The 56909-nt window shown below is 57.8% G+C and carries 55 protein-coding genes, 1 tRNA gene and 1 other RNA gene; 31 read left to right on the top strand and 26 right to left on the bottom strand.

Annotated elements, in window-relative coordinates:
* Window positions 1–89 precede the first annotated feature (89 nt).
* From ACY692_RS05505 to ACY692_RS05480, 6 genes are all read left to right on the top strand, one after another.
* Window positions 90–491, top strand: a complete 402-nt coding sequence (locus ACY692_RS05505) for a hypothetical protein (protein ID WP_462324343.1) — start codon at window positions 90–92, stop codon at window positions 489–491.
* A gap of 629 nt (window positions 492–1120) precedes the next feature.
* The gene (gene acsA, locus ACY692_RS05500) at window positions 1121–2878 is read left to right on the top strand and encodes an acetate--CoA ligase (protein WP_462324342.1); all 1758 of its coding nucleotides are present in this window, start codon (window positions 1121–1123) and stop codon (window positions 2876–2878) included.
* On the top strand, window positions 2875–3882 hold the full coding sequence (pdhA, locus tag ACY692_RS05495) for a pyruvate dehydrogenase (acetyl-transferring) E1 component subunit alpha (protein WP_462324341.1): 1008 nt from the start codon (window positions 2875–2877) through the stop codon (window positions 3880–3882). Before acsA ends, pdhA begins: the two co-directional genes overlap by 4 nt.
* Window positions 3879–4868, top strand: coding sequence for an alpha-ketoacid dehydrogenase subunit beta (locus tag ACY692_RS05490; RefSeq protein WP_462324340.1), 990 nt, complete (start codon window positions 3879–3881; stop codon window positions 4866–4868). The genes pdhA and ACY692_RS05490 overlap by 4 nt, the downstream gene beginning before the upstream one ends.
* A 14-nt stretch (window positions 4869–4882) precedes the next feature.
* Window positions 4883–6106, top strand: coding sequence for a dihydrolipoamide acetyltransferase family protein (locus tag ACY692_RS05485; RefSeq protein ID WP_462324339.1), 1224 nt, complete (start codon window positions 4883–4885; stop codon window positions 6104–6106).
* Window positions 6103–6345, top strand: a complete 243-nt coding sequence (locus tag ACY692_RS05480) for an acyl carrier protein (RefSeq protein ID WP_462324338.1) — start codon at window positions 6103–6105, stop codon at window positions 6343–6345. The genes ACY692_RS05485 and ACY692_RS05480 overlap by 4 nt, the downstream gene beginning before the upstream one ends.
* Window positions 6346–6370: 25 nt before the next feature.
* Here ACY692_RS05480 and ACY692_RS05475 read toward each other — a convergent pair whose 3' ends face one another.
* From ACY692_RS05475 to ACY692_RS05465, 3 genes are read right to left on the bottom strand one after another with little or no spacing between them, the layout of a single operon-like run.
* Window positions 6371–7363, bottom strand: coding sequence for a lipoate--protein ligase (locus ACY692_RS05475; RefSeq protein ID WP_462324337.1), 993 nt, complete (start codon window positions 7361–7363; stop codon window positions 6371–6373).
* Between the two features lie 10 nt (window positions 7364–7373).
* Window positions 7374–8474: an AI-2E family transporter gene (locus ACY692_RS05470; RefSeq protein WP_462324336.1), complete on the bottom strand. Its 1101-nt coding sequence runs from the start codon at window positions 8472–8474 to the stop codon at window positions 7374–7376.
* Window positions 8471–9235, bottom strand: coding sequence for a hypothetical protein (locus ACY692_RS05465; protein ID WP_462324335.1), 765 nt, complete (start codon window positions 9233–9235; stop codon window positions 8471–8473). Before ACY692_RS05465 ends, ACY692_RS05470 begins: the two co-directional genes overlap by 4 nt.
* Window positions 9236–9569: 334 nt before the next feature.
* Between ACY692_RS05465 and ACY692_RS05460 the strand changes: the two genes are divergently transcribed.
* Entirely contained in the window at window positions 9570–10241 is a 672-nt protein-coding gene (locus ACY692_RS05460) for an adenylate kinase (protein ID WP_462324334.1), read from the top strand.
* A 114-nt stretch (window positions 10242–10355) separates the two neighbouring features.
* Window positions 10356–11198 carry a menaquinone biosynthetic enzyme MqnA/MqnD family protein gene (locus ACY692_RS05455; RefSeq protein ID WP_462324333.1) on the top strand — a complete coding sequence of 281 codons (843 nt, stop codon included), beginning with the start codon at window positions 10356–10358 and terminating at the stop codon, window positions 11196–11198.
* A gap of 112 nt (window positions 11199–11310) precedes the next feature.
* On the opposite strand, the gene ACY692_RS05450 is transcribed toward ACY692_RS05455, so the two are convergent.
* From ACY692_RS05450 to ACY692_RS05400, 11 genes are all read right to left on the bottom strand, one after another.
* Window positions 11311–11955, bottom strand: a complete 645-nt coding sequence (locus ACY692_RS05450) for a potassium channel family protein (protein WP_462324332.1) — start codon at window positions 11953–11955, stop codon at window positions 11311–11313.
* A 101-nt stretch (window positions 11956–12056) separates the two neighbouring features.
* A complete protein-coding gene (locus tag ACY692_RS05445; protein ID WP_462324331.1) occupies window positions 12057–13415 on the bottom strand; it encodes a TrkH family potassium uptake protein in 1359 nt (452 codons plus the stop codon).
* Window positions 13416–13549: 134 nt separating this feature from the next.
* A complete protein-coding gene (gene rpsT / locus ACY692_RS05440) occupies window positions 13550–13813 on the bottom strand; it encodes a 30S ribosomal protein S20 (protein WP_462324330.1) in 264 nt (87 codons plus the stop codon).
* Window positions 13814–14092: 279 nt separating this feature from the next.
* A complete protein-coding gene (glyS, locus tag ACY692_RS05435; RefSeq protein WP_462324329.1) occupies window positions 14093–16183 on the bottom strand; it encodes a glycine--tRNA ligase subunit beta in 2091 nt (696 codons plus the stop codon).
* 28 nt (window positions 16184–16211) lie between these two features.
* Window positions 16212–17087 carry a glycine--tRNA ligase subunit alpha gene (locus tag ACY692_RS05430; RefSeq protein WP_462324328.1) on the bottom strand — a complete coding sequence of 292 codons (876 nt, stop codon included), beginning with the start codon at window positions 17085–17087 and terminating at the stop codon, window positions 16212–16214.
* Between the two features lie 120 nt (window positions 17088–17207).
* Complete coding sequence (gene recO / locus ACY692_RS05425) at window positions 17208–17954, bottom strand: DNA repair protein RecO (RefSeq protein WP_462324327.1); 747 nt, start codon at window positions 17952–17954, stop codon at window positions 17208–17210.
* A gap of 72 nt (window positions 17955–18026) precedes the next feature.
* Entirely contained in the window at window positions 18027–19049 is a 1023-nt protein-coding gene (locus tag ACY692_RS05420) for a helix-turn-helix domain-containing protein (protein WP_462324345.1), read from the bottom strand.
* Window positions 19050–19105: 56 nt separating this feature from the next.
* Entirely contained in the window at window positions 19106–20059 is a 954-nt protein-coding gene (locus ACY692_RS05415; RefSeq protein ID WP_462324326.1) for a SurA N-terminal domain-containing protein, read from the bottom strand.
* 185 nt (window positions 20060–20244) lie between these two features.
* A complete protein-coding gene (locus tag ACY692_RS05410) occupies window positions 20245–21234 on the bottom strand; it encodes a peptidylprolyl isomerase (protein ID WP_462324325.1) in 990 nt (329 codons plus the stop codon).
* Window positions 21235–21419: 185 nt separating this feature from the next.
* The gene (mfd, locus tag ACY692_RS05405; RefSeq protein ID WP_462324324.1) at window positions 21420–24881 is read right to left on the bottom strand and encodes a transcription-repair coupling factor; all 3462 of its coding nucleotides are present in this window, start codon (window positions 24879–24881) and stop codon (window positions 21420–21422) included.
* 248 nt (window positions 24882–25129) lie between these two features.
* Complete coding sequence (locus ACY692_RS05400; protein WP_462324323.1) at window positions 25130–25606, bottom strand: chemotaxis protein CheW; 477 nt, start codon at window positions 25604–25606, stop codon at window positions 25130–25132.
* Between the two features lie 216 nt (window positions 25607–25822).
* Between ACY692_RS05400 and ACY692_RS05395 the strand changes: the two genes are divergently transcribed.
* Window positions 25823–26029, top strand: coding sequence for a hypothetical protein (locus tag ACY692_RS05395; RefSeq protein ID WP_462324322.1), 207 nt, complete (start codon window positions 25823–25825; stop codon window positions 26027–26029).
* A gap of 223 nt (window positions 26030–26252) precedes the next feature.
* Here ACY692_RS05395 and ACY692_RS05390 read toward each other — a convergent pair whose 3' ends face one another.
* Window positions 26253–27590 (bottom strand): UDP-glucose dehydrogenase family protein, encoded by a 1338-nt coding sequence (locus ACY692_RS05390; RefSeq protein WP_462324321.1) that lies wholly within the window; start codon window positions 27588–27590, stop codon window positions 26253–26255.
* Window positions 27591–27895: 305 nt separating this feature from the next.
* Here ACY692_RS05390 and ACY692_RS05385 point away from each other — a divergent pair, with 305 nt between their 5' ends.
* The 10 genes from ACY692_RS05385 (at window position 27896) to ACY692_RS05340 (ending at window position 36115) form a co-directional block, all read left to right on the top strand.
* The gene (locus ACY692_RS05385; protein WP_462324320.1) at window positions 27896–28765 is read left to right on the top strand and encodes a universal stress protein; all 870 of its coding nucleotides are present in this window, start codon (window positions 27896–27898) and stop codon (window positions 28763–28765) included.
* Between the two features lie 51 nt (window positions 28766–28816).
* The gene (gene atpD, locus ACY692_RS05380; RefSeq protein WP_462324319.1) at window positions 28817–30184 is read left to right on the top strand and encodes a F0F1 ATP synthase subunit beta; all 1368 of its coding nucleotides are present in this window, start codon (window positions 28817–28819) and stop codon (window positions 30182–30184) included.
* 23 nt (window positions 30185–30207) lie between these two features.
* Window positions 30208–30594, top strand: a complete 387-nt coding sequence (locus tag ACY692_RS05375; protein WP_462324318.1) for a F0F1 ATP synthase subunit epsilon — start codon at window positions 30208–30210, stop codon at window positions 30592–30594.
* Window positions 30595–30744: 150 nt separating this feature from the next.
* Window positions 30745–31116 carry an AtpZ/AtpI family protein gene (locus ACY692_RS05370; RefSeq protein ID WP_462324317.1) on the top strand — a complete coding sequence of 124 codons (372 nt, stop codon included), beginning with the start codon at window positions 30745–30747 and terminating at the stop codon, window positions 31114–31116.
* Entirely contained in the window at window positions 31113–31409 is a 297-nt protein-coding gene (locus ACY692_RS05365; RefSeq protein ID WP_462324316.1) for an N-ATPase subunit AtpR, read from the top strand. The genes ACY692_RS05370 and ACY692_RS05365 overlap by 4 nt, the downstream gene beginning before the upstream one ends.
* A gap of 207 nt (window positions 31410–31616) precedes the next feature.
* Entirely contained in the window at window positions 31617–32297 is a 681-nt protein-coding gene (locus ACY692_RS05360) for a F0F1 ATP synthase subunit A (RefSeq protein ID WP_462324315.1), read from the top strand.
* A gap of 44 nt (window positions 32298–32341) precedes the next feature.
* Window positions 32342–32617 carry a F0F1 ATP synthase subunit C gene (locus ACY692_RS05355; protein ID WP_462324314.1) on the top strand — a complete coding sequence of 92 codons (276 nt, stop codon included), beginning with the start codon at window positions 32342–32344 and terminating at the stop codon, window positions 32615–32617.
* Between the two features lie 143 nt (window positions 32618–32760).
* A complete protein-coding gene (locus ACY692_RS05350) occupies window positions 32761–33510 on the top strand; it encodes a F0F1 ATP synthase subunit B family protein (RefSeq protein ID WP_462324313.1) in 750 nt (249 codons plus the stop codon).
* Window positions 33507–35051, top strand: coding sequence for an alternate F1F0 ATPase, F1 subunit alpha (locus ACY692_RS05345; protein ID WP_462324312.1), 1545 nt, complete (start codon window positions 33507–33509; stop codon window positions 35049–35051). The genes ACY692_RS05350 and ACY692_RS05345 overlap by 4 nt, the downstream gene beginning before the upstream one ends.
* A gap of 161 nt (window positions 35052–35212) precedes the next feature.
* Window positions 35213–36115 (top strand): F0F1 ATP synthase subunit gamma, encoded by a 903-nt coding sequence (locus ACY692_RS05340; protein ID WP_462324311.1) that lies wholly within the window; start codon window positions 35213–35215, stop codon window positions 36113–36115.
* Between the two features lie 14 nt (window positions 36116–36129).
* On the opposite strand, the gene ACY692_RS05335 is transcribed toward ACY692_RS05340, so the two are convergent.
* Window positions 36130–36900: a YkgJ family cysteine cluster protein gene (locus tag ACY692_RS05335; protein WP_462324310.1), complete on the bottom strand. Its 771-nt coding sequence runs from the start codon at window positions 36898–36900 to the stop codon at window positions 36130–36132.
* A 246-nt stretch (window positions 36901–37146) separates the two neighbouring features.
* Between ACY692_RS05335 and ACY692_RS05330 the strand changes: the two genes are divergently transcribed.
* Window positions 37147–37223 (top strand) — tRNA-Met (locus tag ACY692_RS05330).
* 345 nt (window positions 37224–37568) lie between these two features.
* Here the strand turns inward: ACY692_RS05330 and ACY692_RS05325 are convergent.
* From ACY692_RS05325 to ACY692_RS05305, 5 genes are all read right to left on the bottom strand, one after another.
* The gene (locus tag ACY692_RS05325) at window positions 37569–38276 is read right to left on the bottom strand and encodes an ABC transporter ATP-binding protein (protein ID WP_462324309.1); all 708 of its coding nucleotides are present in this window, start codon (window positions 38274–38276) and stop codon (window positions 37569–37571) included.
* A gap of 2 nt (window positions 38277–38278) precedes the next feature.
* Window positions 38279–39043, bottom strand: coding sequence for an ABC transporter ATP-binding protein (locus tag ACY692_RS05320; protein ID WP_462324308.1), 765 nt, complete (start codon window positions 39041–39043; stop codon window positions 38279–38281).
* Window positions 39040–39987 carry a branched-chain amino acid ABC transporter permease gene (locus ACY692_RS05315; protein WP_462324344.1) on the bottom strand — a complete coding sequence of 316 codons (948 nt, stop codon included), beginning with the start codon at window positions 39985–39987 and terminating at the stop codon, window positions 39040–39042. The genes ACY692_RS05320 and ACY692_RS05315 overlap by 4 nt, the downstream gene beginning before the upstream one ends.
* Window positions 39988–39998: 11 nt before the next feature.
* Complete coding sequence (locus ACY692_RS05310) at window positions 39999–40904, bottom strand: branched-chain amino acid ABC transporter permease (RefSeq protein ID WP_462324307.1); 906 nt, start codon at window positions 40902–40904, stop codon at window positions 39999–40001.
* A gap of 106 nt (window positions 40905–41010) precedes the next feature.
* The gene (locus ACY692_RS05305; protein ID WP_462324306.1) at window positions 41011–42147 is read right to left on the bottom strand and encodes a branched-chain amino acid ABC transporter substrate-binding protein; all 1137 of its coding nucleotides are present in this window, start codon (window positions 42145–42147) and stop codon (window positions 41011–41013) included.
* A 689-nt stretch (window positions 42148–42836) separates the two neighbouring features.
* Between ACY692_RS05305 and ACY692_RS05300 the strand changes: the two genes are divergently transcribed.
* The 3 genes from ACY692_RS05300 (at window position 42837) to ACY692_RS05290 (ending at window position 44066) form a co-directional block, all read left to right on the top strand.
* Window positions 42837–43202, top strand: coding sequence for a PilZ domain-containing protein (locus ACY692_RS05300; RefSeq protein ID WP_462324305.1), 366 nt, complete (start codon window positions 42837–42839; stop codon window positions 43200–43202).
* Between the two features lie 155 nt (window positions 43203–43357).
* Window positions 43358–43746: a transfer-messenger RNA gene (ssrA, locus tag ACY692_RS05295) on the top strand.
* A gap of 98 nt (window positions 43747–43844) precedes the next feature.
* Window positions 43845–44066, top strand: a complete 222-nt coding sequence (locus ACY692_RS05290) for a DUF6538 domain-containing protein (protein ID WP_462324304.1) — start codon at window positions 43845–43847, stop codon at window positions 44064–44066.
* Window positions 44067–44129: 63 nt separating this feature from the next.
* On the opposite strand, the gene ACY692_RS05285 is transcribed toward ACY692_RS05290, so the two are convergent.
* Both ACY692_RS05285 and ACY692_RS05280 read right to left on the bottom strand, forming a co-directional pair.
* Window positions 44130–46652 (bottom strand): ABC transporter permease, encoded by a 2523-nt coding sequence (locus ACY692_RS05285; protein WP_462324303.1) that lies wholly within the window; start codon window positions 46650–46652, stop codon window positions 44130–44132.
* Window positions 46645–47337, bottom strand: coding sequence for an ABC transporter ATP-binding protein (locus tag ACY692_RS05280; RefSeq protein WP_462324302.1), 693 nt, complete (start codon window positions 47335–47337; stop codon window positions 46645–46647). The genes ACY692_RS05285 and ACY692_RS05280 overlap by 8 nt, the downstream gene beginning before the upstream one ends.
* 34 nt (window positions 47338–47371) lie before the next feature.
* Between ACY692_RS05280 and ACY692_RS05275 the strand changes: the two genes are divergently transcribed.
* Window positions 47372–48037 carry an arylesterase gene (locus tag ACY692_RS05275; RefSeq protein WP_462324301.1) on the top strand — a complete coding sequence of 222 codons (666 nt, stop codon included), beginning with the start codon at window positions 47372–47374 and terminating at the stop codon, window positions 48035–48037.
* A gap of 203 nt (window positions 48038–48240) precedes the next feature.
* Window positions 48241–48429 carry a hypothetical protein gene (locus ACY692_RS05270; RefSeq protein ID WP_462324300.1) on the top strand — a complete coding sequence of 63 codons (189 nt, stop codon included), beginning with the start codon at window positions 48241–48243 and terminating at the stop codon, window positions 48427–48429.
* 125 nt (window positions 48430–48554) lie between these two features.
* Here the strand turns inward: ACY692_RS05270 and hypE are convergent, their stop codons facing one another.
* From hypE to ACY692_RS05255, 3 genes are all read right to left on the bottom strand, one after another.
* Window positions 48555–49559, bottom strand: coding sequence for a hydrogenase expression/formation protein HypE (hypE, locus tag ACY692_RS05265; protein ID WP_462324299.1), 1005 nt, complete (start codon window positions 49557–49559; stop codon window positions 48555–48557).
* Window positions 49560–49696: 137 nt separating this feature from the next.
* Window positions 49697–50785 (bottom strand): hydrogenase formation protein HypD, encoded by a 1089-nt coding sequence (gene hypD / locus ACY692_RS05260; RefSeq protein ID WP_462324298.1) that lies wholly within the window; start codon window positions 50783–50785, stop codon window positions 49697–49699.
* Window positions 50772–50999 carry a HypC/HybG/HupF family hydrogenase formation chaperone gene (locus tag ACY692_RS05255; protein WP_462324297.1) on the bottom strand — a complete coding sequence of 76 codons (228 nt, stop codon included), beginning with the start codon at window positions 50997–50999 and terminating at the stop codon, window positions 50772–50774. Before ACY692_RS05255 ends, hypD begins: the two co-directional genes overlap by 14 nt.
* A 159-nt stretch (window positions 51000–51158) precedes the next feature.
* Here ACY692_RS05255 and ACY692_RS05250 point away from each other — a divergent pair, with 159 nt between their 5' ends.
* The 6 genes from ACY692_RS05250 to ACY692_RS05225 all read left to right on the top strand — a co-directional run bounded on the left by ACY692_RS05250 (window position 51159) and on the right by ACY692_RS05225 (window position 56851).
* Complete coding sequence (locus ACY692_RS05250) at window positions 51159–51824, top strand: HD domain-containing protein (protein WP_462324296.1); 666 nt, start codon at window positions 51159–51161, stop codon at window positions 51822–51824.
* Window positions 51787–52698: a D-alanine--D-alanine ligase family protein gene (locus tag ACY692_RS05245; RefSeq protein WP_462324295.1), complete on the top strand. Its 912-nt coding sequence runs from the start codon at window positions 51787–51789 to the stop codon at window positions 52696–52698. Before ACY692_RS05250 ends, ACY692_RS05245 begins: the two co-directional genes overlap by 38 nt.
* Complete coding sequence (locus tag ACY692_RS05240; protein ID WP_462324294.1) at window positions 52695–53948, top strand: 3-deoxy-D-manno-octulosonic acid transferase; 1254 nt, start codon at window positions 52695–52697, stop codon at window positions 53946–53948. Before ACY692_RS05245 ends, ACY692_RS05240 begins: the two co-directional genes overlap by 4 nt.
* A gap of 94 nt (window positions 53949–54042) precedes the next feature.
* Window positions 54043–54774, top strand: a complete 732-nt coding sequence (gene kdsB, locus ACY692_RS05235; protein WP_462324293.1) for a 3-deoxy-manno-octulosonate cytidylyltransferase — start codon at window positions 54043–54045, stop codon at window positions 54772–54774.
* Window positions 54775–54853: 79 nt separating this feature from the next.
* Window positions 54854–55969, top strand: a complete 1116-nt coding sequence (gene carA, locus ACY692_RS05230; RefSeq protein ID WP_462324292.1) for a glutamine-hydrolyzing carbamoyl-phosphate synthase small subunit — start codon at window positions 54854–54856, stop codon at window positions 55967–55969.
* 81 nt (window positions 55970–56050) lie between these two features.
* Window positions 56051–56851 (top strand): tetratricopeptide repeat protein, encoded by an 801-nt coding sequence (locus ACY692_RS05225; protein WP_462324291.1) that lies wholly within the window; start codon window positions 56051–56053, stop codon window positions 56849–56851.
* The last annotated feature ends 58 nt before the right edge of the window (window positions 56852–56909 follow it).

The raw sequence follows: 56909 nt of genomic DNA, 5'->3' as shown, positions 1-56909 counted from the left end.
TATTACCTCATGGTTCGGGACATGTCATACAATCCGTGCCAAGATGGTCTTGCCCATCAAACCTCCAACAATTCCATAAGCGCCTTTTTATGTATGTACGCACTATCATTTTTCCAGTGCTTTTTGTTTTTGTGGCCTGCTCTTCACTGGCACAAGCCCAGCCTATTGAACGCATCCGTGTACACTCGATGGGAGCAAAAGACACCGTGGAGTTTGTCCTTACCGGAGAAAGCCCGCCCTCCCTCCACAGCCTGACAGAAGAACACCCCAGACTTTTTTTTGATCTTTCCTCCTTCAAGGATCCCGAACTGCCCGGAACAACTCCTGGTACAGGAATGTTTGTCGACAAAATACGGACCGCTTTCCATGCGGATCGCAAAGAGGTCCGCGTCGTGATCGATCTTGTACCACACACGCAATTTGTGGTGGAACAAAAATGGTTCCCCAATGGACACCAGTTTGTCATTATCATTTCAGCACCACGCCAATAGCGTATGTGCCTGCAAAAAAGAGGTTTTTACAGGCAGGGTCACGATTTAAGTTAAAAGGTCTAAGTAAAATCAGGTTGTTACAAAATATGGTTCTGGGCTTGAGCCCCGGTTTTCGACTTTTTGCAGGAGCACCCCCAAGAATGGTTAGCCCGGAGATAACCGGAAGGAAAGAGCATGTCCGCCCACCGACTTGAGCCTTTTTCCGTTTTTTCATAAACCATCAAACGGCAGTGGTGCTACGCGGGCATGCGCAGTCCCCCGCCCATAGGCGACCCACGCCCCCGACCGCCCACCGCAGTCATCAATCCTGCCCTTTTCCCCCCCCCGCCCAAAGCCCCCCTGGGCGCGTCCTGTTTTTCCGGACTGCCGCCCCCAAAAAGACACCCTGCTGGGTCCCAAAAAAAATTGCCTCGCGTCGAGCCACACAGCTACCGGCCCGCGTTCTTTTTTCCGCCCATTCCCGCACCCGTGGTTTTCTAGGCCCTCTCATCGCTTTTAGCCGATGCGTACCCTCCCGGATTGCCCCGCAAAGGGTACGTCTCTTGCTCGGACTATTTTGTCCCCATGCGTATTCAGGATTTTCCGGACAAACCAAATCCCCCCTTTCCTTCCAACCTATGCCGGGCTCTATGACTATACCGATTATCCGCAAACATACCGACGGATTCGCGGTCCAGCCGCATCTTTCGGATTACGGACAATGCCACGCAACCTTTTCATGGGAGTCCATCAGGTCCGAACTGGACGGACTCCCTGACGGCAAGGGGTTGAACATCGCCCACGAGGCCGTGGACCGGCATGCGCAAGGAGGCCGCGCCGAGCACACCGCACTACGCTGGATCGGCCGGGGCCAGGATATCCGCGGGTTCACCTATGCAGACCTGTCCAGAGAAACCAACCGGTTCGCCAACGTTCTCTCCCGGCTGGCCTTACGCCCCGGCGAACGGGTCTTCCTCCTGACCGGACGTATCCCGGAGCTGTACATTGCGGCCCTTGGGGGACTCAAAAAAAAGGCCGTTGTCTGCCCCCTCTTTGCGGCCTTTGGGCCAGAACCGATTTTCCAGCGTTTGAGCCGGGGGGACGCCAAGGTTCTGGTGACCACGAAAGAACTCTACCAATCCAAGGTGGCCGGCCTCATGGACCGGTTGCCCCATCTGGACCACATTCTCCTGGTCGATGCCGACGACTATCCCGACCAGGGGGTCTGTTCGCTGCCCGGACTCATGAGCGAGGCAGCGGAGAGTTTTACCATCCCCCCCACCGATCCCGAGGACAGGGCGCTCCTCCACTTCACCAGCGGGACGACCGGCATGCCCAAGGGGGCTGTCCACGTCCACGAGGCGGTTCTCACCCACTACGCGACCGGGAAATACGTTCTGGATCTCCACCCGGGGGATATCTTCTGGTGTACGGCCGATCCCGGCTGGGTCACGGGAACATCGTACGGGATCATCGCCCCCCTGCTGCACGGAGTGACCAGTGTCATCGACGAGGGGGGATTCGACGCCAAAAGATGGTACTCGCTCTTGGAAGAACAGAAAGTCACGGTATGGTACACAGCCCCCACGGCCATCCGCAGGCTGATGCGCACGGACATGGACCCGAACAAGGGATACGACCTGGGCCGACTCCGGCTGATCCACAGCGTGGGTGAGCCCCTCAACCCCGAGGCGGTATGGTGGGGACAGAAGAAACTCGGTCTGCCCATCCACGACAATTGGTGGCAGACAGAGACCGGCGGGATCATGATCGCCAACTATCCGAGCATGGACATCCGCCCGGGATCCATGGGCAAGCCCCTGCCCGGCATCGAGGCGGCCATCGTGCAAACCGGATCGGATGGCCGGATTAAAACGACCGAGCCCCCCGGGGTCCAGGGGGACCTGGCTCTTCGACCGGGCTGGCCGTCCATGTTCAGGACCTACCTGCATGAACAACAACGCTACGACAAATGTTTTGCCGACGGATGGTACCTGACCGGCGACCTCGCTTCCAGGGACGCGGATGGTTACTTCTGGTTCGTGGGACGTGCCGACGACATCATCAAGACCTCGGGGCACATGGTCGGTCCCTTTGAGGTGGAAAGCGTGCTCATGGAGCATCCTGCCGTGGCCGAGGCCGGAGTGATCGGCGTCCCCGACCCGCTGATCGGCGAGCGGGTCAAGGGATTCGTGGCCCTCAACCCCGGGCTGGAACCAGGGGAATCCCTGCCCCTGGAACTGATAGGATTTGCCCGGAAACGTCTGGGACCGGGTGTCGCGCCCAAGGAAATCGAGATTGTCGACGACCTCCCCAAAACCCGCAGCGGCAAGATCATGCGCAGGCTGCTCAAGGCCAGGGAGCTGGGGCTGGAGGAGGGAGACACATCAACATTGGAGCGGGAATGACGGACAAACAAACAAGCAATGCCCCCCCACGGGAACCGACCCGAGAACATGGTCTTTATCTCCTGACCCGGATGGTGCGCATCCGGAAATTCGAGGAAAAGGCGGCCGAGCTGTACACCAGGCAAAAGATACGCGGATTCCTGCATCTATACACCGGAGAAGAGGCTGTCGCCGTGGGCGTTTGCCAGATCTTGGGTCCTGAGGACCCCGTGGTCGGGACCTATAGGGAACACGGTCACGCCCTTGCCCGGAATATTCCGGCCCAAGCGATCATGGCCGAGATGTACGGCAAACAGGAAGGGTGCAGCCGCGGCCGGGGCGGCTCCATGCATCTTTTCGACAAAAAAACCCGATTCTACGGCGGGAATGCCATTGTCGGGGGGGGACTTCCCCTCTCCGTAGGACTGGGGCTGGCAGAGAAGATGCGCTGCACCGGAAACATCGTCGTGTGTTTCTTTGGAGAGGGGGCGGTCGCAGAGGGGGAATTCCACGAATCCATGAATCTGGCCGCTCTCTGGGACATCCCGGTATTGTTCGTGTGCGAAAACAATCTCTACGCCATGGGAACGGCCCTGGATCTCTCAGAATCCCAGACGGATCTGACAAAAAAGGCGGCGGTGTACGGCATGCCTGCCCAATCCGTGGACGGCATGGATGTCCTGGCCGTGGAAGGGGCGGCCCGCCAGGCCGCAGAACAGGTTCGGACGGCAACCGCCCCCTATTTTTTGGAATGCCGGACCTATCGTTTCCGGGCCCATTCCATGTTCGATCCGGAACTCTACCGGAGCAAAACCGAGGTCGAAGAGTGGAAAAAACGCTGCCCCATTTCCGCCCTGAGCACTCTGCTCAAAGAACGGGGACTGGCCGACGACAAGGATCTGGCGGCCATGGAGAGCAGGATCGACGAGGAGATCAAAGAGGCCGTGGACGTTGCCGAGAACGGAACCTGGGAGCCTACCGGGGACCTGACCCGTTTCGTCCTTTCCGGAAGGAGGGAACCATGAACCACCGCGCAACACGGACATTGACCTACCGAGAGGCGGTCAGGGAGGCCATACGGGAAGCCATGCTCCAGGACGAGCGGGTATTTCTCATGGGCGAGGATGTGGGAAGGTACGGGGGATGTTTTGCCGTGAGCAAGGGACTTCTCGAGGAATTCGGGCCCGAGCGCATTCGGGACACCCCCCTTTCGGAATCCGGGTTCACCGGGACGGGCATTGGGGCGGCCCTGGGCGGAATGCGCCCCATCGTGGAAATCATGACCTGTAATTTCAGCCTCCTGGCCCTGGACCAGATCATGAACACCGCTGCAACCTTCCTGCACATGTCCGGTGGACAATTCAACGTCCCCCTGGTCATCCGCATGTCCACGGGAGGGGGCAGACAGCTGGCTGCCCAGCACTCCCACTCTCTAGAGGGATGGTACGGCCATATTCCGGGGATCCGGGTTCTCGCCCCGGCCACCGTGGAAGACGCCCGGTCCATGTTGGCCACGGCGCTGGACGATCCCGATCCCGTCCTCATCTTCGAGCACATGGCCCTTTTAAATAGGCAAGGCGAGATTCCCGAGCATCCCACCGCCCTGGATATCGATAAAGCCAAGATACGCAGCGCCGGCACCGACCTGAGCCTGATCACCTATGGCGGGTCCCTGTTCAAATGCCTGGAGGCCGCAGAAATCCTGGCACCCCAAGGGATCCGGGCCGAGGTCGTTGACCTGCGGACCCTCAGGCCCCTGGACGAAACAACCATCCTGGATTCCCTCCGCAGGACCCACCGGGCGGTCATTGTCGATGAGGGGTGGCGGAGCGTCTCGGTCTCCGCGGAAATTTCCGCCAGGATCATGGAAAAAACATTCTACGAACTGGACGCGCCCGTCCAGAGGATCTGTGCCGCCGAGGTGCCCATGCCGTATGCCCAGCATCTGGAAAAAGCGGCCCTCCCCCAGGTAGAGGATATCGTCCGGACCGCCACAAGGCTGGTGGGCTGATGGGAGCTTTCACTATGCCCACACTCGGGGCGGATATGACCGAGGGCACCCTGGTCGGATGGCTGGTCGAGGAAGGAACCGAGGTCCACCGGGGGGATGTCGTGGCCGAGGTGGAAACCGGCAAGGGGGTCATTGGGATCGGGGTCTATGAAGACGGGATGCTGGAGGGATTCACGGTCCATCCAGGAGAAACCGTGGCCGTGGGGACTATTCTTGCCGAGATCAGAGGAGAGACCGACCGGGACATAGACCACCGGGTTGGTGGAACCGGCCCACAACCACCCACCCCCAACAAAACCCCGGGACAGGTACCTATCTCCGGACGTCCCCGTGGATCCATAGAGGAGCACCGCTCCACGGAGCCTACCAAGACCTCCGGATCCCCAGCGGACCACCGGCCAAAGATTTCCCCCCTGGCCAGGTCCAAAGCCCGAACATGGGGGATCGATCCCTCCCGGATCCAAGGCAGCGGTCCCGGAGGCGCGGTCACCCTGGCGGACATCCAGCACGCAAAAAAAGCGCAGGAAAAAATCCAGGACCACCCGGCCCCTCCTTCCCAAAATGGAAAAAAAAGGAGACTGGCCATGCGCCGGGCCATTGCCGGGGCGACCAGTCTGTCCAATCGGGAGATCCCCCACTACTATGTCAAAACCCCCATCGACATGGACGGGGTCATGGCCTGGCTCAAGGCGTACAACCAGAACCATCCGGTCAGCGACAGGATCCTGCCCATCGTGCCCTTACTCAAGGCGGTGGCCCTGTCGGCACAAAAACATCCTGAAATAAATGGTTTTTTCAAAGATGGCCACCATGACCCGCGCAAAGAGATACATCTGGGGGTCGCCGTGGCCCTGCGGGGTGGGGGGTTGGTCACCCCCTGCATCCATGATGTGGATGCCAAATCCCTGCCCGATCTCATGCGTGAGCTGCACGGCCTGATCCCCCGTACACGGGCCGGACGGCTGAGGGAGTCCGAGATGCGCGACGCGACTATGACCGTGACCAATCTTGGGGATCTGGGCGTGGAAACGGTCTATGGCGTGATCTATCCCCCCCAGCTGGCCCTGGTCGGATTCGGCAGGATCGGTGAACGCCCCTTTGCCAAAGACGGCATGCTCACGGTCCGGTCGGTGGTCGATGCCACCCTGTCCGGGGACCACCGGGCCACGGACGGGCGGACCGGGGCCAGATTTCTGGAAACCCTCAGCTGCCTGCTGCAGACACCGGAGAGTCTATGAACCGCGAGCAAATAATCGCCACGATCAAGGAGATCCTGCAGACCATCGCCCCGGAGCAGGACCTAAGGGCCCTGACCATGGACGCGGATCTTACGCGGACACTGGAGATAGATTCCTATGATTTCCTGAACCTGATGATCGCAATCAGCAAAAAATTCGGTAGGGATATTCCGGAAGAAACCTATGGTAGATTGGGGACAATGGGGAACATTGTCCTTTTTTTGGAGGGGAAAAAATAGCGACTACCCGGGCCGAGCTGTTGGCTCACCCGCAGAGATAGTCCACAAACCGTTCTGTTTCCATCGGCCCAAAAAATTCCGACAGATCGACATGTTGCAGACCCGCACGGACGGCCTGCCGTTTATAGGGGATGCCCGTGAGCAGTTCCTCGATCCGGGCAATATCCCCGTGCCCGAGAAAATCACCAAAGATCTTCACCGAGGTGGTCCTTCCCCCTTCCACCTGGATACGTGTGTCCACCTGGCCAATGGAGAACCGTTCTTTTTTCTGGACATTGAACCCCGGGGACTTGCCAAAGTTCCAGTCCCAACTCCCATATTTTGTTCCGGCCAATCCATGGACATCCGCCCATTGGTCCGGGGTCAATTCTACGGCCCGCCCTCCCCCGAACGGGGCGAACACACTCTCGATCAAACGGGTTTTGAACCCTGCCATGTCCATGCCGTGGGATAGGCAGTCCACAATATTCACCACCCGACTGCGCACAGATTTGAGGGCCTTGGAGGTGATCTTGTCATCGCTCACATTCAGGGCACGGACCAGGGTTTCCATGTCAGAATCAAAGAGCAGGGTACCATGGCTGAGCATGGATGTACGCGTGGCGTACTGGGCATTGCCGGATATCTTTTTGCCCTGGGCAAGGATATCGTTGCGCCCGCTCAGCTCGGCCGGAATGCCCATATTTTTAAGGGCCTGAATGACCGGCCCGGTGAATTTACGGAAATTGAGCAGATTGTCCTTGGCATACCGGGTCATGAAACTGAAATTGAGATTGCCGTGGTCGTGGTACACCGCTCCGCCACCGGAAATCCTTCTGACCACATGGATCCCGTTGTCCTCCACGTAGTCCAGGTTGATCTCCTCCAGGGTGTTCTGGAACCTGCCCACAATGATCGAAGGCTCATTCACGTACAAGAGGAGATAATCGTTCTCCGGATCAAGATTCTTTAGACAATACTCCTCCAGGGCCAGATTGACCCGGGGGTCGGTGATACCATTATTGGGTATGAGGTACATGCTGTCCTTCTCAGGCTTGGTCTTGAATGGTCCGTTTGTAGTACGCAAGAAGGAGACAGGTGACGGGCAGGGCGATGACCAGTCCGAGGAATCCCAGGAGTTTCCCCCAGATGGACAGGGAGAGCAGGATCATGGCCGGGGACAATCCCATGACCTTGCCCATGATCTTGGGGACCAGAAACATGTCCTGGATGGCCTGGATCACGATGAAAACCAGTCCGGTCAGACCAAAAAGGACCCAAAAACCCGTCCCCGTCTCCAGGGCATGCACTCCAGCCAGGAGCAGGGCCGGAATGAGTCCGATGGTCTGCAGATAGGGAACCATGTTCAACAGGCCGATAAACAAGCCCAGAATGATACCCATGGGAAGACCGATCAGGGTGAACCCAAGCGCGAAGAGGACCCCGACAATGGCGGCCACACCGGCTTGGGCCCGGAAATACCGGCTCATTCCCTGATCGAAGTCACGGATAAACGCGGTGACGGGCCCACGCCAGGAGGCGGGCAGAAGATTGCGGCTGCCATCCTTGAACCGCTGGAAATCAAGGAGCAAAAAGACAAGATACATGAGAATGAACACCAGCCCGACCACCCAGAGGACAAAGTTGGCCGTCCCGGTGATGATATTCCACAGGCCCGGGACAAGACGCTTGCCCAAAGACTGCAACACGCTCAGGACGTTGTCTGCCTGGAACAAGGCGCGGACATCGGGCCGGGCCAGCTGTTCCTTGATCCAGAGCCAGATATCCGGCGGCAGACGCTTGGCAGCCTGCTCGGCCAGTCCGGAATTATTGACGAGATCGGAAACAAGGCCGCCCATATAGCTGATCTCCCGACCGATCATGGGCAAAAGCAGCCAAAGGAGACCACAGCCCACCAGACCGGTTCCGGTCAGGGTCAACCAGACCGCCAATCCCCTGGACCGGACCCGTTGCTGGATCCGGGAGACCAGGGGATGGAGAATATACGCCAGGAGCAGGGCCACGGCAAAGGGAAGAATGACGTCGCTTAGATACCCAAGGAGCAGAACCGTGCCCCAGGCGACCGCGGCGGTCAGTGCCAGACGGACCACACGGTCCAGGGTGTAGGGGCGCTCTCCGAAAACACTCATTGTTTTTCAACCCTCTCCAGGATTCCGAGAATCCTCTCCTTGTGGTCCTTGTACAGTCCACGACAAAAGGTTTTGATCACGTTCTTGACCGCTGATGGACCGGGCAGATCGGGGAAATCAAAAAATCCGCACTGCAAGAGGTCGATGGGAGAAAAAGCGAGTTCACCGTCAAGGTTATAGACCAGCCCGGCACCGGTGATCTTCTCCTTTTCCACCTCGTCATTCCGGAACTGCTTGGCAAACTGCAGCACCTGGGAAGCCTGGTTGTCCCTGTTCACGCTTTCGATCCGCTTATTGATCCGTTCTCCCCAGTCGATGATGGTCATAAGACAGATGGTCCTCTTCTTCCCGCCGGGCCGGGCCGGATCGTTGTAGTGCCGACCGTGTTGGTAGACATCAAGGGCGTCATGGAGTTCCCTGTACGCCCCATAAACGGTCTTCCAATACCTGGTTCGGCCAAGCAGGCCGGGGCCCGGGGCCATATCTTGCCGGGGACGGCTTCCGCTCAGGGGGCTGTCCTTGTCCCACTCAAGCCCAAGGGCCCGATAAAAACCAGCCACCCCCTCTCCCTCGAGCAGCAAAAACCCAAGGCCGTGCCCCCGGGCAACGACCTCGCGGCCGACACGCTCGAGTTCCCGGCATTTTTTATGGAACAAGGCGATTTCATCCTCAAGACGCTTACGTTTACCAAAAAAGGTATCCGCGGCCTCGGCCAACCCTTCTTCAACGAGGGCATCGGCATATTCCGAAAGTGTACCCATGATCGTCCCCTGTGGTCCTTCAACAAAAAAAGGGTTCCTCGCGGCAGCACAGACGCGGGGATGCCCAAAAGGACAAAAAGCCTACGTATCAGGGTGATTGCCCCCAGCAATCCGGCCAATCCCCTTTTCTCCAAAAAACTCCGAACCATCGTAAAAATTTCCCCCCGCGTCTGTGCGCCACAACGCAAAAAAAAAGATACCAACGAATCAAAGGATGATCAAACGATTCGTTCGATTCCCGCCATGTGCCCCCAAAGATCCCCACCTCCGTCATTGACAGGTTTCACCTTGGGGGATAAGACTTTGTGAAATTTTTCTAAAGGAGGTTATCGCATTGAATATCTTGATTTTTGGACCCAACGGCAGCGGCAAGGGAACCCAGGGTTCTCTGGTAAAAGATAAATACGACCTGGCCCACATCGAGTCCGGGGCCATCTTCCGGCAGCACATCGGTCAGGGCACCGATCTCGGTAAAAAGGCCAAGGAATATATCGACAGGGGCGAGCTCGTTCCCGACGAGATCACCATTCCCATGGTCCTGGAAACCCTGCAGGAAAAAGGCGCCAACGGCTGGCTCCTGGACGGTTTTCCCCGGAACAAGGTCCAGGCCGAAAAACTCTGGGACGCCCTGCAGGAAGCCGGTGCCAAGCTCGACTATGTCATCGAGATCCTTCTTCCCCGTGAAGTGGCCAAGAACCGGATCATGGGCCGCCGCCTCTGCGTGAACGACAACAACCACCCCAACAACATCTTCATCGACGCCATCAAGCCCGATGGGGACAAGTGCCGTGTCTGCGGCGGCGACCTCAAGAGCCGCGCCGACGATCAGGACGAAGAAGCGATCAACAAGCGTCACGACATCTATTACAACACCGAGGACGGCACCCTGGCCGCCGCCTACTTTTACAAGGATCTGGCCCCCAAGGCCGGTTTCAAGTACATCGACCTGGACGGTGAAGGAACCATCGAGTCCATCAAGGAAACCCTGATTTCCCAGCTGGACTAATCGGTCCGCGGCCATACCGGTCGACACACGGTTTACAAATAAAAAAGGGCGGAGTATCCGCCCTTTTTTATTTGTACGGGACCAAGACGTCCTCCGCATCCAGCCGGGGTTATCATGCACACGCTCAAAATAGGAAAAATCGATTATCTCAATGTCTGGCCGATGTTCCGGCTCCTGGAAAAAGACCACGACAGGAATCCGGCCCATGAACTCGTGCCCGGGCATCCCTCGTTCCTGAATGGATGTTTGGCCACAGGAGACATCCATGTCTCCCCTTCCTCGGCCTTTGAATACCTGGTCCATGCAGAACAGTACCAGATCATGCCGGGTTTGAGCATCAGCTCCGACGGTCCGGTACAGAGCGTACTTCTGGCCAGCCCGGTAAAGCTCCGGGACCTCCCCGCCTTTCTGGCCGACCACGGCAACCGGGTCAACCTCACCGGGGCCTCGGCAACCTCCGTGGGGTTGCTCAAGGTACTCTGGTCCCTGGCCTGGAACCTTGCAGAACCCGAATGGACGATTGTCGAGCCGGGGGAAGGACTGACCAAGGGCCTCCCATTTCTTGAAATCGGCGACCGGGCCCTAACGATCTATGCAGAGCGCCCCGCCGGATGGCATATCATCGACCTGGGCGCAGCATGGAAATCCTGGACAGGCCTCCCGTTTGTCTTTGCCCTGTGGATCGTGCGCAAGGATCTTGCACCCGAGCGCCAGGCCATGCTCAGATCCCTGGCGACACGGTTGCTCGATATCAAGAAAACGGTCCCCGACAACCTGGAAGGGCTGCTTGATGGCGCCAAGGATAAAGGCTTTCCACGCAAAATCCTGCGCGAGTACTGGAACGTGATGAGCTACGAGCTTGGCGAAAACGAACTGGCCAGTCTGGCCCTGTATGCACACTACTGCACGCGCATACACCTTTTGCCGGGATGTCCCGCGTTTGATTGGTTCACCTAGGTACTTGCCCAGCATGGACACACAGCCCGAACCGCGGGGGTTTCCCCGCACTCGGCCGCAAGCGTGTTGTCGTCCCCCCGCCTTCTGCGTACACAACGGTGTGCCCCCTCTTCTAGGCTTCCGCCCCGGCGATATCCTCGTCCTTGCCGATAACCACCAAGTGTTCCCCTTTCTGCAGGGGCCTTCTGGGATCGGGGATAAAATCCGGCTCCCTTTTCCCCACCCGTTTCACCGCGACCACCTGGATCCTGAGGGTATTGGTCAGGTTGAGCCCGATAAGATTTTTGCCGGCCCATTTCTCGACCTCGAGTTCCCTCAAGACCACCCCCTTGCCCAGCGAGAGGGAATCCAGGAAGCCGGGATCAACAAGCTTGCGGGCCAACTCCTCGGCGGCCACACGCTCGGGGAAGACCACATGCTTGATCCCGATGCGCTTGAGGATCTTTTCGTGATCCCCGCTGACCGCCTTGACCCAGATCTTCTTCGCCCCAAGCTCCTTGAGATGGAGGGCGATGAGGATACTCGCCTCCATGGACTGGCCGACACTGACCACCACATGGCCCAATTCCGCGACCGCGAGCTGGTCCAGGGCCACACTGTCCGTTGCATTGGCCGTGTAGACCTGGGTCAACGTTTCCTGGGCCGCCTGGACCTTGGTCTGATCCGAATCGATACCGATGACCCGGTGTCCCATATCCACAAGGGCTGAACCGAGAAAAAAACCGAATTTGCCCAAACCGATGATTCCGATTTCCATGACGCCAACCTGGGCTAAAAATGATGGACCACGGCACTCCTTTCTCCGGATCCCTGCGCCTGCGCGGACACGGCAGGGACCATCCAAACGTACCCTTGCCGCTATCCGATGAGCATATCCCTCTCGGGCCATGCAAACCGTTCCCTGGTCTGCCATCCCTGCAGGAAGGCCAAAAAGGCGATGGGACCGAGTCTGCCCACGAACATGAGCACGATGATGACCCATTTGCCCACCGGGGTGAGGGTCGGGGTCAGCCCGGTGCTCAGCCCAACCGTACCGAATGCGGAAACGACCTCGAACAGGATTCCGACCACCTGTCCCCGCAGGCGGAGATGGGGCAGTTCCCCCCCTTCGCTGATGGACAGGACCACCGTGGCCGTGACCACGGTGACAACCGCCAGTATAACCAGGATGAGCGCCTTGTTCACCGACTTCTCCTCCAGGGCATACCCATTGATGACCACCTGTCTGCGCCCTACCAATTGGGCCCAGGCAAAGGCGATGACCGTCCGGAAGGTGGTCGTCTTGATCCCTCCGGCGCATGAGCCCGGCGACCCACCGATAAGCATCAACGGGAGCATGATCACCAGGGCGATATTGGTCATTCCACCGATGTCCACCGTATTGAACCCGGCCGTTCTCGCCGAGACCGACTGGAAGAGTGCGGCCAGGAGCTCGACCCCGATCCGGTCGATCCCGCTATTTGTATCGTACCATTCGGCCGCGAAAATAACCCCCCAGCCGACGAGGATGAGAAACAACGAGGTCCTAAGGACGATCCTGGTCTGCCAAGCGAACCTTCTGCGGGGTTTGCCCCCGGCCCCCAACCGTGAACGCGCCGTACCCAGGATATCGATGAGCACGGAAAATCCGAGTCCCCCCAGAACGACCAGTCCCATGATCACACCATTGACCCCTCCATGCCCCCCCCAGCGCATCAGGCTGGAATCGAACAGGGAAAACCCCGCGTTGCAAAAGGCGGACACCGCATGGAACCATGCGGAAAAAGGGGCGAAACCGACGGGGTCACAAAACGCGAGCAGGGCCGCGCCCAGGATTTCTATACTGAAACAGAGAACAACGATCTGCACCAGAAAACGGCCGAGATTGAAAGAAGGATCATAGAGCAGGGACTGGCCCACTGCCAACCGATCCGTGATGCTGACCCGCTTGCGCCAAAGATAGAAGACCAGACTGGTATAGGTCATGATCCCGAGTCCACCGAGCTGGATGAGAAACAGGATCACGGTCTGGCCAAAAAAGGAGAATCCGCTCGTCGGAACGACCGCCAACCCGGTCACACAGGTGGCCGATGTGGCAGTGAACAGGGCGCTCAGCCAGGAAACGGATCCCGGCCCGGACCATGCTGCTTCCAAATGCAGTAGGAACGCGCCAACCAGAATAGTGATGGCAAAAAAATAGATGGGAAGACCAAAAGGGGTGATCAAACGTTGTTTCATGGGCAAAGGAGCCAGTCGGATGGGGAACGGCAATGGGCTTTGGAAAATTAGTCAATGAACTAAAAAAAGGCAACAAAAAAGCCCGGCACCATGGTGCCGGGCTTTTTCATGAAAACATCGTATGTGCCCTGCGATTAACCGATAGCGCTGACTGCCTTGCTCAACCGGGAAATCTTCCTGGCGGCCGTACGCCAGTGGACAACCTTCTTTGTTGCGGCCCTGTCCAGGACGGACGTGGCCTGCTGCAGGGCCTCCCGGGCCTTTTCAGCGTCGTTGGTTTCGATGGCCAGACGGACAGCCTTGACGCTGTGCTTGATCCTGGTCTTGGCCATTCTGTTGCGATTGCGGGCATTGAGGCTCTGACGGTGCCTTTTGAGTGCGGACTTATGGTTAGCCAAAAGTAAATCCTCCTAACTATATTGAAGTAACCGGGTTACCCCGGTCCCGGAATGAACATCACCTGCTTGAGAAAAGGGGTTTCTATGCAAGAGCCGTGTTTTTTGTCAAGCAGATTTTTTACCCCTCGACAAGAACACAGGCATGCCTTCTCCCCCTGGCGGGCCGACAAAAAAACAAAAGGGGGGACGGGGGTCGTGCGCCCCCCGCCGCTGCGTTGGGTTGGCAACTTGCGGATTCTCCCCAAAAACTGCCTGCACCCCCCAATATATCGCAGCGGGTTAAACCTGCAGCGCCGAAAAATCGGCCAAACGACTGAGACGACGGACCAATTCATAGAGCATGTTCAACCGGTTGGACCGCAGTTGTACATCATCGCACATGACCATGACGGAGTCGAAAAAACCATCCACAACCGGACGCAGGGTCCACAGCTCATTGAGGAGCCCGGTAAAATCGTCTTTCTCCCACAGCCGGTCCCATTTTTCACGGGAGGCCACGAGGTGCGCGTGGAGCTGTTTTTCCGCATCCTCCACCAGAAGGACGGGATCAACGGTTCCGGTGAATTCCACCCCGGCTTCCTCGCCCTGTTTGCGGATGATATTGTCGGCCCGTTTGAAGGTCAGCACGGCCTGGTCGAAGTCCTTTTCCCCGGCAAAAGAGGACAGGGCCTTGATCCGTTTTTCCAGGGCCAGGATATCGACCACTCCGGCACCGATGGCCGCATCAAGGACCTTGCTGCTATACCCCTTGCCGGCCCAATAATTGCGGAGCCGCTGGGCAAAAAACGCCATGAGGTTGTCCAGGGTCTCCTCGGGGGCTGTCTTCCACTGGACATGTCCATAACCTTCCAGGGCCAGCCGCAAAAGCTTGGAGATATCCGTCCTGAGTCCGTGCTCGAGAATGATCCGGCAAACACCAAGGGTACACCGGCGCAGGGCAAAGGGATCGGCGGCCCCGGTCGGGATCTTGCCGATGCCGAAACAGCCGGCCAGGGTGTCGAGTTTGTCGGCCATGGCCAGGATGGCCCCGCCTACCGTTCTCGGACACGGGCTCTCCTGGCCGGCCGGGAGATACTGTTCGGCCAGTCCGTCGGCAACGACCCGACTCTCGCCTTTCTTTGCGGCATAGATCCCCCCCATGATCCCCTGGAGATCGTCAAATTCGTAGACCATCTCCGATACCAGATCCGCCTTGGCCAGCCTGCCGGCACGGGCCAGATCCTCGGTGTGCTCGTCCGCGAAATCTCCGGCCATGGCTTTGGCCAGTCGGGCCAGTCTGCGGGACTTGTCCCCCATGGAACCGAGGGGGCCGAGAAAGGTGACATCCTCGAGTTTGGCCAGCCAACCACCAAATTCCTTCTCCAGGTCGGCCTTCCAGAAAAACATGGCGTCCTCGAGCCGGGCCTTGAGGACCCGTTCCCATCCCTTGCGGACCACATCCACGCAGTCGGGTTGCAGATTGATCACGGTCAAAAAGCGGGGCAGCAACCGGCCGTCTGGACCATTGACACCAAAACTCTTTTGGTGGGTCTGCATGCTCGTCAACAAGACCTCGGACGGGAGCTCGAGGTATTTCTCGTCAAAATCCCCCAGGACGGGCAGGGGATATTCCACCAGGTTGGCCACATGGTGTATGAGCCCCTGGTTCCAGGCAATGCTCCCCCCGATTCCACGGGCCAGATCGTCACCCATGGCAACGATCATGTCCACCCGTTCGTCGTGGGAAAGAACCACCCTGCCCTGCTCCCGGACCACGGTATAATATTTGTCCGCGTCCTCGACCACAAACGGGCCCGGCCCCAGAACACGGTGTCCGCGGGTCACATTCCCGGCCTCAAGTCCGGCCACGGCAAAGGGCACGGTTCCACTGTCCAGGAGGGCCAAAAGCCAGCGCAGGGGACGTCCGAAGGTAAAACGGGATTCTTCCCAGTGCATCTTCTTGGGAAACGGGAGATGGGCGATCATGTCCCGGCATATCTCCCCGAGTATCTCCGTGGCGGGCTGACCACCGACCACCTTGTTCACCGCCAGGTACTCCCCCTTGCCGGTGTCGGTGACAAAGACGTCCCCCATGTCCACCTTCTGGGAACGGGCGAACCCGAGTCCGGCCTTGGTCGGCTCCCCCTGATCGTCAAAGGCGATCCTGGCCGGCGGCCCGGTGACCACGACCTCTTCCCTCTCCTGCACCCCGGCCATGTCCGTGCAATCAAGGACCAGCCTGCGGGGGGTAGAGAGGGTGGTCACCGGGCCATGGGCCAATCTGGCCCCGCCGAGACGTTCGGTGAATCCCTTTTTCAGGGCCTTGTCCAATATCGGCAGAAACCGGGCCGGCATTTCCTCGGTGCCGATTTCCAAAATAAAATGGGCCATATCTCGTAAACCTCGTTCGTTCAAAAAATTATGCGTAATGCCTGAGCAACGGATACCCCATCTCCTCACGGCTCTGGGTGTAGACCCGGGCGATCGCTGCGGCCAGCTTCCTGACCCGGGCGATGTAGTTGGCACGTTCGGTAATGGATATGGCTCCCCGGGCGTCCAGGAGATTGAAGGCATGGGAACATTTCAGGCAGTGGTCATAGGCAGGCAGGGCCAGACCGAGTTCGCAGACCCGGCGGCACTCCTTTTCACTGGCCCCGAACAGGGCAAAGAGCATGTCCTGGTCACTGTGGTCGAAATTGTACCGGGACTGCTCGACCTCGTTTTGGTGGTAGACGTCCCCGTAGGTAACGGTGTCGTTCCACATCATGTCGTACACGGATTCCTTTTCCTGGAGATACATGCACAAACGCTCCATGCCGTAGGTCAACTCCACGGTGATCGGCTCAAGCTCCAGCCCGCCGACCTGCTGGAAGTAGGTGAACTGGCTGATCTCCATGCCGTTTAACCAGACTTCCCACCCAAGGCCCCAGGCCCCGAGGGTGGGTGACTCCCAATCGTCTTCCACGAAACGGATATCGTGTTTGTGCGCATCGATCCCGAGAACCCCGAGGCTCTTGAGATAGAGGTCCTGCACGTCCGCGGGCGCGGGCTTGAGGACCACCTGATACTGGTAGAAATGCTGCATTCTGTTGGGGTTTTCCCCGTAGCGACCGTCCGTGGGACGTCTCGAGGGCTCGACATAGGCCGCCTTCCACGGCTCCGGACCGAGGACCCTGAAGAAGGTGGCCGGATTGAAGGTCCCGGCACCGGTCTCGATATCATAGGGCTGCTGGACCACGCATCCATAATCACCCCAGAATTGCTGTAGATTGGAAATGACATCCTGAAAATTCATCCTTGTCTCCATTGAACATCGAATGTTTGCAACCAGGGACTGGTATTTGAAACAGAAGACCGGTCCGACAGTCGTCCCTGCCACGCCCATTCTGTATCGTCTATCCGTTATCCCGAAAAACTAACACCGCACGGAACGGTCATCCTCGTCGGCGATCCCCAGATGGTAACGGATGAACCGATCGACAAAGGTGAACATTTCGCGCTGTAATCGGTGGTCCGGCACCCAGCCGACCCACTTCCCGATCCCGGTCCCCTTGAGATGGTCCAACAGGGCCAGCCCTTGCCAGGAAATCCGCATCCGGTTCCCTGTCCCCACACATGAGGGGCAAAAAAACACTCCCTCCTCGATAGCGCATTCCGCCCAACCACTCTCCTGCAGTACCGAGTTACAGGAAGCACAGTGCACGGCATCAAGGTCGTATCCCTGCTCAAAGGCCAGGGCGAGCCGGAAAAGGACGGGGAAAAAGGCGGAAGGGGGGCAGGTGAGTCCGTTGAATCCGGCGAGCATGGACAGGACCAGATCGTGCCCCTCACGCGATCGGGCCTCACCGACATGGACGGCCTCGAAAAAACGCAAGCAATTGCCGATCATGCCCACTTTCAACGGGTCCCGCTTCAAGTCCACAAAGCCCTGAAGAAGGGTTCCCTCTTCAAGGCTCAAATACTTGTTCCGCGTGCCCGGATTGATCCGAAAAAGCACCCGGTTGAGTCGGTCGAGGCACCCGCAGAACCGCCGCCGGCTCTTACGGCCGCCAAAAGCGAATCCGGTGAGAATCCCCCGTGATGGCGACAGGAAGCGGACCCAGCAGTCGTTTTCGCGGAAGGTGCCCACCCGCAGGATGATGACCTCTTCAGTGAACTCCATGGGGATGTACCGTTTTGGCCAGGCCGGAACACCCAAACACGGATCTCCCGTTACCCGGCACGCAGAAGTCGGCTATTCTTCGGCCCGGATCTCCAGGGTTTCGACACCACCGGGAACGGCCCCGTGGGGATAGGGGACACCGTCGAGGAACAATTCCACCCCTCCGGCATTGCCCAGCTTGAGCCGGACACTCTCGGAAAAGAGAACGACAACCTGTTCCCCGGCACGCAAGAGGCGGATCGTCTTGTGCGGTGAACTCTCCCCGTCGGCAACGGCTCTGAGCCAACAATCAGCCGTGGCCCGGATCTCGAGACGATGGTCCATGACCGGGATCTCTTCCGGGCTCTCTGCAACCGGCTCCTGTTGGCGGCTGACGGTATCGGTTTCTTCTACGGGCCTTCCATCCTCTCCATCGGTGGGAAAGGATTCCTGAACAACGTCTGGGGACGGGGATTGCCCAGTCCCATTGTGCACTGCGGGACCATCCGTCCCGTTCGTTCCCACGGTGGAGGTATTGTTCGCGACAAAAAAGCCGGGCATACCCGTTTGCTCGCCGCCGGGTGCCCCGGTATCGGCAGCCGGGGACCCCTCCCCTGAGGGACCACGCTCCTGTTCGGGGACGACCTCCGCCCGATCAACGGCGTCTTCTTCCCGGGGCTGGCCGGGGACTTCTTCCTCGAGGACCACCGGGGCTACGGGTTCGATTTCCCGAGAGACATAGGAAATGGCCAACCAGGTGACCCCGGCCAGCCCGACAAGGAGAAGGAGCACCAACCAGAGGCTGCCCGCTTTTCTTTCCGCCGGCATACGGACGCTGAGATCCGGAACCCCTGTATCAATCTCAAGCGACTCGGCCGGACCCACGGCAACCAGGTAATCCTGAACGATCCTCTGCTCGTCGAGCCCCAGTAATCGCGCATAGTTCTTGATAAATCCCTTTGTATATACCGGGTGTGGAAGAACGGATCCATCGCCCTTTTCCAGGGCCTCCAAGACAAACATGCTTATCTTGGTCCGTTCGTTGACTTCCTCTAGGCTCAACCCGGCATTCTGGCGGGACGAACGCAACAATTCGCCCAATTCCTGCAATGTCATACGCACAATCTCCCTCGACAAACCAATGCGTTTGCACACGTCGTGGTGGCCGATCGCTACATCCTGATATCGACCACCGCTTTATCCTTCAATCCTTCCATATACTCATTGAACCGCTTTTCAATCCTGGGACGGTACAGGATCTCACGGATCTTGGCCTTGACGTCCTCAAAGGGCACGGCCGTACCCGCCGTGAACTCCAGAATCCGCAAAAGGGCCATATCCGTTCCCAACGCAAAAGGCTGGGTTGTATCTCCTTTGCCCAACCCCCGCAAGGCGTCTTTCCAGGAGGGCCGCATATCCGCCCAGCGGACTTCTCCGAGTTCCCCCCCCTGTTTGGCTCCGGGGCCGATGGAATATTTTTCTGCGGCCTGGCCAAAGGATATATCACCGGCCATGATCCGCCCCCGCAAGGACTGCAGGTCAACACCGGCATCGACCAGGATGAGTGCCAGAGAAATCTTCTTTTCCCGGGAAAAATCCCCCTTGTGTTCCTTGTAATAGTTCCTCATCTCGCTGTCAGTAACCACGACCTTGCGCCGGACCATGGCCCCGATGAGACGCTGGCGCATGATATCCTTTTTGGTCTTTTCCTCGTAATCCCCCCGGGTCATGCCCTGCAGTTTGAGCTGATCGAGGAATTCTTCCTCCGTGAGATCGTGCTGGTTCTTGAAGGATTCGACCTGGTTCTTGACCTCCACGTCGGTCACGGTCATCTCCAGCCTTACGGCCTCCGCCTCCAAAAGAAGATCGTTGACCATCTGGCCGAGCACCCTTTTCCTGAGTACCTGCAAGGTCTTTTTTTCCTTGGCCGTCATGGATCTGCCGTCAAATTGCCGGGTGTATCCGGTCAGTTGTTGGTCCACATCGAAAAGCGTGATGATCTCTCCATTGACCACGGCCACGATGCGGTCCACGAGTTCATCGGCCCGAACGGATTGCGACCAGACCATGACGCAGACCAAACTGCAAAGAAGGTATCCCATGGTCTTCAAACCACGGGGGCCCACAAACATTCCTCGCCAACATCTTCTCATAGATCAAAACCTTTGTTTTTTTGTAACCATCCAGGTGCGTTTCTCAAGAATCAGAACTAAAAAAATCAAGAAATTCAAAAAGATAAGCAACTATTTACGTTTTTTCAGGCAGTAAAAACGTCCGGGGACCAACAAAAAGGACGGACCGGACGGACGCCTTACGGGGTCAGGTCCTTGTCCGCCCCGGTCCGGCCATCCACGCTGGACGTGCGTGGGACCATCGATGTGCTCACCTCTATCGTGGCCGTTGCGAGTTCGTCACGTAGCCAATCCCTGAACGCCCCCCTGAGTTCCTGCTCCACCAACATCTCTTCCACCAGACGGTAGGCCTTGGACGGGGCAAGGTAGGACGGGGACAACCGCTCATGCAGATACAATACGACCAATCTCTGCTTGTCGGAAATAATACCGCTTGCCCGGCCGGGTTCAAGATCCGCCAGGGCGTCGGACCAAAAGGGAGAAAGCCCGTTCCGTGCCACCTCCATCTCATGCACCTCCACACCCTCGACGCTCGGCCCACTGAAGGCATCGCCCTGGGCACGGTACTCCTCCAGGACGGTCCCGAGGCCCTCCCTGTCCATACCAAGGAACACCGTGAAAACGAACCGTTCGGGAATGACATAGTCTGCAATGTGCTCCCGGTAGTACTCACGGGCGGCTTCATAGCTGATGGACACCTTGGGACGCAGGTAATCCTGGATAAAGGCCTGCGTGGACAATCGGGCCCGGATGCATCGACGCCACTGGTCCAGATCGATATAGTCCTCGACCAATGCCTGTTCAAAGGTCTCTTCATCGGGATAGTCGGAGCGGACTATCCTCTCCTCCCGATCGACGTCCTTTTCGGTTATCTGTAATCCCTCCCGGATCAGGGTCTGCCGGATCAATCGGTGGAGAACAAAATCCGCCAACACCGCTCCATATTCGTCCTGTAGGGAGTGGACTTTGAAATCGTTATCCAGGGACCAATCCATAAAATGGAGATCATGGACCGCCTGGACCTGGGAGAGATAGATGGGCTCTGCATTGACCCGGGCCACGACGCCCCGTGACGACGGGGGATCGGAGGAACAGCCGAGCACCCCTGTCCAGACGAGGCAGCCAATGAACAGCCCGGACAAAAACGGGCGCAGGCGTGCGCATACCATGGAGGGGATGTTGGACCGCAAGGGTGTTTTATCAAAAAAAATCGAGACCATTTGGCAAAAAAATATTTTTTTCCAGGATGTTCTCCCGGTCGTGTCATCTCGGGCACATCGCCCCGCGCCGGCCAGGCCCCCTGAACCATGGCCGACAATCGAGAGCGTCGCCACATGGTCCATCAATCTTCTCATCATTGGGACGGAACGCCCGCGGACAGGACGAGATCCTGTTGCAATCCGTCCACCATCTCGTTGAACGCGCGCATGGACAGGGCAATAGATGGATTGTCCCCACAGCGCAACTCCAATTTTCCCGGCGGGATCAAACGGGCCTGCTCCTCATGTTCTTCCACCCATCGGACCAGAGCCAGGGGGTCGAGATCCGTATCTTCCTGGTCCCAACCGATGGCGACCTTGTGCGCATAGATATCCGCCTGTATCCCGCCCAGGGTTTTGACCTTGCTTTTGAAGGTAAGAATCTCCACAAAGGTTTCCAGAGAATCCGGCAACGGGCCGAACCTGTCGCGCATTTCCCCGACGATCTCTCCGCGTTCCTTTTCTTTTGCGCACAGGGAAAGAACCCGGTAGTAGTGCAAACGCTCCGGGGCCTCGGCGATATATTCCTCAGGTATGTGGGCAGGGACACCGATATGCAATTCGGGCTCTCTGGTTTCGGCAACCGGTTCGCCCTTGATCCGGTGGACCTCCTCTTCCAGAATCTCCAGAAACATATCCAGACCGACCTTGCCGATGGTTCCCGATTGGACCTCGCCAAGAATGTTGCCGGCCCCACGCAGCCTGAGGTCCTCCATGGCCACCTGGAATCCCGCTCCCAGATAATCCATCTCCAGGATGACCTTGAGCCGTTTGCGGGCCTGGTCCTGTAAATCTTCCAGAGAGGGGATGACAAAATAGGCATAGGCCTGCTCCCTGGACCGCCCCACACGGCCACGGAGCTGATAGAGCTGGCCGAGGCCGAACAGCTGTGCCTGGTCCACTATCAGGGTGTTGGCCTTGGGGAAATCCAGCCCGGATTCTATGATCGATGTACAGACCAGGATGTCCAACTCCCGGTGCCAAAACCTATGCATGGTCTCTTCAAGGTCCTTGGCCGGCATTTGGCCATGGGCCGATGCCACCCGGGCATCGGGCACGAGAGACTGGACATACTCCTTGACCCTCTCAAGCCCCTGGACCCGATTATAGACCCAGAAGACCTGCCCCATCCGTCCGAGTTCGCGCTCTAAAATAGCCCGCAATTCAGGGGTTTCACGCTCCATAAGGGCGGTCGTGACCGGCTTGCGTTCCAGGGGCGGGGTCTCGATGAGGCTCAACCCCCGGATGCCCGAGAGGGAGAGCTGCAATGTCCTCGGGATGGGTGTGGCCGTGAGGGTCAAAACATCGATATCCCGCTTCAAACTCTTGAGCCGCTCCTTGTGTTTGACCCCGAACCGCTGTTCCTCGTCCAGTATGAGCAGCGAGAGGTTGGGCAGGGAGATATCCTTGGAGAGCAAACGGTGGGTGCCGATGAGGATATCCACCTCCCCGCGCCGGGCCGCCTGGACAACGAGTTTCTGGGTCGGTTTGGGGACAAAGCGTGAAAGCATGGCCACGCGCACGGAAAAATCCTCCATGCGCTGACGAAAATTTTGATAATGCTGTTCGGCCAGCACGGTCGTCGGACAGAGCAGGGCCACCTGCTTGCCGTCGACAACGGCACGGAAGGCGGCCCGCAAGGCCACTTCGGTCTTGCCGAACCCAACGTCACCGCACACCAGCCGGTCCATGGGCCGCGAGCTTTCCATATCCGTGATCACATCATGGATGGCCTGTTCCTGGTCCCTGGTCTCCTCGAACCCGAAACTCGCCTCGAACTCCCAGTACACCTCGGGACGGGGGCCATACGAGTATCCCTTGCTCACCTTGCGCAGGGCGTAGACCTCCACAAGTTCCCGGGCGATCTTCTCGATGGCCTTGCGTACCCGGGCCTTGCTCTTTTTCCATCCGGCCCCCCCCAGACGGTCCAGCGCGACGGACTTCCCCTCCGGCCCCTTGTATTTCTGGACCATACCCATCCGGTCCACGGGGAGATAAAGTTTGTCGTCATTGGCGTAGAGCAGGACCAGGTAATCATTGGCAACGGTCCCGGCCTGCATGTGCGCGAGCCCCCCGAACCGGGACAATCCGTAATCCCGGTGGACCAGAAAGTCTTCCGGAGAAATCTCGTCAAAACTGGTCAACCCCTTGAATTCCTTATCTCGTACCGGAGAGATACGGCTGGTCTCCTTGGGCTGGAGAACATCCTCGGGCAGGACGAGCATGTTGCACCACGCCAGCTTCATCCCCCTGGTCAGGGGTGAAACCAGGGCAAAGAGCCCTTTCTTGTTGCGGGCATACGCGAGATGGAAAGCGAGTTTTTCCTGATGGGCAAAATTCAGAAACCGTTTGCGGGAATTCTCCGAATGGAAACAGAGCAGGATCTGGCCGAAGTTTCTCTTCCACTCCCCCAGCCCTTGGATGAGGCTCTTGAAGGGACGTTTTCTCTTCTCGGGTTCCCAAAACAGATCATCAAAGGAACGGATGGGTTCTTCATACAGCTCGATTCCCTTTTCACGCTTGCCCATGACCAGGGATTCGAACAGGACATGATGACGGTCGAGCCATGTTTGACGCGTTTGGCCCATGGTCTGGAGGACCGAGGAAACAGGCCATTGTCGTCCGGATTGTTCCAGATGGTCCTTCCACGCCCACTCCTGCTCCTCCAGACGGGCCCGGACATCCGTTGCCCCGGTCAAAAAAAAGACCGCATCCTTCCCGAACCAGCGATCGATGCCCACGGGATGGGTATAGTAGAGCCCGGGCAGGATCCCGAGTTCATTGGCCCCAATGGAATGGACAAGCTGTTTATACGCGGATTCGGGAAGCTCACCGGAAGTCTTCAAATATTCCCATTTTTCCAGGGCTTCCTGGCGGTAGGCATAATCCTGCACAGCGGGAGAACAGGGCAGGACGAGAACCTGCTCGAGTTCTTTTTTGGAACGCTGGGACAGGGGTTCAAAGAGGCGCAGATCTTCCAGAATATCACCGAAAAACTCCATGCGCACGGGAAAATCGTATCCCGGACAGGCGATGTCCAAAATATCCCCGCGCAGGGCCATCTCGCCGGTCTTGGAGACCATGGACACCCGGGTGTAGCCCCAGTCGGTGAATTTTTCCAGAAGATGTTCCGGGACGTGTTCTTCTCCGGGGACGAGATGGAGGTGCTGCTCGTTGACCACCTTGCGATCGGGCCATTTGGGGAGCAGATTGTCCAAGGGAAGGAGAATGCCCCGCCCGCTTCCTCCCTGGGCCAGGGAGAAAAGGCCGGCCCAGCGTTCGCCCCACGCACGGTGGTCATCCCTTCCAGGAACAAAGGACGGGAACCGGACCCATCGCTTCTCCCAGAAATCGGCGTCCCCATCGTCCCCGGACCAGAGCTTGATAAGTGACGTGTAGGTTGCAAGATGGGCCGAGGAGGAAAGAAGAATGACAACGGTCTTGCCCTTAGCGACAAGCTGTTCCGCCAGATAGACCTGGGTGGCGGGTCCACTCTTGTATACCCTATGGATGTCCGAAGGGTCGAGAAGCCGTTTGAGTTCGGGAGGGATGTACACTGTGGGATCCTGAGCAACACGCAAAGGCCACCTTGACACTTTCAAGGGGGCCTTTGGTCCTTACGGGTTGGTACGGACAGGGCCGGGAAACACCTCTCGCCGACCCGACACGTTGAAAAGACATACGGTAACCATCCAGCACGATAACCCGGCATGAGGCTGCGGCGTTCCCGGAAGGGACAAAACAGGATCGGGCTATTATTGGTGGCGGGATAGTTACGACATACGGAAGATGCGCTTATATGCAGCTAGACATCGCCCAGAGCGGATTTTTCTTCTTTAGAGAGCAGTCGGTTGAGATCGAGCATGATCAGCAACCGGTCATCCAATTTCCCGACACCGCTGATATACTCGGAGTCCAGACCGGAAATGACAGGCGGCGGGGGTTCGATGGTACCGGCCGGAATCCGCAGAACCTCCGATACGGCGTCCACGACGAATCCGACGATCATCTGGTTGATCTCTATAACGATAATCCGGGTTTTTTTATCATGTACCTTGGCTTTGAGCCCGAAGCGGAGTCTGAGATCGATCACGGGTATGACCTTGCCCCGTAGATTGATCACCCCCTCGACAAACTCAGGGGCCTTGGGCACCCGAGTGATCTCGAGCATCCTGATAATTTCCTGGACCTTGAGAATCTCGACCCCAAACTCTTCCTCTCCAATACTGAAGGTGACCAGCTGGAGCAATTCCTCATCCTTGCGTACTTCTTCCTCTGCCATGGAGTTTTCCTCCTGTTTGCGCGCATTGATCACAACAACTAGTGGAAGATATAAGAGTAAAACGGCTTTTAGGCAACACACAAAAGGATGACAATCGGATACGGTCCCGTCCGGTAATGGCCGAAAAGCCGCGTTGAAAACCAGTTGCCAAAGGACAGATCTTCAGTCATACTTTTTTTCATAGATGACAACTATTTTTTGGAGGCATCCTGATTTATGGCACAAGCCTTTCCCTTTGGGGCGGAACCCGATTTCGAAGAGGAAATCAAGACCCTGGGCAATGACGAACTCTTGGACTGCTGGGAACAGAGCCAGTACGTAGACGCATTCATGGACGGAGAACCGAGAAACGAAGTCCGGATCACCGCCTACGAGCAGGTGATCGTTCAGGAACTCCAGCTCCGCCATTGCCAACAACTATAACCCTTCCGACAACCCGTCGACCCGCACAAAAAAATCCCGGATACTCCGGGATTTTTTTGTGCGGGCCGATCAGATGCTCCTGCAAAAAGTCAAAAATCGAGATCCAAGCTCAAAACCATATTTTGTAACAACCTGATTTTATTTAAACCTTTCAAACAAAACCCTAACCCTGCCTGCCTGCAAAAATCTTTTTTTTGCAGGCACATCCGATCAGGAGCAAACATTATTCAGGATCGGGCCTCCCGACACAGAAATAAGCAAAGCCCAAACCGGACAGCAGGGACGGGGAGTACAGGTTCCTGCCATCAAAGATGAGCGGTGCGCTCAGGGATTGTTTGATCCGTTCGAAGTCGGGATTGCGGAACTGGTTCCACTCCGTGACCACAGCCAGTCCATGGGCCCCCTTGAGGGCTTCGTATTCGTCCTTGACGATCTCCACGAGACCGTTGTCCTCAAGCGCGCCCGCAGCCTTTTTCCCGGCAACGGGATCAAAGGCCCGAACCCGCATTCCCAGGGCGGTCAATTCACGGATCATTTCCAGGGAAGAGGCCTCCCGTGTATCATCGGTATTCGCCTTGAACGCCAGTCCCCACAGGGCCAGCGTCTTGCCCCCGACCCCGCCCTGGTCAGCAAAATAGTCTTGGATCTTCCGTGAAAGCACGGTCTTTTGTCGATCATTCACCTCATCCACGGCCCTGAGCAGTTGGGGGTCGTACGCGTATTCCCCCGCCGTCCCGATGAGTGCCTTGACATCCTTGGGGAAACACGACCCCCCATACCCCACACCAGGATAGATGAACTGGTACCCGATACGGTGGTCCGAGCCTATGCCCATGCGCACATCCCGGACATCGGCACCGACACGTTCGCAAATATTGGCCACCTCGTTGATGAAAGAGATCTTGGTGGCCAACATGCAGTTGGCGGCATACTTGGTCATTTCCGCACTGCGGATGCCCATGACGATGAGCTTTTCCCGGCTTCGGGCAAAAGGGCCGTACAGGGTCTTGAGCAATTCCGCGGTCCGGACGTTGTCCGTTCCCACGATGACCCGGTCGGGTTTGAGAAAATCGTTGATCGCATCCCCTTCCTTGAGGAATTCCGGATTGGAAACCACATCGAACTCGTAGGATTCCCCCCGTTTGTCCAATTCTCCCTGAACAACCTCCCGAACCCTGTCCGCCGTGCCCACAGGCACCGTGGATTTGTCCACCAAGATCTTATATCCCTGCATCTTCTGCCCCACGGTCGAGGCGACCTGATAGACATAGGCGAGATCGGCCGAACCGTCCTCACGGGGCGGCGTTCCCACGCAGATGAACACGAAGAGCGCGTCACCGAGGCCTTCCTCGATTTCCGTGGTGAACCGGAGACGGCCCTCGGCATAGTTGCGGGTCACCAATTCCTCCAGCCCGGGCTCAAAAATATGGACCTGCCCGGAACGCAGCTTTTCAACCACCTCCGGATTGACATCCACGCAGCAGACATTGTTCCCCATTTCCGCAAAACACGCGGCAGATACCAGGCCCACATAGCCCGTACCCACAATACAGATATTCATGGTATGGTTCGCTCCTTGATCAAGACGTGGCCTTGGCCGTGTCGTTCGTTGCAGCACCGGTCGGACTCCTTCTAGCGATTGTGGACCGGAGATGAAAATGCAAATTTCGATCCGCTGCGGCTAACAAAAACAAGAGCGCTTTTGCAAGTCCCTTGCTGAAAATTTTTCAGGAAATCGGGCCGAAACAGCGCGGGGATTGTCCACGGCACCCCGAAACCGATTTTTTCCTTTACTTTGCCAAGCAATTTTGGCTACTCGTTATAATACAACCAAAAATTACGGACTATGGATCAAGGAGACACCCCATGGAACGCCACCTTTTGCTCACAGTCAACGCCTACCACAGCCACCAACACGCATCCCGGTTCGTGAACTATTTTCTCAAAGGAGAGACCGGCACCAGATTGACCCTCTTCTATGTCGCTCCCAACCCGCACATGAACGTGGACCTGACCAAGGACGCGCTGAGCAACATTACCGAGGCCGACACCCTGGCGGCAACGTACAAACGCAAGGGGAACCAGGCCCTGAGCCGCGCCAAGGCCCTGTTGATCGGGAACGGGTTTCCCAAGGAGATGATCGAGACAAAACTCCAGCCCAAGCAATACGGCACGGCCATGGACATCATCCAGGAGGCCGAAAGGGGATACTACGATGCCGTACTCCTGGGACGCCGTGGGTTGTCCATGTTCGAGGAACTCGTGGACGACAGTATCAGCAAACACATTCTGCGCGAGGAAATCAATTTTCCATTGTGGATCTGCAAGGAGCCCGAAGCGGGAAGAAAAAATGTCCTTTTGTGCGCTGACGGATCGGAGGAAAGCCTGCGCGTGGCCGACCATGTCGGATTCATGCTCGCCCCGTCGGACCGCCACGAGGTAACCCTGTTCCACGTCTGCGACACGGATAAGAAAAAAATCGCCATATCCTTTGATGCGGCCAAGACCGCCCTCGTCGCCGCAGGATTCCCCCCGGCACGGATCCATGAAAAAGTGGAGAGGTGCGGCAACGTGGCCCAGACCATCCTGGACTATGCTCTGGCCAATAACTACGCGGCCATCGCCATGGGGACCACCGGGGCCGGCCAGAAATACCTCAAGAGCATCTTCATGGGCTCGGTCTGCATGTCCATCTTCAAATCACTCCAGAAGGTATCCTTGATCGTGAGTCGATAAACGGTGTTATGCGCACCGCACACTTTTTTCCCCATAAAAACTAGATCTCCCATGCCCGAAGAAACAGTCGGCAACATCGTGTCCATACATGGCTCCATTGTGGATATCACCTTCCAGGGGGAGATACCACCGCTCAGGGCCATAGCATCCACCAGGGACACCCCCCATGTCCTCCTCGAGGTGAGCACGCACCTGGACGAGCATGTGGCCCGGACCATTTCCCTGACACCGACCCAGGGATTGGCCCTCGGCCAGGAAGTCGTCACGACCGGAGCTCCCTTGCGGGTCCCCGTGGGCAAGGCAACCCGCTCCAGGATGCTCAATGTATTTGGCCGGTGCATAGACGGACTTCCCGGGATCCCCCCCGGGGAAACGGCGAGCATACATAACAAACCCATTGCCCTGAACGCCCGGGCAACGGGCAATGAAGTCTTTGAAACGGGGATCAAGGGGATCGACGTTCTGGTCCCCCTGGAACGGGGGGGCAAGGCAGGACTCTTCGGGGGGGCCGGTGTGGGCAAGACCGTTGTCATCACCGAACTGATCCATAATATGGTCGGCCAACACGAGGGGATCAGTATCTTTTGCGGCATCGGTGAACGCTGCCGCGAGGGTGAGGAATTGTACCGGGAAATGAAGGATGCCGGGGTGCTCGAGAACACGGTCATGGTCTTTGGGCAGATGAACGAGCCCCCCGGGGCCAGGTTCAGGGTCGGACACACCGCCATGACCATGGCTGAACACTTCCGCGACCGGGAAAAGCAGGACGTCCTCCTGCTCATGGACAATATTTTTCGGTTCATCCAGGCCGGTTCGGAGATCTCCGGTCTCATGGGCCAGATCCCCTCCCGTCTGGGATACCAACCGACCATGGGCACTGAACTGGCCGGTCTCGAGGAGCGCATCAGCAGCACCCGGGATGCGGCCATCACCTCCATCCAGGCCGTGTACGTGCCTGCCGACGACTTCACCGATCCCTCCGCCGTCCATATTTTCGGGCACCTTTCAGCCTCCATCGTCCTTTCCCGGAAGCGTGCCGGCCAGGGGCTTTTTCCGGCCATCGACCCCCTCCAGTCCAGTTCCAAGATGCTCACTCCGGGAATCGTTGGCAGACGTCATTACGACATCGCCCAGCAAATCCGCAAGACCCTGGCCACCTATGAGGAACTCAAGGACGTCATCGCCATGCTCGGCCTTGAGGAGCTCTCCAAGCCCGACAGAGCAACGGTCTTCCAGGCCAGACGTTTGGAGCGCTTCCTGACCCAGCCTTTTTTTACCACGGAACATTTTACCGGTCGGTCCGGAAAACTGGTGTCCACGCAAGCGGCACTGGAAGGCTGCGAACGGATACTCAACGGCGACTTTTCAGACAGGCCGGAAAAGGATTTGTACATGATAGGGTCTATCGACGGAACCTGAGCGGGGGAGAGGGAAGCTGACCCATGCACCTAAAAATTTTTCTGCCCACGGCTGTCTTCTTTGACCAGGAGGTAGCCAGAATAAAGGCCGAAGGGGACGACGGCATGTTCTGCATCCTTCCAAGACACAGGGACTATGTGACCTCCCTGGTCCCGTCCATCGTCAGTGTCACGGACAGGACAGGAGCAACCATCCACATGGGAGTGGATCAGGGCGTGCTCGTCAAATGCAAAAACGAGGTGAGCATAGCCGTACGCAACGCCATCACCGGCCCGGATCTAGGTACCCTGGAACGCACCGTCGAGGAAGAGTTCAGCGTTCTGGACGACAAGGAACGTACGGCCCGCTCCGCAATAGCCCGCCTCGAGGCCGGGTTCATCCGTCAGTTTTTGGATATGGAGCAGAGATGAAAAAAATGGAGATAAGGGCCCGACAAGACAGGAGACCGCGGTCCAGGGGCCGCGGTCGGATGACAACAAGCCGTCATCCATGGACTTGATCCGGGATCTCCCGGCAGATACGATCCCGTTGCCCCCTAAATCGTTGGGGAACAACCAGGAATGCACAACCAAGAATCCTTTCTCTGCGTCGTAGCACCGCTGCGCGATAAACAAATGAACATCCACGACCCCTTCCGCAATGAAATCGCCCGAAAGGAGAAAAAACGGCTCTCCTCACTCAACCATCCCGCCCCCCCGGTATGGTTCGGACTGGGAACGTTCGGGGTCGTGGGCTGGAGCGTAGCCATACCCACGGTTGTCGGGATTGCCCTTGGCATATGGATCGACAGGACCGTGCCCAGCAAGTATTCGTGGACCCTGATCCTGCTGACCCTGGGGATCATGGCCGGATGCTTCACCGCCTGGGCATGGGTGTCCAAGCAACGCCGGGAAATCCATGCGCATGAACAGAGCAGGGATAAAGAGGAATGATCGACTGGTCGGACATTGTTCCCCCCGTGCTCGCCGGGGTGGGGACCGGAATCTTCTTCTTTGGCGGGCTATTGTGGACGGTCAGACGCATCCAGGACGCCAAACGGCCACACACCCTGGTCTGGTCGAGTTTCGTGGCCCGTCAGGTCGTGACCGCCAGCGTGCTTTTTCTCGTCTGCAAGGACCAATGGGAACATTGGACAGCGGCCCTGATCGGATTTGTGGTGGTCCGCACACTCATGATCAAGGGCCAAAAGACCGGCACAAACATCCCTATTGCCCGGAAGGGCTGACCGCTGTGCTCTTTACTACGCATGTCCGCCCCGATGAGATAGAGACGACGCCCCTGCAAAAAATCGAAAACCGGGGTCCAAGCTCAAAACCATATTTTGCAACAACCTGATTCTACTCAAAACTTTCAACCTACCCCTTACCCCTGCCCGCGCCGTGGATGACGGCAACGGCCGAAAATGCCGTCCCTCCAACCCTTACAAGCCGCCATGACCATCACCCCTGACGCGACCATCTTCTGGCAATACGGGCCCATCAAACTCAATGAGACCATCGTTTGCACATGGCTTGTCATGGGACTGCTGGGAGTGCTCGCCTGGTGGATCGGCAGACATCTCTCCCACGGACCCCCCTCTTCCTTCTGGCAAAACATCCCCGAAATCATCGTCCTCTTTGTCCGCGGGATCATCGAGGACACTACCCGGCACCGGGTGGACGCCATTTTGGTGTTCACGGGTTCCCTGTTCATATTCGTGGCCACGGCTAACGTCCTCGCGGTCATTCCGGGCTTCACCGCCCCCACGGGTTCGCTGTCCACAACCACGGCCCTGGCCCTGTGCGTCTTCGTGGCCGTCCCCTGGTTCGGAATCTCCCAAGTGGGCTTTACATCCTATCTGGCCAATTACCTGCATCCGACCTGGATCATGCTCCCCTTCAACATCATCGGCGAAATCTCCCGAACCCTGGCCCTGGCCGTACGCCTCTTCGGCAATATAATGAGCGGGACGATGATCGGGGCGATCCTTTTGCTGGTCATTCCGCTCATCTTCCCGGTCCTCATGCAGCTCCTGGGGTTGCTCACCGGGATCATCCAGGCCTACATCTTCGCGGTCCTGGCCATAGTATACATCGCCTCGGGCATGGAAACCATGCAGCATCCACAAACATAGCACCCAAACCAAAAAACCTCCAACCACCATCTCCCGGAGTTCCCATGAGTGATCTCGCATTGATCGGTATGGCCTCGGCCCTGGCATCGGGGTTGTGTATCGCCATCGGTTCCTTGGGCTCTGCCCTTGGCGAAGGCCGCGCCCTGGCCCAGGCACTGGCCTCTCTGGCCCAGCAGCCCGACGAAGGCACCACCATCACCCGGATCCTGTTCGTGGGTATGGCCATGGTCGAATCCACGGCCATCTATTGCTTCGTGGTGTCCATGATCCTGCTTTTCGCCAACCCGTTCTGGAATTACGTCCTCTCCCAGGCGGGCTGATCCGGTATCGCTCCCCATCAAAAGATGCGGGGCCATTGGGTCACCTGCCATACAAACGTGTCCGTGATCGCTCGGGAACGCGGGCGAGCACAAGGAGGTGGTGCCGACCTCCCCCCCCGTCCCATCACAACCAAGGATATTCCGTGCTCATCGATCCCTTCACCGTTTTCGTCCAGGTGCTCAACTTCCTGATCCTCATCCTGGTTCTAAAACGGTTCCTTTTTGGTCCCATCACCCGGGCCGTGGCCAAACGCGAGACCCGTATTGCCGAGGAGCTCGAATCGGCCCGCAAAGCCCGGGAAACGGCCGAGCGGGACCAAAAGGACATGGAGGATGAGAGAGCCCGGCTCCGGGAGGAAGAAAAACACATGTTCCAGGAGGTCAAAGACCGGGCAGCCACGCTGGAAAACGAACTCACCGCCTCGGCCAAATCAGCGGTCAGGAGCAGGGAACGCGCTTTTATCCAATCCTTTGAACGGGAAAAAATCCGCAGGGCCGACGAGCTGCAGCGCGAGATGGCCTCCCATCTTTTTGCCATGACAAACAATGCCCTACAGGATCTGGCAAACCTTTCCCTGCACGCATCCATGGTGACCCATTTTCTGGACACCCTGGAGAAGGAAGCCGGCTCTCCTGATGACCGGTTCCGCAATCTCTTCTCTGGTCAGGACAATCTGAACGTGAGCACCCCGCTTGCATTGCCCGAGGCAGCTAAAAAGCGGCTTGGTTCCATCCTGGAAAAAAAATGCGGATTCAGAGGAGAGATCATTGTGCATGACGCCCCGCAGCTCCTGGCAGGTCTCTCCCTGGAGGGCAACGGCCACCGGATGGACTGGACCATCCACCGCTATCTCAAGGATCTCAAATCCGGTCTTCTGGAGCAGGAATCGTGACATCAGACAACCATGACACCCATTTTCAGGTGGGCATCCAGACCACACGAGACAATGTGACCAGGGCCATCCATGCAGCCCGGCCCACCCTCGAGCCCAGGGAGGTCGGTCGCGTGGCCACGGTCGGTCGCGGCGTGGCCGTTGTCCAGGGGCTCTCGAGCGTCCGGTCCGAGGAACTGCTCGTCTTTCCGGGCGACCTCTACGGCATGGCCCTGAATGTGGACCGGGACGCAACCGGGGTCGTCCTTTTGGGAGACTATGACCACCTCAAAGCGGGCCAGGAGGTCGGTCGCACCCGCCGGGTCGTGGACGTTCCCGTGGGCAACGAACTTATAGGCAGGGTCATAACCCCCACTGGATTTGCCCTGGACGACCGGGGAGCGATCAAAACAACAGTCCGCCTTCCCATCGAACGCGGAGCCCCGCCCATCATCCACAGAGACCCGGTGAGCACCCCGCTGGAGACCGGCCTCAAATCCGTGGACGCCCTCATCCCCATCGGCCGGGGCCAACGCGAACTCATCCTCGGGGATCGGCAAACCGGCAAGACCTCCATTGCCGTGGACACTATCATCAACCAGAAGGACAAAAACGTTCTGTGCGTTTACTGCGCCATCGGCCAGCGGGCCGCAGGGACGGCCACGGTCATCCACGACCTACGCGAGCACGGGGCTATGGAATATACCTGCGTGGTCGTGGTCGAAGGGGACGACCCGCCGGGACTCCAGTTCATCGCCCCCTACGCGGCCACATCCATTGCCGAACATTTCATGGAGCAGGGACGCGATGTGCTCATCGTCTACGACGATCTGACCAGGCACGCCCAGGCCTACCGGGAACTCTCCCTGCTGCTGGAACGGCCGCCCGGACGCGAGGCCTTTCCCGGGGACATCTTCTATGTCCATTCCCGGCTTCTGGAACGGTCCACCCATCTGCGCAGGGAACACGGCGGCGGTTCCCTGACCGGTCTGCCCATCATCGAGACCGAAGCCCAGAATATGTCTGCCTACATTCCGACCAACCTCATCTCCATTACCGACGGACAGATATATCTCTCCCCGGACCTCTTCCAGAAAGGGATCCTCCCGGCCGTGGACGTGGGCAAATCCGTCTCCCGGGTGGGCGGCAAGACCCAGTATCCGGCGTTCCGCTCCGTAGCCGGACGGCTCAGGCTCTCCTATTCCCAGTTCGAGGAACTGGAAGCCTTTTCCAGATTCGGGACCCGATTGGACAAGGCCACCAAAGACACCCTCGAACACGGCCGCAGGGTGCGACAAATCCTCAAACAGCCGCCGTTTTCGCCCCTGAGCGCGGCCGAGCAGGTGGCAGTCCTCCTGGCCGTTTCCGGCCACCTGCTCGATGGGGTGGGCCCCCAAGACATCCCGAGCATGGAAAACCGGATCAGGGAGTGCATGCCCGAACTGCCCGGGATCACAACCGCCATCAAGGAGGCCTCCCCCCTTTCAAGGCAGGATCAGGCCTCACTCCTCGCGCGCATGGCCGAACATCTGGGGATCGAACCGCCCGGCGGGCCGGATTGAGGGACCTGCAAGGCTCAGCGGCCAAAAAGAGATATTTTTGCACGCATGCCTGTGAAAACGGGTCTTTTTCCAGGAACGCCGACCGTCTGTCTTCCAGCCTTTTTGTCATCCCGGCGTAGGCCGGAACCTTGGACGGAACAGAGACATAAAAAAGGGCAATCATGGAAGCTCTGAAGAAAAAAATCCACAGCGCCAAGGAGCTCTTTTCACTGGTCAAGACCATGAAGGCCCTGGCCGCAGTGAACATGCGCCAGTACGAAACCGCGCTGGCCGCATTGCAGGAGTACTCCACTACCGTGGAAACGGGACTGCAGGCCGTGCTCACGCAGCTTCCCGGACGCCGGGCATCGAGTATTCCCCGGGGACGGACCACCTGTGGGTATATCGTGTTCGGGTCGGATCAGGGCATGTGCGGCCCGTTCAACGAACAGGTCGCCGAGGCCACACGCACCCACAGGAAAAACTCGGGGGACGCGCACGGGGAAACGAGCGTGATCACCGTTGGCGAACGGCTGGTCTACGATTTTGCAGACTCCATCTTTCACGGTTTTTCCCTTCCGGCACAGGTCCGGGGGATCACCACCAGGACCCAGGAAATCCTGGCCGTCATGGACCAATGGCAGCGGGAGAAGCGCATCCACACCATCATCATCGTCCACAATCACCCCCTCCACCCCACGGGATTCGAGACCATCACGACCCGGTTTCTGCCCATGGACCAAGCCTGGTACGCTCAGCTGGCCACGGAGAGATGGCCCTCCAAACAGATCCCCATGACAACCGTGGACCAGGATGCACTCCTGTCCCGTTTCAGCGGCCAATACCTGTTTGCATCCCTGCACCGGATCATGGCCGGATCCATGGTGGCTGAAAACAGTGCCCGTCTTGCGGCCATGCAGGCTGCCGAAAAAAATATCGAGGAGCTCCTGGGTGGACTGACCGGCCAGTACCACAGGGAACGGCAGAGTCGGATCACCGAGGAACTCCTCGATATCATCGTGGGGTTTTCAACCATCAACAAGGGGCGGCAAGATCGTGACGCAATCGGGGGTTCACCACGATAGCCACACCGTTTCCATCACTGCAACGGGCGGATATTGGGGCAGGACCCGAAAATAATCATTTCGGCCCAGTCGAATCCAAAATCCAGGGTCTGTTCTTCCTCGTGCAAAATTTCCTGCTTGCGTGCAGTCGTCATGTCCAGACGGTCGAGCAGGGACATCCTGGCGATAAAATCCTGGAAGCCATCCACATTGTACAGGGCCATGAGAACCATTCCCAGTTTTTGCGGGGTGACCTCGACAGCCGCCTCCTGCTGCCTGGTCATGAGCTGCATATATCTGTCATTACTCGAATTATAGGCCCCAAGTCCTTGATTTTCCATCCATGCGGCCGGGGTCCACTCCTGATTTTCACCAAATCCCTTGCAGTGGTCCTCATGGATGAGGAAAAACCGCTCCTCGTTATGGCCGTCCCCATCCATGCGGGCCGCTCTGCCGAGGGGATAGGCCCTGCAGGCCCCGGGACGATGGAGGTAGACCGAACACCCTTTTTCGCGGACAAAAGGACACGAGCCCTCCCTGTTTTCGAGCATGCGGAGGTGAAAACAGGGCAGCCCTGTATCCTCGGCAATATGCAGATCCGCATAGTCTCGCAGCACATCGTTGGTGGGCATTTCCAGCGAGCGGTGAAGGCGGTAGACGTCATAGGGGGTCAAAATGAGTCTGAGCTTGCTGCAGCAGGCATTGAAGCAGCACACCCCGGGATGACAGCTGAACGTGAAACGTTCGTGGGATTCAAGTTGGGTGTGGTCGTCGAGGAACGCAGCGGTACGATCGTTCGTGGGCATTGGATCCATCCATGGGACGGCATGGGCCGCCCGCAAAGGCTACAAGTCCGCTCTTCCATATACTGGCGTCCTGCATCATGATGAAACCACGCCGGCATCAAAAAATATGCAGGAATGGGCAGAGCTCAAGCTTTTGCTGCCTACGCGGAATGCTCAACGCATACAAGCGATATCCCGACAAAAAAAAATTTTAAAAAAAATGCTTGCCTTTTTGTTCTTTCACATATAGACACCGTTTTCACTTTTGGCGAGGTAGCTCAGGTGGTTAGAGCATGCGGCTCATATCCGCAGTGTCGGAGGTTCAAGTCCTCTCCTCGCTACCAAAAAATCCAACCCCTTGTTCGCAAGGGGTTTTTTTATGCCCTTCGGTATTGTTCAAAGAAAAGCTCCCCTGGAACCATCAGGTCCCAGGGGAGCTTTTCTTTGTTCCAGAACCAATCTGTAACTATCCAGATCAAAATTGAGCGGAAACAATTGTCTGGAATGTAATGCTACATTTGGCCACCGGCCCATAGATTCAACAAATTTGAGGATCCCAGAAATCCAAGAAATGAAAGACCTGCATGCTAACAAAATTGTAATTTCTTGGATTTATTACATTTGCGATCCGGGTTCTTGGGAAAAGCACCCGAATAGTTACACCAATCCGAGAACAATACCTTCCCTTCTCATCCCCCCAGATAGGCCTTGCCGACTTCACGGTTCTCGAGCAGATCCTCGGCCCTGCCCTCAAGGACGATCCGACCGACCTCCAGGACATAGCCACGGTCAGCCAATTTCAGGGCGGCCCGGGCGTTTTGCTCTACCAACAGGATGGTCACTCCGGACGCATTGATCTCCTTGATGGTCTCAAAGATGGATTTGACCAGAATAGGGGCCAGCCCCAGGCTGGGTTCATCCAAAAGCAGCAGATCCGGGCTGCCCATAAGGGCCCGGGCAATGGCCAACATCTGCTGCTCCCCGCCGGAAAGGGTCCCGGCGAGCTGTTCACGACGTTCCTTGAGGCGGGGAAAAAGTGAAAAGATCCATTCCTGGTTTTTGGCGATAGTCTCCTTGTCCGTGAGGGTGAAGGCCCCCAGATTCAGGTTCTCCTGGACGGTGAGGGTGCCAAAGACCCGCCGCCCTTCCGGGACCTGGGAAATCCCCCTTTTGACGATGTTGTGGGCGTGCAGGATGGTCAGGTCGTCACCATTGTGCGAAATACTCCCCTGAGACGCCTTGACCAGCCCGCTGATGGTCATCAAGGTGGTCGACTTACCCGCACCATTGGCCCCCAGGATGGTCACGATCTCGCCCTGGTCCACCCCGAGATCTATTCCGTGCAGCGCCTCGACATTCCCGTACTTGACATGAAGGTTCCGGATTCCAAGCAGCATGATCAGTCCTCGTCGGTTCCCAGATAGGCCTCAATGACCCTGGGATTGTTCTGTACGTCTTCCGGGGAACCATGGGCGATGAGCGCGCCGTGCTCCAGGACAATGATCTGTTCACAGATGCGCATGACCAGACTCATGTCATGCTCGATGAGCAGAACGGTTATTCCCCGTTTTTTGATTTCCTTGATCAAATCGACCAATGCGGCGGTCTCCTGAACGTTCATCCCACCGGCCGGCTCGTCCAGGACGATCAGCTTGGGCTGTGCGGCCAGTGCCCGGGCGATCTCCAGAAGGCGCTGGTTACCGTAGGACAGATTCTTGGCCTTGTTCGTGGCCTGGTCGCCCAATCCGACAAATTCCAGCTCTCCGAGGGCGTTTTGCAAGGCCTCCCTCTCCTCCGTGCGCTGCCGGGGCAGGCGGAACATGGAGGAAAATATCCCGGAACGCATCCGGCAATGGCATCCCGCCAGGACGTTCTCGATAACCTTCATGTTCGGAAAGAGACGGATGGTCTGGAAGGTCCGGGCAATCCCCTTGGCGACAATGGCATGGGTGGTTTTTTTGGTCAGGGATTCGCCGTCGAACACGACCTCCCCCTGGTCGGCCCGGTAGTTGCCGGTGATCAGGTTGAACACGGTGGTCTTGCCGGCCCCATTTGGACCGATCAGCCCCATGACCGAGTTTTCCTCCAGGTCGAAACCGACATCGTTGACGGCCATGAGACCGCCAAAAGACTTGGTCAAATGCGCAACATGCAATAGGCTCATGATCCAGATCCCCCCTTGTTCACCTTGCCCAGCTTATATATTCGGGGCAGGGGTGGAAGAATGCCGGCGGGCTTGAAGATCATCATGGTGACCATGGCCGCTCCGAAGATGAGCATCCTGGCACTGGCAAACTGCCTAAAGACCTCGGGCAATCCCACGATGAGGAACGCCCCCAGAATGACCCCGGGAATGCTGCCCGAACCGCCCAGAATGACGATGGTGAAATAGAGCACCGATTCCCAGAAGGAAAAGGATTCCGGCGAGATGATCATCATCTTTGAGGCATAGATATTCCCGACCATACCGGCCCAGAACGCCCCCAGAACAAAGGCGATCAGCTTGTAGTGGGATGTGTTGATCCCGCATCCCTCGGCCGCCAGTTCGTCCTCCTTGATGCAATTGAGGGCCCGGCCGAATCGCGAGTCCTCGAGCATGCGGAAGAGGACCACGCTCATGCCCAGAAAGAGCCAGATGTAATAAAAAAATTGGTGGGGACGTCTGATCGTCATGCCGAAGAATTCCGGTCTGTCGATCCCGAAAATCCCGTTAGACCCGCCGGTGACGCCGAAGATGTCGTTGACCAGGGCGATACGCACGATCTCCACGATCCCGATGGTCACGATGAGGAGATAATCACCCCGCAGGTGGATGATCGGCCTGGCCACCACGGCCGCGAAAACAGCGGCCGCTATCCCGCTCATCGGCATGAGCCAGATGATGGGGATGTGATACATGGTGTTCAGGATGGCCGTGACATAGGCGCCCACCGCAAAGAAGGCCGCGTGCCCCATGTGGAACATGCCCGCATGACCGAGAATGAAATTGAGGCTCAGGGCCAGAACCGCGTAGATGCCGACGTTGTTCAGGACGTCCACCCAGTACGGGTTCAGAAATGACGGGGCAAAGGCCATTGCAACCACAAAGACGGCAAAACAAAGATACATTTTTTTCATGGCTACACCTTCTCGGCTACGCGTTCACCCAACAATCCCGTAGGCCTGACAATCAAGATGAGAATCAGGACGACAAAGGCGATGGCATCCTTCCAGGCTATGGACAGGTACGCGGCCCCCATGGCCTCGATGACCCCGAGGAGCAGCCCTCCGAGCATGGCCCCGGGAATATTCCCGATCCCCCCGAGTATGGCCGCGATGAACGCCTTGAGCCCGTACATCCAGCCCATGGTGAAGTTGACCTGCCCGTAGTACATTCCGACCATGACTCCGGCGGCACCACCCAGGGCCGGACCGATGAGAAAGACGATGCTGATGACCCGGTTGACGTTGATCCCCATGAGTTTGGCCGCCCCTTGATCGATGGCCGCGGCCCGGATAGCCGTTCCCGTCTTTGTCTTCTGGACGAAAAAGTACAAAGCGCCCATGAGCAGCAGGGACGTGGCAAGGATGATGATCCGGATAAGGGGGATTTCCAGCCCCAGTATGCTCACCGCCACCTTGGGCAGAATATCATGCGGATAGACCCTGAACCTGGCCCCGTAGATAAGCATGACGGCGTTCTGGAAAAAGATGGACGCCCCCAGGGCGGAGACCACGGCCGCCAGTCGGTCGGCACCCCGCAGAGGCTTATAGGCGACCCGCTCCAGGATAACCCCGATAATGGCCACCAGGCCCATGACCATTACGGCCAGAACCAGGATGCCGATGACAGGACCGAGGGTCTCGGTCAGTCCCATGGCCGTGAGCAGGGTCAGGCCCAGATACGCCCCGATGGTGAACAGATCACCGTGGGCAAAATTGATCAGCTTCATAACCCCGTAGACCATGGTGTATCCAAGGGCGATGAGGGCGTAGATCCCCCCCACAGCCAGTCCATTGGTCAATTGTTGGAAAAAAAGCTCCATAAGCGTTTCTCTCGTACCCGCATGACGTTTCCCGGTTCCATGGAACCGGCATGAAAAAGACGCCGGGAACATGCGTGAACCCGGCGTCTCTCGTCCATGAGACGGTTTATTTGGGCTGCAGGACAAAGGCTCCGTTCGCATCGACCCTGTACAGACGATAGAGGTCGCCGACACGGTCACCCTGATTGTCAAAGGAGATCTTGCCGGTCAGGCCGGGCATGTCCTTGAGTTTGGTGTGCAGATAGGCGGCCACCTTGTCGGGATCCGTGGATTTGGTATTCTTGATGGCCGTTGTCAGCGCCAGGAAACCGTCGCCCGAAAGCACGGCCCATACGGAACCGGGTTCTGCGTTGTACTTCTTTTTGTAGCTTTTCAGGAAATTGGCGGCTTCAGGTGTATCCAGATCCTGGGGAACCGGAGGGCTCAGAAAATAGAAATCCTTGGCAGCATCCTTGCCGGCGATTTCAACGAGCTGGGGGTTGTTGGTTGCATCTCCGCCGAGGAAAGGAACATTCCAGTTCATTTCCATCTTCTGGCGGAGCATCAGACCCGCTTCGGGATAATACCCGGTGAAAAAGACCATGTCGGGCTTGGCGGCCTTCATCTTCATGAGGATGGCGTTATAATCCTGTTCTTTCGGAGTCATAGCGTCATAAAAGACCACGTCGATGTGATCATTGTCCGCAAGAAGTTTTTTGGCCTCTTCGGCAAGCCCCTTGGCATAGGTGGTGTTGTCGTGCAGGATGGCCACCCGCTTGAAACCCATGTTGTCGATGGTCTTGACCGCCACCTTGCCCTGTTCGTCATCCCGGGGGCAGGTGCGGAAAAATTTTTCCAACCCCTTGTTGGTCAACCGGATAGCTGTGGACCCGTTGGCGATCTGGATGATTCCGAAATCATCGAAGATATTCTGGGAGGCTTCAGTCACTGATGAACCGTAGGTGCCGATGACGCCCGCGATACCCATGGTGGAAAGACGCTGTGCCGACAGGGCTGCGGTTCTCGGGTCACCACCATCGTCACTGACCACGATCTCCACGTCCTTGCCCAACAGGCCGCCCTGGGCATTGAGGTCTTCGGCCAGAAGCTCAACGATCTGTTCCATGTCCTGCCCTTCACTGGCCCAGGACCCGGTCAGAGGACACATGAGCCCGATCTTGATGGTCCCCGCCCACCCCAGACCGCACATAAAGGTAAGGACAAGAAAAGTGAGCACCATCGATTTGACAGATTTTCCAATCATGAGAGCCTCCTGTGACTACCAATAGGTTTTACAAATATGTAAAATCAATCCAAGCCATCCCATTACTTAACAATTCTTTTTCTTCCAGTAGCAGAATGTGACCGCCTGTATAACTGAAATCACATTTTTTGGCAACGTAAAATTCCCACCTATGCGCGTCTTGGTGCAAGGACATGGTCAGGGGGGAGGTGTCTCTCCCGTGTGGGCCCCGATTTTACGTACCGGGGCAGTTAAAATAAAAAAAACGCCATTTCTGTAAAATTGTGCACGGCGACATCCGGTACCCCATTCCGTCCAGCACACAATCCTACCGCGGATATCAGGAGGGTATTTTTTTCCATGGGCTGGAATACCAAAAAAGACGTGCCTGCACACGGCATGGACGGTGGATGTTTGGCGTTGGTTAACAATAGTGGTCTGCGTCGGACAAAAACACAAAAAAACCAAAAATTGTATAACATCTCATTATTTTTGCTTTTTTCTTGTCACAAACTTTTTTTTAGGCTAACGAAAAAGTATCGAACCGAAACTTTTGGACTGTGTAGGTGGTAGTGGGACCAAAATGCGCCTGTGGATCAAAACCTCCCCGCATACGGACCCAGAACGGGGAAAAAAATTTTACCGATCCCCCCACGTTCTCCAACCGGTTTTGGTTGAGCAACCAAGGAGAGAAAAGAAGGAGGAACCCCATGCCCAAGCAAACCAGCACCCAGAATTTCCATGAAAACCGTGAAACCCGATCCTATCGGAGAATACCCCACTCCGCTCCGATCCAATTCGTCAGCGAAAATTCCTACCGGACGTACCATGCTACAATGAAAAACTACAGTAGCGGGGGGATGTACCTTGAGGCCAATCGCCCCCTGATACCGGGCAAGGATATACGGATCAGCATGTCCAAATATACGGCCCAAGAAAAAAGCGGCCCAGAAATTTTCAGCGGCTACTTTGGCAGGATTGTCTGGTGCACCCCGGTCACGTCAAAGGCCTCCAGCGTCTACGGAGCCGGGATCGAATACGACTATCCCGTGTATTTCCATGAAATAGGAGAATAGACAGGGGCTTGCCGGGTCCTTCCTCTCCCTGTGCCGCTGGATCCCGGCATATCTGCTCAAAAACGTTTATCCTAGAACGTCAACCACAAAATCCACCGACAAACTCCTTGCCAAACCCCTTCTGTGTCTTATAGTAAAGGGGTCGTTCTTTGAAAGGGGGCGCACTGGTTTCGACGGGGATAGTTGGGGCCGGGGTCGCAGGTCGAGGTGCTGTGAGGTCCTCGTTAAACACACAGCAAACCATTAATTGCCAACAACGACAATTACGCTTACGCAATGGCTGCCTAGTAGCCGTTCGTAACACTGGCAGCTTCGGCTGCCACGTCCCGCCGGCTGACGCCTGATACGCCGACCGGGGCGCCATCTCATCAGGCTGGTTGCCGGTTCACGTCTTAGGGACCGGCAACGAGACTTTACTCAGACTGGATTCCGGGACGCCGGGGCAGGGGCCCGCTCGGGATCGAGATCAAAACCTGTCCTAAGCCTGTAGAAGCTCCGAGCCAAGCATTTTCGGACGCGGGTTCGATTCCCGCCGCCTCCACCATTTCAAAGCATATCAGATGGTTAGCAGTAAAACCACTGTCTTTGTGGCTTTTCTCTCCAAAGTTACTCTCCAAAGTAACCTCAAGAGAAAGGACCAAGATGAGTGCCAAGCTTTGTTACCGGCAGAGTTTCGGATACGTTTTCCGGCTGGCCATCCCTTCCCGACTCCGTCCGCACTTCCAGCGGACTGAATTCCATTACTCACTCAAGACCGGCTCTTTGCGCATCGCCAAGCAGAGGGCCGGTCTTTTGTCGTCCAGACTACTTCCCATTTTTGATAGGATGAAACAAGGTAAGGACCGCATGACATACGAGGAATAAAGTGGACCCCAGGAGCTGGACAGCCGGAGGGGGGTGTTTAAGGAACGTGGCTCCGGACCAGCGTCACTCATTACGCAAATATCCGGCCGGTTTCTTGCCGAGCGCCCGGATGGTTCCCATGAGTCCCAATCCCACAGCGAGGATGACCCCTGAGACGACCGTGGCCACGGCAATGACCGGATCGACCGCGAAACGCATGTTCATGAACCCGGCAATCACCCCCCAGGCCGCCAGGATGCCGGTCAAACAACCAATGGATCCGGCCCCGAATCCGATGACCGCGAATTCGGTGACCAGGGCGAGAACGATGTCCCTGCGCGTGGCCCCACAGACCTTGTAGATCACCGCATCATAGATCCTTCGGTGCTGGTCCGCGGAGAAGGCCCCGGCAAGGACCAGAAATCCGCTCACAAGGGCCAGGGCCGAAACGGTCTGAAAGACCAGGGCCATGCGGGAAAAAAGCGATCCCACATGGTCGAGGACATCCCCCACGCGAATGATGGCCACCGTGGGAAAAAGTTCGCTCACCGTGTTGAATATCCGGGACTCCTCCTGCCGTGTCGCCCGGACCGCAGCGAGTGTGGTCCCCGGCGCCCTGTCCAGGGTCCCGGGGGCAAAGATGATCGCGAACTGCATGGCCAGGGTGGTCCAGTCCACGTCCCGAATATTGGCGATGGTTGCGGTGATGTTTCTACCGAGTACGTTCACGGTCAGGGTATCGCCCAGGCCGACACCAAACCCCCGGGCCAGGTCGGAGGTCAGGGAAATGAGCGGCTCTGCGTCATACTCCTCGTCCCACCACGTTCCCTGGGCAACGACCGTATCCTCGGGCATAGCACCGGCATAGGTGAGCATACGGTCCCCGCGGACAGCCCAGGATACCTCGGGATCAACCCCGACCTCTCCCACATTCTTCCCGGCGATCTTCATGATCCTTCCTCGAATGACCGGACGTGCGCTCAGGTCTTCAGGACCGGTTATTCCGCCGACCACATCCATAAAACGGTCCGTTTCGTGTTGCTGGATATCCATGAAAAAGAAACTCGGGGTTTCGTCCGCCACGTCCCGGGTAAGGGCCCGGGTCAGATTGACGTTGACCAGGGCCACGGCCACCAGACAGGTCAGACCGAGCCCCAGAGCAAAGACAAGGCTCGTCGTTGGCGCACCCGGACGAACGATCTGCCCAAGGCCGAGGCGGACCCATGGACACGGAATGGGGGGAACACGGGCGACCACCCAACAAAGCAACCTTGCCGCCAGGGCAAAGAGAAAAAAGCACCCGATGGTCCCGAGGATGAATCCGCACGCCAATGTGGTATTTTCGGTAAAAAGGAGCACCAAGACGATGAGCAGAGCGGAGAAGAGACCCGGCAGAACCTTGGACAAAAGCCCGCTGCCATCGTCCTGATCCACGTACCCCCGGAACAATGTGGCCGGGGATACTCGAACCGCCCTGACCAGCGTGCCCGAGCAAAAAGCCATGGTCGTGCATATGCCGAACAATCCTGCCCTGACCATGGGTTCCACATACACACCCGTGCGCAGGGTCACGGGCAGTACATCCGAAAAAAACATGACCGCAACCGTTGGGACCATCGCCCCAAGAACCATCCCTATTCCCGACCCCAGGGCCCCCAGAAGAAGAATCTGCAGGAGATAGCCCCACAAAAGGACCCCGCCCGTTCCTCCAACGCATTTCATGACCGCGATCCGCTCTATACGCTTGCCGATATACCCCCGCACCGCGCCCGAGATGCCGAGCCCGCCAACGAGCAGGGCCGCCAGCCCTATGAGGCTCAGATTGACATCAAGACGCTCGAGCAGTCTGCGTATGTTCGGGGCCGCCCTGGAATAGTCGCGGATGGCCCAGCCCGCATCGGGAAACCGCTCTTTGGCCAGGGCGACAAGTTCCTTGGGATCTCCGTCAGCCATCCTCACCCGGTAACGGTACCTGACGAGATTGCCCGGACCGGCGATTCCGGAGCGGGTCAAATCGTCCAGATCGACCATGACCCGGGGGCCCAGGGAGAAGGCCTGGACGACCCGGTCCGGTTCGTAAACAAGGACGCCGCCTATACGGAAGGACATGCCGCCCACCCGTATGGTCTCCCCGACATGGACACCGAGCCGATCGAGGAGCAATGGCTCCACCAGACAAACGGGCACGTCCGCCTCCCGGCCGAGGACAGCACCGTGTCCTATTCCCGAACGGGTCCCGACCTGTCCGTAGAGGGGATAGTCCGCATCGACCCCCTTCAATTCCACAAGGGCGGCCTTGTCCCCAATCCCGGCCATGGTCCGCGTTCCGGCAACTACGCTCACCTTCCCGAAACCGGTAAAGAACCCTAATTGCTCCCCACTCATCCGACGCGAGGTGAGCAGGACCTCCACATCACCGCCCATGATCGAACGGGCGTCCGTGAGAACCCCCTGCTTGGCGGATTCGGAAAAGGTTCCTACCCCGGTGATGGCAAAAACACCGAGAATCAGGCAGGCAAGAAAGACGCCGAACCCGCGCACCCCGTGTCTGAGCTCACGTAGACAGACGATAAAGGCGGGGGGCAGGATTTCTCCCTTCCTAGACATGGCCATCCTCCCCGGGATCCTGGATCATTCCTGAAACCATGCGCATCTTTCTCGAACAGAGCCCGGCGAGTCCCGGATCATGGGTGATGAGAACGAGTCCGGTCCCATGGGTTTGGTGGAGCCCGAACAGGGTCTGCATGACCCGCTCTCCGGTCTCCTGGTCGAGATTGCCCGTTGGCTCGTCGGCCAGAATGACCTTGGGCCGAGTGACAAAGGCCCGGGCCAATGCGACCCGTTGCTGCTCTCCCCCGGAGAGCTGGGATGGATAGTGGTGTGCGCGATCGGCGAGCCCCACCGCCCCCAAGGCCTCCCGTGCCCGTTGCATGGGACTGTCCATGCGTGCGAATTCAAGCGGCAGGGCCGTGTTTTCCAGGGCGGTCATCGAACCGATGAGGTGGAACGACTGGAAGACAATACCCATGTTCTCCCGCCGGAACCGGGCGAGTCCGTCCTCGTTCATGGTATCCAAACGGGTCCCCGCGATCCGGACCTCTCCCGAGGTGGGACGCTCGAGTCCGGCCATGACCATCATGGTCGTCGTCTTGCCCGATCCCGAAGGACCGACAATGGCCAGGGTTTCCCCCGCAGGAAGGACAAGATCGATCCCGCGCAGGATATTGACCTCACCGCCGGGGCCGGTTAGCGAAACATGGATGTTTGTAAGCTCGACTACGGGTGGATTCATGGTGTCACGATCCTTTGTTAGGCCAGGAACGGGAATGCTCTCCTTGGCATGTTGTTTGTTGCTCATTTTCGTGGGAAGCCGGGCAAACGCCATGGAGCCCTCTGCGGCCACACCGGCCACGCATATTCTGGCCTTTGGGGACAGCCTGACAGCGGGCTACCGCCTTGGTCCGGACCAAGGGTTCGCCGCCCGGCTGGAAAAAAAACTGCTCAGTCAGGGGGTCCCTGTCCGGGTGACCAACGCCGGGGTTTCCGGAGACACGACGAGCGGAGGAAGATCCCGTCTTGCCTGGTCCCTTGCGGATACTCCTGATCTGGTCATCCTTGAACTCGGGGCCAACGATGCGCTCCGGGGCATTGATCCGTCCATTGTCCGCGACAATCTCAGGTATATGATCGAGACATGCCTGGACAACGATTGCCGCGTACTCCTGTGCGGGATCACCCCGCCCGGGAATTTCGGCCCGGAGTACGCGCGGGAATTTTCCGGGCTGTTCCCGGAGCTGGCCGAACAATACGCCATTCCCCTGTACCCGGATTTCCTTGAAGGCGTCCTCGCCACCCCGGGCCTGACCCTTGATGACGGTCTCCATCCCAATCCCGACGGGGTGGAAACGATCGTCGCAGGAATCCTGCCTTTGGTAAAGACTATCCTCGCATCCATTGCCGACCATAACACCATGCGGACAAGGGACGGATAACAGGCATCAGCTTCGGATGGTTCCATAGCGGCAAGGTCCCCTGTGCATGGATCCCCTATTGCGCGGTGTCCTCTGGCCGTACATGCCCATGTGCGGACACCTCTTTTTTTGATTCCCGGATCCGGCTCGGCAGAGCCATCACGAACCGGCTGCGCCAAGCCGCGACATACCCCGCAACCCAATCCCTTACAATGGAGGTTTCCATGGAACAAGTTCTGGGTCTTCTCTTTGCCTGTCTCTGTATCTTCTATATTGTCAAGACACGTAAAAAGGGAAAAAAATCCCGCACCGGATCGGGCCACTACTACGACGAGCGCTACCACGACACCGACCGCGCCGAAGACAACGGTCCCCAGGAGAGTGGTAGCGACGGGGGCGGGGACGACGACTGAAAATCCGGACGAAGATCCATCGTCCGGCACGTATACGCAAAAAGGGCGGACCGTTCGGTCCGCCCTTTTTGCGTATACGCTCATCCCCGTCGTCCGGCGGGGATCGATTCCGCCCCCATCAACGTTTAACAGATCCTCGGCAGCTGGGCCCCTTCGAGCATATCCAGAAGCCGGTGTCCCCCAATGGGGGTCTCCATGACCACCTTGCCGGGATGGTCATCCCGGACCTCTCCGATCCGTTGCCCATCGCTGGCCAAGGGGTCGTCCCGCATGATCCCCAGGGCCCTGTCGGCGTACTTTTCAGGAAGGATGCAGATGAATTTGCCCTCGTTGGCCAGATAGAGGGGATCAAGGCCCAGAAACGAGCATCCTCCGGCCACGGCCTCGCGCACGGGAATATCCTTCTCTTGAACAAAACATTCCACGTTGGACTGCAGGGCGATCTCGCTCAGGGTCGTTGCCAATCCCCCACGCGTGGGGTCCCGCAACACATGGATCTCAGGGATCTCCTCGAGAAGACGGACAATGAGATGGTTGAGGGCCGCGGAATCGCTTTCAACGGGGGCTTCAAAAGAGAGTCCTTCGCGTTTGGACAAAATGGTCAGCCCGTGGTCGCCCATGGTCCCGCTGATCAGGATGGCGTCGCCCGGGCTGGCATTGTGTCCGCTCGGACCGGGGTTGACGAAAATCTCTCCCACCCCTGTGGTATTGATGAAAATCTTGTCGGCAGCCCCCCTGGGAACCACCTTGGTATCTCCGGTGACCACCTCCACCCCGGCATTCGAGGCCGCCTGTCCCACGGAAGCGATGATCCGCTCGAGCACGTCCATGTCCAGTCCTTCCTCGAGGATCAGTCCGCAGGTGATAAATCTCGGCCGAGCCCCGAGCATGGCCACATCGTTGACCGTCCCGTGCACGGCCAGTGAACCGATATCCCCTCCCGGAAAAAACAGGGGATCGACCGTGAAGGTATCCGTACTCATGGACACCGGGCCGGAAAGTTCGAGCAACGCGGCATCGTCGAGCCGGTTGAGCCGGTCATTGCCCAGGTATTTGAGGAACATCTCGGAGATAAGGCGCTGTGATGCCTTGCCTCCACTGCCGTAATCCAAAAGAAGTTTCTGACTCATGAGTTGTGTACATCCTTAACAATCAGGTGGTGCATGTGCGGAGCAATGTTTGAAAAGACCATGACAAAACCCGGGCAGAAATCATGTTTGCAACCATGACTGGTGATGCACCATACCGGTTGTGGTAATGGGGAAAATCAGATCTGGTACTTGTAATAGGCCGCGCAGGATCCTTCCGTGGAAACCATACACGGGCCAACAGGATTGGCCGGTGTGCAGACCTTTTTAAAGAGCGGGCATTCATCGGGGCGGATCTTTCCCCTGAGCACATCCCCGCACCTGCACCCGGCCAACGGTGGAACATCGGGCAGGGTCAAGCCGAGGACACGCATGGCGTCTAGATCAGCATAGGGTTCTCGGATCCCCAGTCCGGCATTCGGGATGGAACCAATCCCCCGGAACAGGGCGTCGCAGGGTTCAAAGACCTCGTCCATGGTCTCCTGAGCCTTGAGGTTGCCGAGATCGGCCACAGCCCGGCCGTATCCGTTGAGCACAGCGGCCTCGCCCTTGTTGCGCATACGGATGAAGGTCAGGATGGACCGCAGGATGTCCAAGGGCTCGAAACCGGTCACGACCGCGGGAATACCGTGTTTTTCAGCCAAGAACGTGTAGGGTTCCATCCCGGTGACCATGCACACATGCCCGGGAAGCATAAACGCGTTGACCATCAAGTCGGGATCCTCCACCAGCACCTTCATGACCGGAGGCACAAGTTTATGGAAGGAGAGGACCAGAAAATTGTCCACGCCCTGCTCCTTGGCGATCTTCATGGTCGCAGCAATGGTCGGCGCGGTGGTCTCGAACCCCACCCCCAAAAAAACGACCTTGTCACCGGGGTTTTCCCGGGCCAGATTGACCGCGTCAAAGGGTGAGTAGACAACCTTTATCCTCGCACCTTCGGCCTGGGCCGCCTTTAGATTGCGTTTGTTCGGGCCGGGCACGCGCATGAGATCCCCAAAGGTGGCCACGATGACGTCCTTGCGGTCGGCCAGGTCCAAGAAGGCGGCCACCTCCCGCTCGTGGGTCACGCAGACGGGGCACCCAGGGCCGGAAAGATGGACGATCCCGTCAGGGAGCAGTGAACGAACTCCGCTCTGGAAAATGGACACGGTATGGGTCCCGCAGACCTCCATGAACCGGAGCTCTCCACTGAGTTCATCGCCGATCCGATCGACAATGGACCGACATAGTTCGGGATCCTTGAGTTTTTGTTCAAGAGAGTTCAAGGTTGAGTCCCTCTTCGAACAATTTGATGGTTTCGAGTCCCTCCTCCCTGTCGAGACGGCGCAGGGCGAACCCCGCGTGGACGATGACGAAGTCGCCAACATCGGGGTGCTCGTCGATAAGCTCAAGACGGACCTCGTTGGTGACCCCGCCGACCTCTACCTGGGCGACATTGTCGCTCATGCTCTTGATTTCCATTGGAACGGCCAGACACATGGGCTGTTTTCCTCCTTTGCTTTTTGTGACAGGTGTTGATAAGCTTCCATATATTGCGTGTCAACCAAGGGGACGCAGAGCACCATACCGCAGTCGCCTCGGTGACAAACACAGACCACTGACAATGAGAGTCTTCCCAGGATCCCCCGCACACAAGCCATGACCCACTCCCCCGTTCCCTCTTCTGGAAAAACCAGGATACTTTCGACCTGCGACCTGAGCACCCCCTTGCCCCTGCGCATCGATCCAGCATGGACGATCCCCTCGCCTGCAGCGTGCAGGGCGTGGTGGGACACCTACCACATGCTCGAAAATATTCGGGAACACAGTCTGCAGGTCACCCATGTGGCCACGACCATCACCCGCATGGCCCTGGACCATTCACCGGAGCTCTTGCGTGGACAAAAAATCCTGGAACTGGTCCGGGCGGCCGGACTTCTGCATGACCTGGCAAAGACCTATTGCATCCTCCATGGCGGAAACCATGCCCAGATCGGCAGCGCATGGGTCATGCACCTGACACGAAACCCCGCCCTTGGCCAGGCCGTCCTCCACCACGTTTTTTGGCCAGGAAAAATCGACGTGCCCTCCCATTTTCTGCCCCTGGTCGTCGCCTATAGCGACAAACGGGTCCGGCACGAGACCATCGTGCCCCTCGAAGAACGGCTTGCCGATCTCATGGACCGCTACGGGGACACCGCTCACCGCAGAAAAATGATCCGCAAGGGTTTTGATCAGGTCGCCACCATAGAACGACAACTCGAACAGCTCACAGGAGTCCCGCTCCATGCGTATCCTTTTGATAGCCGGCGGCTGGTCCAATGAACGAGAAATAGCCTTGCTCGGGGCCGAACAAATCAACCGGGCCCTCAGCGCCCTCGGCCACGAGGTCGTCCCCTTTGATCCCTCGACCAACCTGCACCGGTTGATCCCCGCGGCCAAGGAATGTGACTTCGCATTCATCAATCTGCACGGATCACCCGGCGAGGACGGCCTCATCCAATCCATCCTCGGGTCCATCCCCATAGCCTATCAGGGCGCGGGTCCCGCAGCCTCACAACTCGCCCTGAACAAGGCGGCCACCAAATTGATCTACGCGCAGGAGGGGGTGGCCACGCCACAGTGGAGTCTTGTCCCCAGGACGACAAGGTCCGGCCGGGGTCCGCTCCCCTTCGGTTTTCCCAGAGTGGTCAAGCCGAACACTGCGGGATCGAGTGTGGGGATCTTTTTCGCCCGATCGCAGGATGAGTACGAGGACGTCATGGGCCATGCGGATCTGGCCTGCGAGGACATCCTGGTCGAAGAACGGATCAAGGGGACCGAAATCACCTGTGCGGTGCTCGACGCCACCCCCCTGCCTCCGGTCCTGATCACCCCCAAAAAAGGAACCTTTTTCGATTATACGAGCAAATACGAAGACCAGGGTGCCGAGGAGATCTGCCCCGCACCCATTGGAGAGGCGCTGACAAAAACGGTCCAGTCGATGGCCCTTCGAGCGCACAGGGGACTCGGGATCGCCGACTACAGCCGGACTGATTTCATCGTGGATGGTCAAGGGTGTCCCTTTGCCCTTGAGACCAATACCCTTCCGGGCATGACGCGGGCATCGCTCCTGCCCAAGGAGGCCCATGCCGCGGGCATGTCCTTCGAGGATCTCATAAGACGGCTGATCACCCTGGGAATGAGGAAAAACGCATGAAAAGATTCTTCTCTACGGCCCTGTATACCCTGGCTTGGACCCTGGCACTCCCCCTCGTCTTCCTGAACAAACGGCTCAGGGAGCATTGGCTGGAACGGTTCGGCTGGGGAATCGGCGTGCATGCTCATGATCTCTGGATCCAGGCAGCATCCGTCGGCGAGGCCTTCCTGGCCATCTCTCTTGCCGAACATCTCCGCACAAACCGCCCCGGTCTTTCCATCCTCATAACCACGAACACCTCCCAGGGCTTTACCATCCTCAACGAACATTTCCCCCCTCAGGCCGGGACCTCCCGGCCGGAAATCCGCGTGTGTCCCCTCGACCATCCATGGATCATCGCGCTGTTCATGCGGCGGACACGGCCCAATGCCGTGGTCCTTCTCGAAACCGAACTCTGGCCGGGTATTCTCGGACAATGCAAGAAACGAAATTGTCCGGTACTCGTCGCCAACGCGCGCATGAGCCCCAAAAGTTTTTCCGGTTATCTGCGGTTACGCCCGGTTCTCCGCACTCTCGGTCCCCAAGAGATCATGGCCATATCACCGGCCGATGCGTCCAGGTTTGCCATGGTCTTCCAGGACGCCCACGTGTCGACCATGCCGAACATCAAGTTCGACCGCATCGGAGAGAGCCCGGCCATCCCCTATGTGGCCAATCCCCTGTCCCGCTTTTTCAGGCCATCGGCCAGGATCGTTGCCCTTGGCTCCATCCGGGAGGAGGAAGAACCGGCTATTCGACACACCCTCACACGGATCGTCAGCGAGCATCCGACAACCATTGTCGCCCTTGTTCCCCGTCACCTCCACCGTATCGACTCCTGGAAAGCATTCCTAAAAGCCGGCACAATCCCCTGGCTACTGCGTTCCGAGCTTGACGATCATGTCAAACCGGGCACGGTCGTCCTCTGGGACCTGTTCGGCGAGCTCCAGGCCGTGTACGCCCTGGCCAAGGCCGCATTCGTGGGCGGCACCCTTGTTCCCCTGGGCGGCCAGAATTTTCTCGAACCCCTGGCCCAGGGAGTACGCCCGGTCATCGGACCATACTGGAAAAACTTCCATTGGGTCGGCCAAGATCTCATGGAGCAAGGACTGGTCACGGTGGTACACGGCCCGGAAGAACTGGCCAAACAGCTTGGGGCATCGGCAACCATATCCCGCGAAAACGTCCGGGCCGCAGCCGACGCCTATCTCTCTTCCCGCAAGGGGGGCACAGCCAAGGTCGCCCAAAAAATAGCAGAGCTGTTGCAATAATGTTTTTTGGTGAGACAAAAAAAAATCGGAATTTTCACTCCCATCCCATAACCACCTAATACTTAAAACATAAAACCCAAAACCTACGACTCCCATGCCCACCCCCATCTACGGAATCATCCCGGCCCGGTACGGCTCGTCCCGTTTCCCGGGCAAGCCCATGGCCGAAATCATGGGCAAGCCCATGTTTTGGCACGTATTCGAACGTGCCACACGGTCGGCATCACTGACCAACGTGGCCCTGGCAACAGACAGCCGGATTATAGCCGACAAGGCCGCAGAACTCGGGATCCCGGTGGTCATGACCCGCGAAGACCACACAAGCGGGACCGACCGGGTCCTTGAAGCGGCCGTCAAATTGGACGTGGGCCCCGGGGCGATCATCATCAATATCCAGGGGGATGAACCCGTCCTGGAGCCAAAAATGCTCGACCAGCTCACGGCCCCCTTTGGGGATCCCCGGGTCATGGTGACCACCCTGGCAAAATCCATCACCCCGGAACAGGCCATTGATCCCAATCTGGTCAAGGTTGTCCGGGCCGGGGACTGCCGCGCTCTGTATTTTTCCCGGGCCCCCATACCCTTTGCCCGGAACGGCCAGGATGCGTTTCTCGGGCACATCGGGCTGTACGGATTCAGGTTCCCCGTGCTTGAAAAATTCAAGAGTTTGGGCGAAAGCCCCTTGGAGCGCATGGAAAAACTTGAGCAGTTGCGCCTTCTCGAGGCGGGCATCCCCATCCATGTAGCCCTTACCGAATATCCGTCCATAGGAGTGGATACCATCGAGGACCTGGACAGGGTACGCGGAATGCTCGCGTCCTCCTGAAACAGACCGGACCACTCCGGTCTCGGACCCAACAATATAAGACAACAATATGGCCCCGGCCATATCGGAGTACCCCCATATGCAAGCGATACTTGCCCTTGAAGACGGCACCTTTTTCGAATGTTCATCATTTACCGGCCCGGGTGAAACCAGTGGTGAAGTCATCTTCAACACCGGGATGACCGGCTACCAAGAAATCCTGACCGACCCTTCCTACCGCGGGCAGATGGTCTGCATGACCTACCCGCTCATGGGCAACTACGGGGTCAACCTGGAGGATGTGGAATCGGACCGGATCCAGGCGGCGGCACTGATCTGCAAGGAATGCTGTGCCAGGCCGTCCAATTGGCGTTCGGCCCAGAGCCTGCCCGATTATCTCAAGGAACACGGAGTCATGGGCATACACAACCTGGACACGAGGGCCCTGACCAAACATCTGCGTATCAACGGGGCCATGCGTGCCGTCATCGCCACGGGAGCGAAGGATCCCGCAGCCCTGGCCGAAAAGGCCGGGAACATCCCGCCCATGGAGGGACAGAATCTGGTCACGGAAGTTGCTCCGTCGACCCCCTACCAATGGGTCAACGGTCGTCCGGACGTCCTTGTCCAGCCCCTGGACCGCACATCCTGGACCGGCCAGGGACCCAAAGTGGTTGTCTATGACTTCGGTATCAAGTGGAACATTCTCCGCCTTCTGGCCGCCCAGGGGCTGGATATGATCGTGGTCCCCCCGGATTTTACCCCGGAACAGGTGGACAGCCTCGCCCCCGATGGGATCTTCCTGTCCAACGGGCCCGGCGACCCCGCGGTCCTGGCCGAAACCATCACCACGGTTGCCGGATTGTCCACACGGTACCCCATCGCCGGCATCTGTCTGGGCCACCAAATTCTGGGGCTGGCCCTGGGCGGAAAAAGCTTCAAACTCAAATTCGGCCACCACGGATGCAACCATCCGGTCAAGGATCTGACCACGGGAAAAATCGAAATTTCCTCGCAAAACCATGGATTCTGCGTGGACGTGAGCGGATGCAAGGATATCGAAACCACCCATGTGAACCTGAACGACCAGACCCTCGAGGGATTCAGGCACAGGCACAAACCGATCATGGCGGTACAATACCATCCGGAATCCGCTCCCGGACCACACGACAGCCGGTACTTCTTTGCCCGGTTCAGGGAGATGGTCACTCCGTAGCCCATGGTATGCCCACCTGTTTTTCTTTAAAAAACGGACCACTGATCATGGTCCACCAATGCTCACGACAAGGGGGACGCGATGAGCAACACGGCCTTCATCAAGATCAAGCAACAACTTTCAAGCATCAACACCCTGCTCAAGCAGGGCAAGTTGTATGCGGCGGTCAATTCTCTGCACGAAGTGCTTGGTTTTTTTCTACGCACGAACCTGTTGAAACACGAAAAACAGGAATTCGAACAGCAGATCGAGTGGGCCGTATATCAGCTCGGCCACGACCAGGAGCTCAAAAAGGTCTTTCCCCTGCTCATCTCCTACCAACCCGGAGAAGAAAAGAAGCTGAACAACACCATCAACGAATTGCTGTCCACGCTCCAGGCGGAAAAAAGCAAGGAGGCCTCACAACAACTCGAGGAGTGGAAAAACAGAAAACAGCGGGACCTGGAAAAGGCCCAGGCCGCCCTGGACAGCAAGGAATACGACAAGGCCAGATACCTTTTTTCCAAGCTGTGCAAGGAGTTCAAGGAGGATATGGAACTCAGGGCGGACGTGGGAGAACGGTTCCTGAACGCCGGACTCTATGACGAGGCCATCGACTATCTCAAGGCCGCCTACGAGGACAACCCCAAGTCCCCACACGTGTTCAACAAACTGGGCATGGCGCTCCGACGGAGCAAAAACTTCGAAGAGGCGGAGCGGTTCTACCGCCAGGCCCTGTCCACCTCGCCCAATGACGAATATATCCTGTTCAATCTCGGCCGGGTGTATATCGACTGGCGACAATGGAAAAACGTGGAACAAACAGCCCTTAGGGCCCTTGAAATCAATCCCGGTTTTGTAGAGGCACAAAAGATGCTTAAGTTCGCCAGGAAGTATGTTTGAGATACCCAGGGCCTGTTGGCGGACACAACCACCATCTGAAACAGCAAACTCTTTTTTG

It is taken from the genome of Desulfoplanes sp., assembly GCF_054921335.1.
Note: the sequence above shows the minus strand (reverse complement) of the source record. Positions and strands in the feature narration are given on the sequence as shown.

Coding starts and splice junctions, on each gene's coding strand:
- ACY692_RS05365 (WP_462324316.1), top strand. CDS start 31,113: ATGATCGACTGGTCGGACATTGTTCCCCCCGTGCTCGCCGGGGTGGGG.
- hypE (WP_462324299.1), bottom strand. CDS start 49,559: ATGAGTCAGAAACTTCTTTTGGATTACGGCAGTGGAGGCAAGGCATCA.
- ACY692_RS05475 (WP_462324337.1), bottom strand. CDS start 7,363: ATGTACCTCATACCCAATAATGGTATCACCGACCCCCGGGTCAATCTG.
- ACY692_RS05320 (WP_462324308.1), bottom strand. CDS start 39,043: ATGAGCCTATTGCATGTTGCGCATTTGACCAAGTCTTTTGGCGGTCTC.
- ACY692_RS05280 (WP_462324302.1), bottom strand. CDS start 47,337: ATGAATCCACCCGTAGTCGAGCTTACAAACATCCATGTTTCGCTAACC.
- ACY692_RS05335 (WP_462324310.1), bottom strand. CDS start 36,900: ATGCCCACGAACGATCGTACCGCTGCGTTCCTCGACGACCACACCCAA.
- ACY692_RS05275 (WP_462324301.1), top strand. CDS start 47,372: ATGCTCTCCTTGGCATGTTGTTTGTTGCTCATTTTCGTGGGAAGCCGG.
- ACY692_RS05250 (WP_462324296.1), top strand. CDS start 51,159: ATGACCCACTCCCCCGTTCCCTCTTCTGGAAAAACCAGGATACTTTCG.
- recO (WP_462324327.1), bottom strand. CDS start 17,954: ATGGAGTTCACTGAAGAGGTCATCATCCTGCGGGTGGGCACCTTCCGC.
- ACY692_RS05490 (WP_462324340.1), top strand. CDS start 3,879: ATGAACCACCGCGCAACACGGACATTGACCTACCGAGAGGCGGTCAGG.
- ACY692_RS05450 (WP_462324332.1), bottom strand. CDS start 11,955: ATGGAAATCGGAATCATCGGTTTGGGCAAATTCGGTTTTTTTCTCGGT.
- ACY692_RS05375 (WP_462324318.1), top strand. CDS start 30,208: ATGCACCTAAAAATTTTTCTGCCCACGGCTGTCTTCTTTGACCAGGAG.
- ACY692_RS05315 (WP_462324344.1), bottom strand. CDS start 39,987: ATGTATCTTTGTTTTGCCGTCTTTGTGGTTGCAATGGCCTTTGCCCCG.
- ACY692_RS05445 (WP_462324331.1), bottom strand. CDS start 13,415: ATGAAACAACGTTTGATCACCCCTTTTGGTCTTCCCATCTATTTTTTT.
- ACY692_RS05470 (WP_462324336.1), bottom strand. CDS start 8,474: ATGAGTGTTTTCGGAGAGCGCCCCTACACCCTGGACCGTGTGGTCCGT.
- atpD (WP_462324319.1), top strand. CDS start 28,817: ATGCCCGAAGAAACAGTCGGCAACATCGTGTCCATACATGGCTCCATT.
- ACY692_RS05465 (WP_462324335.1), bottom strand. CDS start 9,235: ATGGGTACACTTTCGGAATATGCCGATGCCCTCGTTGAAGAAGGGTTG.
- ACY692_RS05255 (WP_462324297.1), bottom strand. CDS start 50,999: ATGTGTCTGGCCGTTCCAATGGAAATCAAGAGCATGAGCGACAATGTC.
- carA (WP_462324292.1), top strand. CDS start 54,854: ATGCAAGCGATACTTGCCCTTGAAGACGGCACCTTTTTCGAATGTTCA.
- ACY692_RS05360 (WP_462324315.1), top strand. CDS start 31,617: ATGACCATCACCCCTGACGCGACCATCTTCTGGCAATACGGGCCCATC.
- ACY692_RS05300 (WP_462324305.1), top strand. CDS start 42,837: ATGCCCAAGCAAACCAGCACCCAGAATTTCCATGAAAACCGTGAAACC.
- ACY692_RS05395 (WP_462324322.1), top strand. CDS start 25,823: ATGGCACAAGCCTTTCCCTTTGGGGCGGAACCCGATTTCGAAGAGGAA.
- ACY692_RS05340 (WP_462324311.1), top strand. CDS start 35,213: ATGGAAGCTCTGAAGAAAAAAATCCACAGCGCCAAGGAGCTCTTTTCA.
- ACY692_RS05370 (WP_462324317.1), top strand. CDS start 30,745: ATGCACAACCAAGAATCCTTTCTCTGCGTCGTAGCACCGCTGCGCGAT.
- ACY692_RS05285 (WP_462324303.1), bottom strand. CDS start 46,652: ATGTCTAGGAAGGGAGAAATCCTGCCCCCCGCCTTTATCGTCTGTCTA.
- ACY692_RS05225 (WP_462324291.1), top strand. CDS start 56,051: ATGAGCAACACGGCCTTCATCAAGATCAAGCAACAACTTTCAAGCATC.
- ACY692_RS05455 (WP_462324333.1), top strand. CDS start 10,356: ATGCACACGCTCAAAATAGGAAAAATCGATTATCTCAATGTCTGGCCG.
- ACY692_RS05240 (WP_462324294.1), top strand. CDS start 52,695: ATGAAAAGATTCTTCTCTACGGCCCTGTATACCCTGGCTTGGACCCTG.
- ACY692_RS05385 (WP_462324320.1), top strand. CDS start 27,896: ATGGAACGCCACCTTTTGCTCACAGTCAACGCCTACCACAGCCACCAA.
- ACY692_RS05305 (WP_462324306.1), bottom strand. CDS start 42,147: ATGATTGGAAAATCTGTCAAATCGATGGTGCTCACTTTTCTTGTCCTT.
- ACY692_RS05420 (WP_462324345.1), bottom strand. CDS start 19,049: ATGACATTGCAGGAATTGGGCGAATTGTTGCGTTCGTCCCGCCAGAAT.
- ACY692_RS05505 (WP_462324343.1), top strand. CDS start 90: ATGTATGTACGCACTATCATTTTTCCAGTGCTTTTTGTTTTTGTGGCC.
- ACY692_RS05390 (WP_462324321.1), bottom strand. CDS start 27,590: ATGAATATCTGTATTGTGGGTACGGGCTATGTGGGCCTGGTATCTGCC.
- ACY692_RS05290 (WP_462324304.1), top strand. CDS start 43,845: ATGAGTGCCAAGCTTTGTTACCGGCAGAGTTTCGGATACGTTTTCCGG.
- ACY692_RS05310 (WP_462324307.1), bottom strand. CDS start 40,904: ATGGAGCTTTTTTTCCAACAATTGACCAATGGACTGGCTGTGGGGGGG.
- ACY692_RS05270 (WP_462324300.1), top strand. CDS start 48,241: ATGGAACAAGTTCTGGGTCTTCTCTTTGCCTGTCTCTGTATCTTCTAT.
- ACY692_RS05325 (WP_462324309.1), bottom strand. CDS start 38,276: ATGCTGCTTGGAATCCGGAACCTTCATGTCAAGTACGGGAATGTCGAG.
- ACY692_RS05400 (WP_462324323.1), bottom strand. CDS start 25,606: ATGGCAGAGGAAGAAGTACGCAAGGATGAGGAATTGCTCCAGCTGGTC.
- ACY692_RS05355 (WP_462324314.1), top strand. CDS start 32,342: ATGAGTGATCTCGCATTGATCGGTATGGCCTCGGCCCTGGCATCGGGG.
- kdsB (WP_462324293.1), top strand. CDS start 54,043: ATGCCCACCCCCATCTACGGAATCATCCCGGCCCGGTACGGCTCGTCC.
- ACY692_RS05245 (WP_462324295.1), top strand. CDS start 51,787: ATGCGTATCCTTTTGATAGCCGGCGGCTGGTCCAATGAACGAGAAATA.
- pdhA (WP_462324341.1), top strand. CDS start 2,875: ATGACGGACAAACAAACAAGCAATGCCCCCCCACGGGAACCGACCCGA.
- ACY692_RS05430 (WP_462324328.1), bottom strand. CDS start 17,087: ATGAATTTTCAGGATGTCATTTCCAATCTACAGCAATTCTGGGGTGAT.
- ACY692_RS05480 (WP_462324338.1), top strand. CDS start 6,103: ATGAACCGCGAGCAAATAATCGCCACGATCAAGGAGATCCTGCAGACC.
- ACY692_RS05485 (WP_462324339.1), top strand. CDS start 4,883: ATGCCCACACTCGGGGCGGATATGACCGAGGGCACCCTGGTCGGATGG.
- ACY692_RS05410 (WP_462324325.1), bottom strand. CDS start 21,234: ATGGTATGCGCACGCCTGCGCCCGTTTTTGTCCGGGCTGTTCATTGGC.
- glyS (WP_462324329.1), bottom strand. CDS start 16,183: ATGGCCCATTTTATTTTGGAAATCGGCACCGAGGAAATGCCGGCCCGG.
- acsA (WP_462324342.1), top strand. CDS start 1,121: ATGACTATACCGATTATCCGCAAACATACCGACGGATTCGCGGTCCAG.